45 protein-coding genes and 1 pseudogene (1 of these 46 only partly in view) are annotated in these 56,708 nt (G+C 59.5%); 8 read left to right on the top strand and 38 right to left on the bottom strand.

What is annotated here, in order from left to right; genetic code table 11:
* Nucleotides 1-180: 180 nt before the first annotated feature.
* Nucleotides 181-1,497 (bottom strand): polyamine export protein PaeA, encoded by a 1,317-nt coding sequence (gene paeA / locus Q9290_RS14400; protein WP_306080342.1) that lies wholly within the window; start codon nt 1,495-1,497, stop codon nt 181-183.
* A 206-nt stretch (nt 1,498-1,703) separates the two neighbouring features.
* On the opposite strand from paeA, the gene Q9290_RS14395 reads away from it, so the two are divergent.
* The 4 genes from Q9290_RS14395 to Q9290_RS14380 all read left to right on the top strand — a co-directional run bounded on the left by Q9290_RS14395 (nt 1,704) and on the right by Q9290_RS14380 (nt 9,080).
* Nucleotides 1,704-3,662 (top strand): methyl-accepting chemotaxis protein, encoded by a 1,959-nt coding sequence (locus Q9290_RS14395; RefSeq protein ID WP_306080341.1) that lies wholly within the window; start codon nt 1,704-1,706, stop codon nt 3,660-3,662.
* Nucleotides 3,663-3,832: 170 nt separating this feature from the next.
* Entirely contained in the window at nt 3,833-6,022 is a 2,190-nt protein-coding gene (katG, locus tag Q9290_RS14390; RefSeq protein ID WP_306080340.1) for a catalase/peroxidase HPI, read from the top strand.
* Between the two features lie 189 nt (nt 6,023-6,211).
* On the top strand, nt 6,212-7,306 hold the full coding sequence (locus Q9290_RS14385; protein ID WP_306080339.1) for a substrate-binding domain-containing protein: 1,095 nt from the start codon (nt 6,212-6,214) through the stop codon (nt 7,304-7,306).
* Nucleotides 7,284-9,080, top strand: a complete 1,797-nt coding sequence (locus tag Q9290_RS14380; protein ID WP_306080338.1) for a LuxQ periplasmic sensor domain-containing protein — start codon at nt 7,284-7,286, stop codon at nt 9,078-9,080. Before Q9290_RS14385 ends, Q9290_RS14380 begins: the two co-directional genes overlap by 23 nt.
* A gap of 55 nt (nt 9,081-9,135) precedes the next feature.
* On the opposite strand, the gene glmS is transcribed toward Q9290_RS14380, so the two are convergent.
* From glmS to Q9290_RS14285, 19 genes are all read right to left on the bottom strand, one after another.
* The gene (gene glmS / locus Q9290_RS14375) at nt 9,136-10,965 is read right to left on the bottom strand and encodes a glutamine--fructose-6-phosphate transaminase (isomerizing) (RefSeq protein ID WP_306080337.1); all 1,830 of its coding nucleotides are present in this window, start codon (nt 10,963-10,965) and stop codon (nt 9,136-9,138) included.
* The gene (locus tag Q9290_RS14370; protein WP_306080336.1) at nt 10,950-11,741 is read right to left on the bottom strand and encodes a DeoR/GlpR family DNA-binding transcription regulator; all 792 of its coding nucleotides are present in this window, start codon (nt 11,739-11,741) and stop codon (nt 10,950-10,952) included. The genes glmS and Q9290_RS14370 overlap by 16 nt, the downstream gene beginning before the upstream one ends.
* Before the next feature lie 234 nt (nt 11,742-11,975).
* Complete coding sequence (gene glmU, locus Q9290_RS14365) at nt 11,976-13,334, bottom strand: bifunctional UDP-N-acetylglucosamine diphosphorylase/glucosamine-1-phosphate N-acetyltransferase GlmU (protein ID WP_306080335.1); 1,359 nt, start codon at nt 13,332-13,334, stop codon at nt 11,976-11,978.
* A 103-nt stretch (nt 13,335-13,437) separates the two neighbouring features.
* Entirely contained in the window at nt 13,438-13,863 is a 426-nt protein-coding gene (locus Q9290_RS14360) for a F0F1 ATP synthase subunit epsilon (RefSeq protein ID WP_306080334.1), read from the bottom strand.
* Between the two features lie 18 nt (nt 13,864-13,881).
* Nucleotides 13,882-15,270, bottom strand: a complete 1,389-nt coding sequence (gene atpD / locus Q9290_RS14355; protein ID WP_306080333.1) for a F0F1 ATP synthase subunit beta — start codon at nt 15,268-15,270, stop codon at nt 13,882-13,884.
* A gap of 33 nt (nt 15,271-15,303) precedes the next feature.
* Complete coding sequence (atpG, locus tag Q9290_RS14350) at nt 15,304-16,164, bottom strand: F0F1 ATP synthase subunit gamma (protein ID WP_306080332.1); 861 nt, start codon at nt 16,162-16,164, stop codon at nt 15,304-15,306.
* Between the two features lie 45 nt (nt 16,165-16,209).
* Nucleotides 16,210-17,751, bottom strand: coding sequence for a F0F1 ATP synthase subunit alpha (atpA, locus tag Q9290_RS14345; RefSeq protein WP_306080331.1), 1,542 nt, complete (start codon nt 17,749-17,751; stop codon nt 16,210-16,212).
* A 14-nt stretch (nt 17,752-17,765) separates the two neighbouring features.
* Nucleotides 17,766-18,296, bottom strand: coding sequence for a F0F1 ATP synthase subunit delta (gene atpH / locus Q9290_RS14340; protein ID WP_306080330.1), 531 nt, complete (start codon nt 18,294-18,296; stop codon nt 17,766-17,768).
* Nucleotides 18,297-18,309: 13 nt separating this feature from the next.
* Entirely contained in the window at nt 18,310-18,780 is a 471-nt protein-coding gene (gene atpF, locus Q9290_RS14335) for a F0F1 ATP synthase subunit B (protein WP_306080329.1), read from the bottom strand.
* A gap of 50 nt (nt 18,781-18,830) precedes the next feature.
* A complete protein-coding gene (gene atpE / locus Q9290_RS14330; RefSeq protein WP_014290939.1) occupies nt 18,831-19,055 on the bottom strand; it encodes a F0F1 ATP synthase subunit C in 225 nt (74 codons plus the stop codon).
* Between the two features lie 61 nt (nt 19,056-19,116).
* Nucleotides 19,117-19,896: a F0F1 ATP synthase subunit A gene (gene atpB / locus Q9290_RS14325; RefSeq protein WP_306080328.1), complete on the bottom strand. Its 780-nt coding sequence runs from the start codon at nt 19,894-19,896 to the stop codon at nt 19,117-19,119.
* Between the two features lie 8 nt (nt 19,897-19,904).
* Nucleotides 19,905-20,297, bottom strand: a complete 393-nt coding sequence (locus Q9290_RS14320) for an ATP synthase subunit I (RefSeq protein WP_306080327.1) — start codon at nt 20,295-20,297, stop codon at nt 19,905-19,907.
* Nucleotides 20,298-20,495: 198 nt separating this feature from the next.
* Nucleotides 20,496-21,401, bottom strand: a complete 906-nt coding sequence (locus tag Q9290_RS14315; protein ID WP_306080326.1) for a ParB/RepB/Spo0J family partition protein — start codon at nt 21,399-21,401, stop codon at nt 20,496-20,498.
* Nucleotides 21,398-22,201, bottom strand: a complete 804-nt coding sequence (locus Q9290_RS14310) for a ParA family protein (protein WP_306080325.1) — start codon at nt 22,199-22,201, stop codon at nt 21,398-21,400. The genes Q9290_RS14315 and Q9290_RS14310 overlap by 4 nt, the downstream gene beginning before the upstream one ends.
* Before the next feature lie 9 nt (nt 22,202-22,210).
* Entirely contained in the window at nt 22,211-22,834 is a 624-nt protein-coding gene (gene rsmG / locus Q9290_RS14305) for a 16S rRNA (guanine(527)-N(7))-methyltransferase RsmG (protein ID WP_306080344.1), read from the bottom strand.
* A gap of 8 nt (nt 22,835-22,842) precedes the next feature.
* Nucleotides 22,843-24,732: a tRNA uridine-5-carboxymethylaminomethyl(34) synthesis enzyme MnmG gene (mnmG, locus tag Q9290_RS14300; RefSeq protein ID WP_306080324.1), complete on the bottom strand. Its 1,890-nt coding sequence runs from the start codon at nt 24,730-24,732 to the stop codon at nt 22,843-22,845.
* A gap of 523 nt (nt 24,733-25,255) precedes the next feature.
* Complete coding sequence (gene mioC / locus Q9290_RS14295; RefSeq protein ID WP_306080323.1) at nt 25,256-25,711, bottom strand: FMN-binding protein MioC; 456 nt, start codon at nt 25,709-25,711, stop codon at nt 25,256-25,258.
* Between the two features lie 45 nt (nt 25,712-25,756).
* A complete protein-coding gene (locus Q9290_RS14290) occupies nt 25,757-26,479 on the bottom strand; it encodes a general secretion pathway protein GspB (protein WP_306080322.1) in 723 nt (240 codons plus the stop codon).
* A 13-nt stretch (nt 26,480-26,492) separates the two neighbouring features.
* A complete protein-coding gene (locus tag Q9290_RS14285; RefSeq protein WP_306080321.1) occupies nt 26,493-28,118 on the bottom strand; it encodes an AAA family ATPase in 1,626 nt (541 codons plus the stop codon).
* Nucleotides 28,119-28,241: 123 nt separating this feature from the next.
* Between Q9290_RS14285 and Q9290_RS14280 the strand changes: the two genes are divergently transcribed.
* Together Q9290_RS14280 and Q9290_RS14275 are read left to right on the top strand one after the other, a co-directional pair.
* A complete protein-coding gene (locus Q9290_RS14280; protein WP_306080320.1) occupies nt 28,242-29,630 on the top strand; it encodes a sigma-54 dependent transcriptional regulator in 1,389 nt (462 codons plus the stop codon).
* Between the two features lie 731 nt (nt 29,631-30,361).
* Nucleotides 30,362-32,662, top strand: coding sequence for an Ig-like domain-containing protein (locus tag Q9290_RS14275; RefSeq protein WP_306080319.1), 2,301 nt, complete (start codon nt 30,362-30,364; stop codon nt 32,660-32,662).
* A 60-nt stretch (nt 32,663-32,722) separates the two neighbouring features.
* Here the strand turns inward: Q9290_RS14275 and Q9290_RS14270 are convergent, their stop codons facing one another.
* Together Q9290_RS14270 and Q9290_RS14265 are read right to left on the bottom strand one after the other, a co-directional pair.
* The gene (locus tag Q9290_RS14270; RefSeq protein ID WP_306080318.1) at nt 32,723-34,933 is read right to left on the bottom strand and encodes a COG1361 family protein; all 2,211 of its coding nucleotides are present in this window, start codon (nt 34,931-34,933) and stop codon (nt 32,723-32,725) included.
* A gap of 394 nt (nt 34,934-35,327) precedes the next feature.
* Nucleotides 35,328-35,744, bottom strand: a pseudogene (locus Q9290_RS14265) (transposase); the annotation flags it as partial.
* A gap of 502 nt (nt 35,745-36,246) precedes the next feature.
* On the opposite strand from Q9290_RS14265, the gene Q9290_RS14260 reads away from it, so the two are divergent.
* A complete protein-coding gene (locus Q9290_RS14260; protein WP_306080317.1) occupies nt 36,247-38,310 on the top strand; it encodes an Ig-like domain-containing protein in 2,064 nt (687 codons plus the stop codon).
* Between the two features lie 54 nt (nt 38,311-38,364).
* Here Q9290_RS14260 and Q9290_RS14255 read toward each other — a convergent pair whose 3' ends face one another.
* The 12 genes from Q9290_RS14255 to gspE all read right to left on the bottom strand — a co-directional run bounded on the left by Q9290_RS14255 (nt 38,365) and on the right by gspE (nt 50,086).
* Nucleotides 38,365-39,708, bottom strand: a complete 1,344-nt coding sequence (locus Q9290_RS14255; RefSeq protein ID WP_306080316.1) for a COG1361 family protein — start codon at nt 39,706-39,708, stop codon at nt 38,365-38,367.
* A 305-nt stretch (nt 39,709-40,013) separates the two neighbouring features.
* Nucleotides 40,014-42,101, bottom strand: a complete 2,088-nt coding sequence (gene gspD, locus Q9290_RS14250; RefSeq protein WP_306080315.1) for a type II secretion system secretin GspD — start codon at nt 42,099-42,101, stop codon at nt 40,014-40,016.
* The gene (locus Q9290_RS14245) at nt 42,098-42,625 is read right to left on the bottom strand and encodes a type II secretion system protein N (protein WP_306080314.1); all 528 of its coding nucleotides are present in this window, start codon (nt 42,623-42,625) and stop codon (nt 42,098-42,100) included. Before Q9290_RS14245 ends, gspD begins: the two co-directional genes overlap by 4 nt.
* Complete coding sequence (gene gspM, locus Q9290_RS14240) at nt 42,622-43,227, bottom strand: type II secretion system protein GspM (protein WP_306080313.1); 606 nt, start codon at nt 43,225-43,227, stop codon at nt 42,622-42,624. The genes Q9290_RS14245 and gspM overlap by 4 nt, the downstream gene beginning before the upstream one ends.
* Nucleotides 43,224-44,300: a PilN domain-containing protein gene (locus Q9290_RS14235; protein ID WP_306080312.1), complete on the bottom strand. Its 1,077-nt coding sequence runs from the start codon at nt 44,298-44,300 to the stop codon at nt 43,224-43,226. The genes gspM and Q9290_RS14235 overlap by 4 nt, the downstream gene beginning before the upstream one ends.
* Complete coding sequence (locus Q9290_RS14230; protein WP_306080311.1) at nt 44,282-45,223, bottom strand: type II secretion system minor pseudopilin; 942 nt, start codon at nt 45,221-45,223, stop codon at nt 44,282-44,284. The genes Q9290_RS14235 and Q9290_RS14230 overlap by 19 nt, the downstream gene beginning before the upstream one ends.
* On the bottom strand, nt 45,201-45,875 hold the full coding sequence (locus Q9290_RS14225) for a prepilin-type N-terminal cleavage/methylation domain-containing protein (RefSeq protein WP_306080310.1): 675 nt from the start codon (nt 45,873-45,875) through the stop codon (nt 45,201-45,203). The genes Q9290_RS14230 and Q9290_RS14225 overlap by 23 nt, the downstream gene beginning before the upstream one ends.
* On the bottom strand, nt 45,872-46,273 hold the full coding sequence (locus Q9290_RS14220) for a type IV pilus modification PilV family protein (protein ID WP_306080309.1): 402 nt from the start codon (nt 46,271-46,273) through the stop codon (nt 45,872-45,874). Before Q9290_RS14220 ends, Q9290_RS14225 begins: the two co-directional genes overlap by 4 nt.
* Complete coding sequence (locus Q9290_RS14215) at nt 46,266-46,730, bottom strand: GspH/FimT family pseudopilin (RefSeq protein WP_306080308.1); 465 nt, start codon at nt 46,728-46,730, stop codon at nt 46,266-46,268. The genes Q9290_RS14220 and Q9290_RS14215 overlap by 8 nt, the downstream gene beginning before the upstream one ends.
* Nucleotides 46,699-47,127, bottom strand: a complete 429-nt coding sequence (gene gspG / locus Q9290_RS14210; RefSeq protein WP_306080307.1) for a type II secretion system major pseudopilin GspG — start codon at nt 47,125-47,127, stop codon at nt 46,699-46,701. Before gspG ends, Q9290_RS14215 begins: the two co-directional genes overlap by 32 nt.
* Before the next feature lie 24 nt (nt 47,128-47,151).
* Nucleotides 47,152-48,372 (bottom strand): type II secretion system F family protein, encoded by a 1,221-nt coding sequence (locus tag Q9290_RS14205; protein WP_306080306.1) that lies wholly within the window; start codon nt 48,370-48,372, stop codon nt 47,152-47,154.
* A 1-nt stretch (nt 48,373) separates the two neighbouring features.
* On the bottom strand, nt 48,374-50,086 hold the full coding sequence (gene gspE / locus Q9290_RS14200; protein WP_306080305.1) for a type II secretion system ATPase GspE: 1,713 nt from the start codon (nt 50,084-50,086) through the stop codon (nt 48,374-48,376).
* Between the two features lie 225 nt (nt 50,087-50,311).
* Between gspE and gdhA the strand changes: the two genes are divergently transcribed.
* Nucleotides 50,312-51,664 (top strand): NADP-specific glutamate dehydrogenase, encoded by a 1,353-nt coding sequence (gene gdhA, locus Q9290_RS14195; protein ID WP_306080304.1) that lies wholly within the window; start codon nt 50,312-50,314, stop codon nt 51,662-51,664.
* 117 nt (nt 51,665-51,781) lie between these two features.
* Here the strand turns inward: gdhA and Q9290_RS14190 are convergent, their stop codons facing one another.
* The 4 genes from Q9290_RS14190 to Q9290_RS14175 all read right to left on the bottom strand — a co-directional run.
* Complete coding sequence (locus Q9290_RS14190) at nt 51,782-52,132, bottom strand: RidA family protein (RefSeq protein WP_306080303.1); 351 nt, start codon at nt 52,130-52,132, stop codon at nt 51,782-51,784.
* Between the two features lie 192 nt (nt 52,133-52,324).
* Nucleotides 52,325-55,126, bottom strand: coding sequence for an FAD-binding and (Fe-S)-binding domain-containing protein (locus tag Q9290_RS14185; RefSeq protein WP_306080302.1), 2,802 nt, complete (start codon nt 55,124-55,126; stop codon nt 52,325-52,327).
* A complete protein-coding gene (locus Q9290_RS14180; protein WP_306080301.1) occupies nt 55,126-55,779 on the bottom strand; it encodes a LutC/YkgG family protein in 654 nt (217 codons plus the stop codon). The genes Q9290_RS14185 and Q9290_RS14180 overlap by 1 nt, the downstream gene beginning before the upstream one ends.
* Nucleotides 55,779-56,708 carry the 3' portion of a LutB/LldF family L-lactate oxidation iron-sulfur protein gene (locus tag Q9290_RS14175; RefSeq protein WP_306080300.1) on the bottom strand. It continues 489 nt past the right edge of the window, so the window shows 930 of its 1,419 coding nt (coding positions 490-1,419); the start codon falls outside the window, past its right edge; it ends in the stop codon at nt 55,779-55,781. The genes Q9290_RS14180 and Q9290_RS14175 overlap by 1 nt, the downstream gene beginning before the upstream one ends.

Here is a 56,708-nt window from a genome sequence, read left to right as displayed (position 1 = left end):
GTTCGTCAAGCGTTGATTTGAACTTTGTTTGGTTCGCTTTCAACCCTTGTGACCGTTGGCGTGTTGCCCCGTGTCAGTGGAAGCGCATTATAGGGAGCCGCGATTTTTGCGCAAGGGCTTTTTCAGGAAAAATTGAGCTCTCGGTGTCAACAGCTCAAACCTTGAACAAAGCGGTGTTTTTTACTGCTTTTTACTTTCTTCAACGCCCTCAGAGTGGCCCAAACGGGTCACCAGCAGCTGATCAATCTTGTAGCTGTCGATGTCCACCACCTCGAATTTATAGCCGGCATGCAATACAAAATCGGTGCGCTTGGGAATCTTGCGCAGGGTATACATCATAAAGCCGGCAATGGTTTCGTAGTTTTCATCATCGGGAAAGGTATCGATGCTGAGCACGCGCATCACATCTTCCAGCGGCGTCAGCCCTTCCACCAGCCAGGAGTTGGCATCCCGGGACACGATCTGCTCTTCCTGAGACTGCACCAGCTCCCCCATCACAATACTCATGACGTCCTTGAGAGTGATGATGCCCACCACCAGCGCGTATTCATTCATGATGATGGCGAAGTCCTCGCCCGCGGTCTTGAAGTGTTCCAGCACTTCATACATGGACAGGGTATCGGGAATGATCAGCGGATTGCGCAGTATGCCTTCCTTTTGCAGGGAGATGGGCTGCTGGTGCAACACCTGCATAAGAATGTCACGGGAGTCCACATAGCCCACCACCCGATCCAGGCTGTCTTCGCACACCAGGAACTTGGCATGGGGATGCTCGGCAATCTTGGCCTTGATGTCTTCCTGATCCTCATGAAGGGTAAAATAGATCAGGCTTTCCCGGGTGGTCATGGCCGAGGTCACGGTACGGGATTCCATTTCAAACACGTTTTCAATGAGGTGATGTTCCTGCTCCTGCAGCACTCCGGCCTGGGCGCCGGCATCCATCATGGCGATGATGTCTTCGGGGGTGATCTCGTCCTGACGCATGGTAGGCACACGAAACAGCCGGAACAGCAGGTTGGCGAGGCCGTTGAACAGCCACACCAGCGGCCGGAACAGCAGGATCATGAAACTCATGGGACCCACCACCGCCACCGCAATTTTTTCCGGCGCTATCATCGCCAGCCGCTTGGGGATCAGATCCGCAAACAGAATAAACAGCGAGGTGACGATAAAAAACGACAGAAAAAAGGCACTGCGGTCGAGCCAGTAACCATCAAGGAACCAGCCCAGCAAATTGCGGGCAAAGGGAGCAAAGGCCGACTCGCCGATAATACCACCCAGAATGGCCACGGCATTAAGGCCAATCTGTACGATGGTGAAAAAGTTTCCTGGCTGCTCCTGCAGCAACAGCACTTTTTCTGCATTGCTGTCGCCGTCGCTGGCCATCAGCCTCAGCTTCATCTTGCGGGCCGCCGCCAGGGCGATTTCGGAAACGGAAAAGAAGGAGCTGATCGCTACCAACAGGCAGATAAACAGCACTTGCTCAAAGGTTGTCATTGTTATGCATTACCGTCTGGAGGGTGTGTTCCGCGAAGTGACGCCGGGCGGAAGATGAAAAAACCGCAGGAAATTTAACCCAGTGCCGTTTTTTTTTCCATCAATCCCGACACACCGGTTTTTTAACCCGCCCCTGGCGCGAAACTTATTCAGCTTTAATCCGTGGTGCCGATAACCCGAAAAGCACTCCCGTTGAGGTAACAAGGATGAAACGACATCTGACACTGGGCCGCAAGCTGGCCATTTCCCTGCTGTTGCCGGTACTGGCCCTGCTGGGCTTTGGCGGCATCACTTCCTACCAGGCTTACCAGGCCATGGATAAAGCCGCGGCCATGACCCCCATGGTGGCATTATCGGTGGCCGGCAGCAGCCTGGCCCACGAGCTGCAAAAGGAGCGCGGCATGTCGGCGGGCTTTATCGGCTCGGGCGGACGCCAGTTTGCCAGCGAACTTCAGGCCCAGCGCCGGCAGAGCGATCAGCGGCTGGCCGAACTGAAAGCGCGTCTGGGCACCGGTGCCGGCGACACCCTGCAGGCGCTGCAAAACCTGCAGGGACTGCGCAACCTGGTGGACGGCAATAATGCCCAGGTCGGCACCGTAGTGACGGGTTACACCGGCATGATCCGCCAGTTGCTGACCCTGGTGGATGACGCCGTCGGCCTGGCTCACGACGGCAGCACCGCCGCCGAGCTGGCCGCCTACAGCGCCTTTTTGCAGAGCAAGGAACGCATGGGCATTATTCGGGCGGTGTTGAGCAACACCTTTGGTGCCGACCACTTCGGCCCCGGCCTGTATCGCCGCTTTATTACCCTGGAAGCAGAGCAGGCCGCCTATCTGGAGCGCTTTAACCGACTGGCGTCCCCCGAATGGCAGGCGCTTTACCAGCACAAGGCCGGCAACAACGACGAGGTGGCCCGTCTGCAGCAACTGGCTCACGCCCACGCCGATACCGGCGGCTTTAATCAGAATGCCACCCAGTGGTTTGGTGCCGCCACCCGGCATATTAACCAGCTCAAAGCCGTGGAAGACGGCCTGGCCGCCAGCCTGGCCGAGCATGTGCAGCAACTGCATCAGGCCGCCGCCACCCGCTTCTGGTTGAGCCTGACCCTGTCGCTTGCGGTGCTCATCGTCACTCTGGCGCTGTCGGTCTGGCTGATGCACGGCATTCGCCGTGGCGTGCACACCCTGCATCAGGGCATGCTGCGCATTACTCAGGACAACGACTTTACTCGGGATGTGCCGGTACAAGGCAACGATGAGCTGGCCGAACTGGCCCGGTCCCTGAATACCATGCAGCACCACCTCAACGAGCTGCTGCAGGGCGTCAGCGAGGCCAGCCAGCGGCTGTTTGGCAATGCCGATCACACTCAGGGCTCGGTGCAGGAAGTGCGGCTGCACATTGAAAACGGCACCGGCCAGGTGGAGCTGGTGGTGTCGGCCACCAGCCAGATGGCCGCCACCGTGGCCGAGATCGCCCGCCACGCCAGTGACACCTATGGCGCCGCCAACGACAGCATACTGCGGGCGGAAGAAGGGGATCACGATGTCGACGACACCATTGCCGCCATTGAGGAAGTAGCGCTGGCCCTGAACGAAGGCGAGCGCCGGGTGCAGGAAGTGGCTCAGCATACCCGCGACGTGGAAAACTGCCTGACCACCATCAAACAGATCTCGGAACGCACCAACCTGCTGGCTCTCAATGCCGCCATTGAAGCGGCCCGGGCCGGCGAGTCGGGCCGAGGCTTTGCGGTGGTGGCCGACGAAGTCCGGGCTCTGGCCATGCAAACCCAGCACACCGCCGCCGAGATCGACGACATGCTGGCCCGGCTGCGGGAAGGCGTGGAAAGCGCCGTCACCGCCATGGGCACCGGTCGCAACAAGGCCGGCTACAGCGTGGAGGAAGCGCGCAAGGCCGGCGTGGAGCTGACCACCATCGTCGGCGAAATTCGCAAGGTGAACGCCATGAGCGAGCAGGTGGCCACCGCCACCGAGGAACAGCGCACCGTGACCGACGACATTCAGCATAACGTCATTCTGATCCGGGACGGCTACCAGGCCACTCTCGACATAGCCGGGCACCTGCAACAGCAGGGCGAGGCCCTGAGCGAGCTGGCCGCCCAGCTGCAACAACGGCTGGCCCAGTTCCGGCTGCGGGAAAGCCATTAATTCTGCTTGCAGATGTCATCGGGCCGGGTATCAAACCCGGCCTTTTTTATACCCGCTCTTCGGCCAACGCCATAGTCTATGCTTCGATAAAAGCGGCACCAGCCTGCTCTGTTTGTGCTGGCATGCTTGCTGATCCCGGCTCCACCGTTCAATAAAAAGAGGCATTAGCAATGAGTCAGAATACTCCTTCGTCTTCCGGCAAGTGTCCCGTGATGCACGGAGCGCAAACCGAATCCGGCAGTTCCAACACCAGCTGGTGGCCCAAGGCCCTGAACCTCGACATTCTTCACCAGCACGACACCAAGACCAACCCGCTGGGTGAAGATTTCAACTACGCCGAGGCCTTTAAAACACTGGATCTGGCGGCGGTCAAACAGGACCTCAAAACCCTGATGACCGACAGTCAGGACTGGTGGCCCGCCGACTGGGGGCACTACGGCGGCCTGATGATCCGCATGGCCTGGCACAGCGCCGGCACCTATCGTATTGCCGACGGCCGCGGCGGTGGCGGCACCGGCAACCAGCGCTTTGCTCCCATCAGCTCCTGGCCCGACAACGCCAACCTCGACAAAGCCCGGCGCCTGCTGTGGCCCATCAAGAAGAAATACGGCAATGCCCTGTCCTGGGCCGACCTGATGATCCTGGCCGGCAACATGGCCTATGAGTCCATGGGCCTCAAGACCTTTGGCTTTGCCGGCGGCCGGGCCGATATCTGGCACCCGGAAAAGGACATCTACTGGGGCGCGGAAAAGGAGTGGCTGGCGCCGACCAACAACCCCAACAGCCGCTACTCCGGTGAACGAAACCTGGAAAACCCATTGGCGGCGGTGATGATGGGACTGATTTACGTTAACCCGGAAGGGGTGGACGGCCAGCCCGATCCGCTGAAAACCGCCGCCGATGTGCGCGAGACCTTTGCCCGCATGGCGATGAACGATGAAGAAACCGCGGCCCTCACCGCCGGTGGCCACACCGTGGGCAAGACCCACGGTAACGGCGATGCCGCCAACCTGGGGCCGGAGCCGGAAGGCGCCAGCCTGGAAGAGCAGGGGCTGGGCTGGAACAATCACAAAACCAGGGGCATTGGCCGCGACACCGTGACCAGTGGCCTGGAAGGCGCCTGGACCACCCACCCCACCCAATGGGACAACGGCTACTTTGACATGCTGCTCAACCACGAATGGGAGTCCAAAAAGAGCCCGGCCGGCGCCTGGCAGTGGCAGCCGGTGAATATCAAGGAAGAAGACAAGCCGGTGGACGTGGAAGACCCTTCCCGTCGCTGCATGCCCATCATGACCGATGCCGACATGGCCATGAAAATGGATCCGGCCTATCGCAAAATCATTGAGCGTTTTCAGCAGGATCCAGCCTACTTCTCCGATACCTTTGCCCGCGCCTGGTTCAAGCTCACACACAGGGATATGGGACCGAAAAGCCGCTATCTGGGCCCGGACGTGCCCGATGAAGATTTAATCTGGCAGGATCCGGTTCCCTCGGTGGACTATTGCCTGAGCGATGACCAGATCGCCGATCTCAAGGCCAGGATTCTGGCCACCGGGCTGAGCGTGCCCGAGCTGGTGGCCACCGCCTGGGACAGCGCCCGCACCTTCCGGGGCTCCGACTACCGCGGTGGAGCCAACGGCGCCCGCATTCGTCTCGCCCCGCAAAAGGACTGGCAGGGCAACGAGCCGGCCCGGCTGCAAAAGGTGCTGGCAGCCCTGGAGCAACTGCAGGCAAGTCTCGACACCCCGGTGAGCATGGCGGATCTCATTGTGCTCGGTGGCTCAGCCGCGGTGGAAAAGGCCGCCAACGACGCCGGCGTAAAGGTAACCGTGCCCTTTGCTCCCGGCCGGGGTGACGCCACCGATGCCATGACCGATGCCGATTCCTTCCAGTACCTGGAACCGATTCACGACGGCTACCGCAACTGGCTGAAACAGGACTATGCGGTCACTCCCGAAGAGCTGATGCTGGATCGCACCCAGCTGCTGGGGCTCACCGCCCCGGAAATGACGGTACTGGTGGGCGGCATGCGGGTGCTGGGCGCCAACCACGGCAACAGCCCTCATGGCGTCTTTACCGACAAGGTCGGAGTGCTCAGCAACGACTTTTTCGTCAACCTCACCGACATGGCCTACCGTTGGGAGCCGGCAGGCAACAACCAGTACAATCTCGTTGAACGCCAGTCCGGCAACGTGAAGTGGACCGCCACTCGAGTGGATCTGGTGTTTGGCTCCAACTCGATATTGCGCAGCTATGCCGAGGTCTATGCCCAGGACGATGCCCGCGAAAAATTCGTGCATGACTTCGTTAACGCCTGGACCAAGGTGATGAATGCGGATCGGTTTGATTTAAACTAGCGCCGTACGAAAGCATCAAAATTAAAAATCTGCCGGTAAATCGGGTTATTCAACCTGATTTACCGGCTCCGTTTTGCATCGTCTGATTGCCACAGAGGAAAATACTGACTTTGCCCGGTGCACATAATATGATCGCCATAATATTCCGCCCACTCCGTCCCTTGGTATGACCGGCCCCTGATGTTGATAGTGCGATTATTGTTCACAGCCCTGCTGTCCATGCTGCTGCTCTCCGGCGGGTCCCTGGCCAGGGGACAGGATTACTGGACCTACCGGGACTACCTGAAGGCCTTTCCCGAACAGCGCCAGCTGACCGATGCGTTTGCGGCACGGGTTCGGCAACCCGCCCTGCCCTGGCATTCCTCCCGTACCCCACCGGTACGCATTGCCATGCTGACCCCGGATGCGCAAATCTCCGACTACTGGTCACGCAACCGCTTGAGCCTGTCCCGCCGGCTGCAGGAAATCGGCCTGCCCTATTCCCTGAAAAGCTATTCGTTTCAGCCCGCCACCACCCTCAGACAACAGGAAGCCCTGCTGGCCAAGGCCCTGAACAGCCAGCCCGACTACCTGATTTTTACGGTTAATGCCCTGCGCCACCGAGTGCTGGTGGAAAAAATCATCGCCCGCGGCCATCCCAAACTGATCCTGATGAACATCACCACGCCGCTGAAATCGTGGGCAAAGCGCCAGCCGTTTTTCTACGTGGGGTTTGATCACCGGGAAGGCACCCGGCTGCTCACCGAAACCATCGCCCGCATGACCGGCGCCCGGGCCAACTACCTGATGCTGTATGGCACCCAAGGGTATGTGAGCCAGGCCCGGGGGGACGAATTTATTCGCCTGACCGCCAACCAGCCCGGTTTTGCGCTGCGCCAGGCCTTTTATACCGATGTGGAGCGAAACAAGGCCCGTCAGGCGGTACAACAGGCACTGACCACAGCGCCCGACATTAACCTGGTTTACGCCTGCACCACGGACATCGCCCTGGGCGCCGCCGAGAGCCTGCGCGCCCAGGGTAAAAAGGACAAGGTGCTCCTCAACGGCTGGGGCGGCGGCAGCGCCGAGCTCGACGCCCTGGCCCGGGGCGATCTGGATCTGACCGTGATGCGCATGAACGATGACAACGGCGTGGCCATGGCGGAGGCCATTCGCCTCGATCAGGAAGGCAAGGCTCACCGTCTGCCCCAGGTATACAGCGGCGACTTCGCCGTGATTGACCGGCACACGCCCGCCGACGAACTGGAACGTCTTAAAGCCCATGCCTTCCGTTACTCCCGATAACACCAACGCCCGGCCGCTGCTTCGGCAACTGCTGCTGGTACTGCTGCCCGCCTTTCTGTTGCTGGCGGCCGCCCTGCTGCTGCTGACCTACCGCAGCACCTCAACCATGGTGGATGACAGCATTCGCCATCAGCTGGAAGAGGCCAATGACCGGCTGCAGATCCTGCTCGACAGCTACCTGAGCGGACTGGATGGCCTGCTGTCGGCCTCCGCCGAGCAATCGGAACTGGCGCAGACCCTGTCGACCGGCAACCGAAACGCCGCCGAAGATCAATTACAGAACATGCTGGAGCACCGCCACGGAGAACACCTGGATCTGCTGATGCTGAGCCGGCAGGAAAAGCTGTGGGTCAATCTGAACTCGCCGCTCTATGCCATGGAGCACCGGCAGCAGCAGTTGATCGCCGCGCCGCCGCTGTACCATCAGTGGACCAGCATTGAGCTGGATGCGCCCTTTACCCGCCAGACCGCCCTGGTGCAACGTTATCCGGTCATCGCCCCGGACTCGGGTCAGGTCACCGGCAGCCTGTTTGGCGGTGTGGTGCTGAATGACAACCTCAGCCTGTTGCGCCAGCTGGCCCGGGGCGCAGAAAACTTTCGGGTGCAGCTGATACTGCACGGCAAGCCGGTAGGGCCGGCCTACCTCAACAACAACGACATAGCCCCCGGCGTGTTCACTCAAGTCCTGGCAAGCCAGCAGCCTTATGGCCAGATCCAAGGCCATTATTTCAGCCTGCAGCCCCTGCGGATCAATGACGAGCCCAGCGAGCTGCAACTGCTGTTGCTGACCGATAACACCATCGCCCAGCAATTGCAGCAGAACTATGGCTACCATACCCTGCTGGCATTAATGCTGGTACTGCTGGCGGCACTGCTGCTGTCGCTGTACACGCTGCGGCTGATCTCGGTGCCTCTGGCCAGCCTCACCCGCTTTGCCGAGCGCGTGAGCCAGGGCAAGAAGGCCGCCTTTCAGCCCGACCGCATTCAGGAATTCAATTTTCTCGGCAGCAGCCTGGAAAGCATGGTGACCATACTGCAGCAAAATGAGCTGCGCCTGGCGCACCTGTTTGACGCCGCCAACTCCGCCACCATTATCGTCGACAACGACGATCGTATTCAGGCCCTCAACCAAATGGCCACGGCGCTGTTTGAACGCGGCCACGGCGAGCTGGTGGGAACTCCTCTCACCCGCTATTTCAGTCCCGAGCAGCTGGCGCCCCTGCAACAGGCGATCGACAAGGCCAGAAAGGGCCACCGGGTTGATGATGTGGAAGCCCGCCTAGGTCCCCTGCCCCGGCAGGCGCGCTGCCAGCTGTGGACCCTGGCGCCGGTCTTCACCAACCAGGTAGTCACCGCGGTGCAATTGCAGGGGCAGGACATCAGCCGCCTGAAACAGGCGGAAGAATCCCTGCAACTGAACCGCCTGGTGCTGGCCAACATGCTGGAAGCGGTCATGATCTTCGACCGCCACCAGCGGCTGGTATATGCCAACCCGGCCTACACCCGGCTCACCGGGTTTATGCTGGATAACATGGTGGGCCAGCCCCCCGACGGCGCCCTGCCCCTGCAGGCCGACGACCAGTCGCCCTGGCAGGCGGTGGATACACACGGCCACTGGCAGGGCGAACTTCGCTGTCGGACCAGTGACAGCGCTACCCTGCCCCTGTGGCTGTCCATTCGCACCCTGGCGAATGAACGCGGAGAAACCAGCCATTACGTGGCGGTGTTCTCCAATATTCCCGGGCTCAGAAACACCACCTCTCAGGACCACTAAACCAGACAACCCGGGCAAGCCCGGGTTGTCATGAGGTAAATGGCCTTTTTACGGCTTATTCCACCGTCACGCTCTTGGCGAGATTGCGGGGCTGATCCACGTCGGTGCCCTTGATCAGCGCCACGTAGTAAGACAGCAACTGCAGCGGCACCGTATAGACGATGGGGGCGATCACTTCATCCACGTGCTCCAGCGACATCACCCGCATGGTGTCGTCCCCTTTAAAGCCGGCCTGCTTGTCGGCGAACACGTACAGAATGCCGCCCCGGGCGCGCACTTCCTCCACGTTGGACTTCAGCTTTTCCAGCAGCTCGTTATTGGGCGCCACTACTATGATCGGCATGTCGGCGTCGATCAGCGCCAGCGGGCCATGCTTGAGCTCACCGGCGGCATAGGCCTCGGCATGAATGTAGGAAATTTCCTTGAGCTTGAGCGCCCCTTCCATGGCGATGGGATACTGCTCGCCCCGGCCCAGGAACAGACTGTGGTACTTGTCGGCAAATTCTTCCGCCAGGGCCTCGATATCACCGGCCAGCGCCAGGGTATCGACAATATGTGCCGGCAGCGAACGCAGCGAGCGCACCAGATCTGCTTCGGCCTGCTCACTCAGGTTGCCGCGGCACCGGCCCACCGCCGCCACCAGCATCAGCAGTGCCACCAGTTGAGTGGTAAAGGCCTTGGTGGAGGCCACGCCAATTTCGGCGCCAGCCCGAGTCATAAAGGCCAGATCCGACTCCCGCACCAGAGACGATCCGGGCACGTTGCAGATGGTCAGGCTGCTCATATAGCCGGACTCTTTCGCCAGCCGCAGTGCCGCCAGGGTGTCGGCGGTCTCGCCACTCTGGGACAGGGTGATCAGCAGGCTGTTGGGACGCACCACCGACTTGCGGTAGCGAAACTCCGAGGCGATCTCGATATCGCAGGGCACACCGGCCAGCGCCTCGAACCAGTAGCGGGCCACCATGCCGGCATGGTAGGAGGTGCCGCAGGCGATCAGCTGAATGTGCTCCACCTTTTCAAAGATATCGCGGGCGCCGTTACCGAACGATTCCACCACCACGCCCTGCTCGCTCAGCCGGCCTTCCAGGGTGTCGGTAATGGATTTGGGCTGCTCATGAATTTCCTTCAGCATGTGGTGGCGGTATTCGCCCTTGTCGCCGGCGTCGTGGGTCACGTCCGATTCCTGCTCGGCGCGGGTGACCGGCTGGCCGTCGCTGTCGTAAATGTGGATCTCCCGGCGGGTTACCTCGGCCACGTCGCCCTCTTCCAGAAACAGAAAACGGCGGGTGACCGGCAATAGCGCCAGCTGATCGGACGCAATAAAGTTCTCACCCAGGCCCAGACCGATCACCAATGGTGAGCCGGAGCGGGCCACCACTACGCGTGAAGGGTCATTGACGTCCATCAGCACGGTACCGTAGGCACCACGCAGCTCCTTGACCGTGGCCTGCAACGCCGCCAGCAGGCTGTCAGTATGCTGGCGATGCCAGTGCACCAGATGGGCGATGACCTCGGTGTCTGTGTCTGACGCAAAGGTGTAGCCCTTGGCCTTAAGTTCCTCACGCAGTTCTTCGTGATTTTCGATAATGCCGTTGTGCACCACGGCAATGTTGCCGGACACGTGGGGATGAGCGTTACGCTCGGAAGGCTCACCATGGGTGGCCCAGCGAGTGTGGGCTATGCCGGTACCGCCGGCCAGCGGCTGCTCATTCAGGGCATCGGCCAGGGCCTGCACCTTGCCCAGTCGCCGCACCCGGCCCAGCTGCTGGTCGTGAATAATGGCCACCCCGGCGGAGTCGTAGCCCCGGTATTCCAGACGGCGCAGGCCCTCTACCAGGATCTCCGCCACATCACGCTGGGCCACGGCCCCTACAATTCCACACATGCTCTTGTCCTCAGAGATAAGGGCGCGATCACCAGAGTGACGCCCTTGTCGGTTATTTGTTGTTGAATGCTTTTGTCCAGGCCACTGTCGGTGACCAGGGTATGAATACGCTCCCAGGGCAGCTCCAGGTTGGGAATTTTACGGCCGATCTTGTCCGACTCCACCATCACCACCACTTCCCGGGCCACCTCGGCCATCACCCGGGACAGCCCGGTCAGCTCGTTAAAGGTGGTGGTGCCCCGCGCCAGATCGATGCCGTCGGCACCGATAAACAGCTGATCGAAGTCATAGGAGCGCAGCACCTGCTCGGCCACACGGCCCTGAAACGACTCGGAGGACGGATCCCAGGTGCCGCCGGTCATCAGCAGGGTTGGCTCCGGCTCCAGCTCACGCAGGGTGTTGGCGATATTGAGGGAGTTGGTCATCACCACCAGGCCGTGCTTGTGGCCCAGCTCGCCCAGCAGCGCCGCCGTGGTGCTGCCACTGTCGATAATGATGCGATTGTGATCACGAAGACGCGCCGCCGCCGCCCGGGCCAGCGCCCGCTTTCGTTTCGAAACCGGCTCGGCCTCGGCCACCATTTCGCTCGGCACCGGCACGGCGCCGCCATAGCGGCGCAGCAGCAGGCCGTTTTTCTCCAGCGCGGTCAGATCCTTGCGAATGGTCACTTCGGAAGTGTCAAAACGCCGGGCCAGCTCATCCACGGTCACTTCTCCCTGCTCGGCCAGCAGAGTGACGATGGTATGACGGCGTTGTTGCGTATTGCGTTTCGACATGGCAGCACTAAGTTTCGTTTTGAAATTTAAATGCTAGCAGATCAAAAGAAACCCGATCAACCTAAAAGTCCCGTCACTCCGGCGCAGGCCGGAGTCCAGGGCGGGTTGCCCCTTGTCTGCAGAATGGATTCCGGCTCGGGGGCCGGAATGACAGTACAGACAAAGCCGAAAACAAAAACGCGGCAGTGAAATCACAGCCGCGTCAGTTTTGCTTCAGGCTTTCAGCTTCGAGCTTTATTTTTTGGTCGGGCGGGGCCAGTTTTTGATATGGCGCTGGGGCACGCGGGTGATCACCAGCTCGGCCTCGGCCACGTCCTTGGTCACGGTACTGCCGGCCCCCAGGGTGGCGTTCTTGCCGATGCGTACCGGCGCCACTAATTGCGTATCGGAGCCGACGAAGACGCCGTCCTCGATCACGGTCTGGAACTTGTTCACGCCGTCATAGTTGCAGGTGATGGTGCCGGCGCCGATATTCACGCCCTCGCCGATCTCGGCGTCGCCCAGGTAGGTCAGGTGGCCGGCCTTGGAGCCCTTGCCCAGCCGGGCCTTTTTCATTTCCACAAAATTACCCACATGGGCATCTTCGCCCAGCACGGCGCCGGGGCGCAGACGGGCAAAGGGGCCGGCGCTGCTGGCGCTGCCCAGCTCGGCATTCTCGACGATGGAGTAGGGTTTGACCTCGGCGTCGTCGCCGATCACGCAGTTTCTGAGAATGGCGCTGGCGCCCACTTTCACCCGGTTGCCCAGGCGCACGTCCCCTTCGATGATCACGTTCACGTCGATCACCACTTCCTCGCCGGCGGTCAGGGTGCCGCGCAGATCGAAGCGGGCCGGATCCAGCAGGCTTACGCCCTCGCGCATCAGCCGCTCGGCCTGCATGCGCTGATAGGCCCGCTCCAGCCCGGCCAGCTGCACTCTGTCGTTGGCGCCTTCCACCTCGGCGGTGCTGGCCGGCTGCACGGTGGCAATGTCGCAGCCATCGCGGTGGGCCATGGCGAAAATATCGGTGAGGTAATACTCGCCCTGAGCGTTGTCGTTATTAAGCTCGCCCAGCCAGGCCCTGAGCCGGCCGGCGTCGGCCACCAGCACGCCGGTGTTTACCTCGGTAATGGCCAATTGCTCGGGCGTGGCGTCCTTCTGCTCGACAATGCCGGTCACCTTGCCGTGTTCCCGCACGATACGGCCATAGCCGGTGGGGTTGGCAAGGCTTACAGTAAGCAGGCCCACTCCGTCTTTGGGCTGGGCAGCGATCAGCCGCTGCAGGGTCTCCGCCTGCAGCAAGGGGGTGTCACCGTAAAGCACCAGAACCCTTTCTTCATCGGCAATATCGGGCAGCGCCACCGCCACTGCGTGGCCGGTACCCAGTTGCTCGGCCTGGTGGGTCCAGTGCAAATCCGGGGCCTGAATGCGCGCCTTGAGTTGGTCGGCACCGTGACCGTATACCAGATGAATACCATCCACCTCGCAAGCCTGAGCGGCCTCAATTACATGGGCCACCATGGGCTTGCCGGCCACCGGGTGCAGCACCTTGGGAAGAGAAGAGCGCATGCGGGTGCCCTTGCCCGCCGCCAGAATTACCGCCTGAATCGTCATTGGAATGAGTGTCCCGTTTATCAATTAATGTGCTTTACTGCGGTTATTGTGATTTTTTCGCAAAAAAAAAGCGACCCTGAGGTCGCTTTTTCGAACGTTCGGCTTAACGTACGTTTTTCTTAACCAACTGCAGCACGCGCAGCTTCGCCATAGCCCGGGCCAGTTCGGCAGCCGCTTCCGCATAGTCCACATCGTGTGAGGAGTTCTGCAGTTTGGCTTCTGCCGCTTTTTTGGCTTCTTCGGCCTTGGCTTTATCCAGATCTTCGGCGCGAATTGCAGTGTCGGCCAATACCATGACACTGCTGCCCTGTACTTCCAGCATACCGCCGGAGATGTACAGAACTTCCTGCTGGCCGGCCTTGGTGACGTATTGCACCAGGCCGGGACGGATTGCCGTCAGCAGGGGGGCGTGTCCGTAACGAACGCCCAATTCACCCTCAGAGCCGGATACAGTCACCGCGGTCACAGAGCCGGAAAACAAACGTTTTTCGGCGCTGACGATGTCCAGGTGAAAGTTATACTCAGCCATCAGGTCCTCCTTAGAGGCTTACAGTTTCTTGGCTTTTTCGACCGCTTCGTCGATGGAGCCAACCATGTAGAACGCCTGCTCGGGCAGCGTGTCGTAGTCGCCGTTCAGGATGCCCTGGAAGCCGGCGATGGTGTCTTTCAGAGACACGTACTTGCCGGGGGCACCGGTGAACACTTCGGCCACGAAGAACGGCTGAGACAGGAAACGCTCGATTTTACGGGCGCGAGACACGGTCAGCTTGTCGTCTTCAGACAGTTCGTCCATACCCAGGATGGCGATGATGTCTTTCAGCTCTTTGTAGCGCTGCAGCACGGTCTGTACACCACGGGCAACAGAGTAGTGCTCTTCACCAACCACCTGCGGGTCCAGCTGACGGCTGGTGGAATCCAGCGGGTCAACGGCCGGGTAGATACCCAGGGCAGCGATCTGACGGCTCAGTACCACGGTCGCATCCAGGTGGGCGAAGGTGGTAGCCGGAGACGGGTCAGTCAAGTCATCCGCAGGTACGTAAACGGCCTGTACGGAGGTGATGGAGCCGGTCTTGGTAGAGGTGATACGCTCCTGCAGAACGCCCATCTCTTCGGCCAGGGTCGGCTGGTAACCTACTGCGGAAGGCATACGGCCCAGCAGTGCGGATACTTCGGTACCGGCCAGGGTGTAACGGTAGATGTTGTCCACGAACAACAGTACGTCACGACCTTCGTCACGGAACTTCTCGGCCATGGTCAGGCCGGTCAGGGCCACACGCAGACGGTTTCCAGGCGGCTCGTTCATCTGACCGTATACCAGAGATACCTTGTCCAGTACGTTGGAGTCGGTCATCTCGTGGTAGAAGTCGTTACCTTCACGGGTCCGCTCACCTACACCGGCGAACACGGAGTAACCGCTGTGCTCGATGGCGATGTTACGGATCAGTTCCATCATGTTTACGGTCTTGCCCACACCGGCACCACCGAACAGACCAACCTTACCACCCTTGGCGAACGGGCATACCAGGTCGATTACCTTGATGCCGGTTTCCAGCAGCTCGGTAGAGCTGGACTGCTCTTCGTAGCTGGGGGCTTCACGGTGGATGGACCAGCGCTCTTCTTCGCCGATGTCACCCTTTTCATCGATGGGGTTACCCAGAACGTCCATGATGCGACCCAGGGTCTGAACACCTACCGGCACCTGAATGGGCTTGTTGGTGTTTTCAATTTCCAGACCACGGCGCAGGCCGTCGGAAGAACCCATGGCGATACAACGAACAACGCCGCCGCCGATTTGCTGCTGAACTTCCAGAACCAGACCCTGGCCCTGGCCTTCCGTCGTAATCTTCAGCGCATCGTAAACGTGGGGAACCGCATCTTGCGGGAATTCCACGTCAACAACGGCGCCGATGATTTGGACTATGATACCCTTACTCATGTCAAATCCTCTAAACCTTTGAATACCTTCGCCTTATACGGCACCGGCCCCGGCAACAATCTCACTCAGTTCCTGGGTAATCGCGGCCTGACGGGCCTTGTTGTACACCAGTTGCAGATCGTTGATGAGGTTGCCGGCGTTATCGGTTGCGGCTTTCATCGCTACCATCCGGGCCGCCTGTTCGCTGGCCAGGTTCTCGACCACACCCTGATACACCTGGGATTCCACAAAGCGTACCAGCAGCGTGTCCAGCAGCGATTTGGGATCCGGCTCATAGAGGTAGTCCCAGCTGTGGCTGGCCACTTCTTCTTCCGATGCAGGCAAAGGCAACAGTTGATCGACCGTCGGCTTTTGCACCATGGTGTTTTCAAACTTGTTGTACACCAGGTACAGCTTGTCTATCTCACCCTTGTCGTACGCTTCCAGCATGACGCTGACCGAGCCGATCAGGTCATCGAGAGCGGGGTTGTCGCCCAGGCCAGAAGCCTGCGCCAGTACCTTGCCGCCATAACGGTTGAAGAAACCAACCGCCTTGCTGCCGATAAGGCACATGTCAACGCCCACACCCTTGTCGGTGTACGCTTTCATCTGGTTCATGGCAGCCTTGAACACGTTGATGTTCAGGCCACCACAAAGGCCACGATCGGTGGAGACGATAATAAAGCCTACGCGCTTGACCTCACGGTCTTCCAGATAGGGGTGCTTGTATTCCAAGTTCCCCTGCGCGATGTGGCCGATCACCTTGCGTATGGTTTCAGCGTATGGGCGGCTGTGGTCCATTCGATCCTGCGCTTTACGCATTTTCGAGGCGGCCACCATCTCCATAGCGCTGGTGATCTTCTGAGTGTTTTTCACACTCCCGATCTTGCTACGTATTTCTTTTGCGCCGGCCATGTCGCTTCTCCAATTCAGGTGGCAGCAATAACCGCTGCCACATGGTTACCAGGACTGGGTAGCCTTGAAGCTATCCAGCAACGCAGTCAGCTGAGCCACAACGTCTTTGTTGTAGTCGGCTTTCTCGTTGATCTCCGCCATCAGGGCGGCATGTTCTGAATTGGCGTAAGCGAGCAGGGCGTCTTCGAACGTAGTGATGAACTTGAGCTCTACGTCGTCCAGGTAACCGTTTTCAGCGGCGAACAGGGACAGCGCCTGCTCGGCTACGGACATGGGACGGTATTGCTTCTGTTTCATCAGCTCGGTCACTTTCTGGCCGTGGCTCAGCTGTTTGCGGGTAGCGTCGTCCAGGTCGGAAGAGAACTGGGCGAAGGCCGCCAGTTCGCGATACTGAGCCAGCGCGGTACGGATACCACCGGACAGTTTCTTCACGATCTTGGTCTGGGCTGCACCACCTACACGGGATACGGAGATACCCGGGTCAACGGCCGGACGGATACCGGAGTTGAACAGCTCGGTGGTCAGGAAGATCTGACCATCAGTGATGGAGATCACGTTGGTCGGTACGAACGCAGACACGTCGCCGGCCTGGGTTTCGATGATCGGCAGCGCGGTCAGAGAGCCGGTCTGGCCTTTCACTTCACCGTTGGTGAACTTCTCAACGTAGTCGGCAGACACGCGGGAAGCACGCTCCAGCAGGCGGGAGTGCAGGTAGAACACGTCACCCGGATAGGCTTCACGGCCCGGCGGACGACGCAGCAGCAGCGAGATCTGACGGTAGGCAACGGCCTGCTTGGACAGGTCATCGTACACGATCAGAGCATCTTCACCGCGGTCACGGAAGAATTCACCCATGGCACAACCGGCGTAAGGCGCCAGGTATTGCAGGGCAGCAGACTCGGAAGCGGAAGCAACAACCACAATGGTGTTCTTCAGCGCGTCATGCTCTTCCAGCTTGCGAACGACGTTGGCAATGGTGGACGCTTTCTGGCCGATGGCCACGTACACACACTTAATGCCTGAGTCTTTCTGGTTGATGATGGCGTCAACGGCCAGGGCGGTTTTACCCACCTGACGGTCACCGATGATCAGCTCACGCTGACCACGACCGATCGGAATCATGGCGTCAACGGCCTTGTAACCGGTCTGTACCGGCTGGTCTACCGACTGACGGTCGATAACGCCGGGGGCGATCACTTCTACCGGAGAGAAGGTATCGGTCTCGATGGCGCCTTTGCCGTCGATCGGCTCACCCAGGGTGTTAACCACGCGGCCCAGCAGGCTGCGGCCTACCGGAACTTCCAGGATACGACCGGTGGATTGAACCTTGGTGCCTTCGGCCAGATCGGCGTAAGGACCCATGACCACGGCGCCCACGGAGTCGCGCTCCAGGTTCAGTGCCAGGGCGTAACGGTTGCCCGGCAGTTCAATCATTTCACCTTGCATGATGTCAGCAAGGCCGTGAATACGAATGATGCCATCGCTTACAGAGACGATGGTACCTTCGTTTCGTGCTTCACTGACAACATTGAATTGCTCGATGCGCTGTTTGATCAGCTCGGCAATTTCAGTTGAATTCAGTTGCATGCTCTATTCCCCAATCAAGATTGCAGCGTTTCGGCCAAGCGGGACAGACGGCCCCGCACACTTCCGTCGATAACCATGTCGCCGGCCTTGATGATAATGCCGGCCATCAGTCTCTTGTCGACGCTGCAATTCAGGTTCACCTTGCGTCCCAGACGCTGTTCCAGTGAAGCCTGAATCTTGGCCACTTGTTGCTTGGTCAGTTTGGCTGCGGAAACCACTTCGGCGTCCACTACCCGGTCCAGTTCCGCCTTCATTTCGGCGAATTCCTGTACCACTGCCGGCAACACACTCAAGCGTCCGTTTGCGGCCATTACCCTTATCAGGTTCTGGCCTTGCTCATCGAGCTGTTCGCCACAGACAGCCAAAAACACATCGGCCATCTTTTCCGCGTTCAGATCGCTGCCGAGAACCTGGGCCATGCTGTCGTTTTGCGCCACTTCGGCAGCAAAAGTCAGCATGGACAACCAGTTGTCGACCGCTTTTTTCTCAACGGCAAAATCGAAAGCTGCTTTGGCATAGGGGCGAGCAATGGTTTTCATTTCCATGGCTCTAATTCCCTTACAGTTCAGCTACTACTTTCTCTACGATGTCGCTGTTGGCAGCGGCATCAATCTGACGCTCGAGGATTCTCTCTGCACCCACCAGGGCAAGAGCAGCAACCTGCTTACGCAGTTCCTCTTTGACACGGTTGCGTTCGGCTTCAACTTCCGCCTGGGCTTGTGCCAGAATCTTTTCACGCTCGGCCTGAGCCTCACGCGTTGCATCCTCGATGATCTGGGCCTTGCGCTTGTTCGCCTGCTCAACAATTTGAGCGGACTCCAGCTTGGCTTCCTTCAGCTGTTCGGTTGCATTGGTTTGCGCCAGTGCCAGGTCTTTCTTGGCACGTTCGGCCGAGGACAAGCCTTCGGCGATTTCTTTCTGACGCTTCTCGATGGCACCCATAAGGGGGGGCCATACGAACTTCATGCAGAACCAAACGAAGATGATAAACGCGATCGTTTGACCGAGGATTGTTGCGTTCATGTTCATCGCAACTCTCCTTTAAAGTTGGTTAGCAGACTGATTAACGATCCGGGCCATTAGGCTACGGCGAAGATCAGGTACAGAGCCATACCAACGGTGATCATCGGGATGGCGTCAACCAGACCTACCACGATGAAGAAGTTGCCGCGCAGGGCTGGCAGCATGTCAGGCTGGCGAGCAGCACTTTCCAGGAACTTGCCACCCAGCATAGAGATACCGATAGCACCACCGATAGAAGCCAGACCCAGCATGAGAGAGGCAGCGATGAAAATCATTTCCATTTTTTTTCTCCAATTGTTAGCGGTTAGAACGACAGCTTGTTAAATTTTTGTTATCTTTTGATTAATGTTCTTCATAGGCCATCGACATGTAGACGACGGTCAGGATCATGAAGATGAAAGCCTGCAGAGTGATTACCAGAATATGGAAAATCGCCCACGGCACATTAAGGACCCATTGAGACCACCACGGCAGCAGACCGGCGATAAGGATGAAGATCATCTCACCGGCATACATGTTGCCGAACAGTCGCAAACCCAGCGAAATGGGTTTTGCGATCAGCGATACAGTCTCAAGCACCAGGTTAACGGGAATCATGGACCAGTGGTTCAGCGGTTGCATGGTCAGCTCTTTAACAAAGCCGGACACGCCCTTCATCTTGATGCTGTAAAAAATGATCAGGAAGAAGACACCGAACGCCATGGACATGGTGATGTTAACATCGGCGGAAGGAACAACCCTCAGGTAAGGAACGCCCAGCAATTGAGCACCATAGGGCAGATAGTCGACCGGGATAAGGTCCATCAGGTTCATCAGGAATACCCAGACAAAAATGGTCAGCGCCAGGGGCGCAATTAACCGACTCTTGCCATGGAAGACGTCCTTGACGGATTTATCCACAAATTCAACCAGCAGCTCGATGGCACATTGCCACTTGCCCGGAACGCCAGTAGTTGCAGTAGCAGCAACCTTTCTGAAGCCCCACAAGAACAGCGCACCCAGGACAACGGAAACAAGCAAAGAATCGATATTCAACGCCCAGAATCCCGAACCAATCTGCAGGTGTTGCAGGTGGTGAGAGATATAACCCTGGGAAGTTAGGACATCTCCTGTTGCAGCCATGTGTTTTCCTAGTAACGGTTGTTGAGAGTGAATGAAAGAATCCACTGCATCAGCAATGCCAGGGCGTAAGCCGTGTACAGGGGCAAGATACTTACCTCCATGTACTTGAACACCACAATAAACAACAGAATGGTGCTGGCCAGCTTAATCCCTGCCCCGCTGTAAAAGCTCGCCACAATGCTTTGCGGCGTGGCGTCACCGGTACGTTTGGCCAGTACCACCACACTGAAAAGGCATTGGGGAACCCAGTAGATTCCGCCCCCTAAAAGGGCGGAACGGGCGGCTGCCTCATTCTGTCCGAAACCGAACAGGCTGGCGACGGCCACCACCAGAAGTAACTGATAACTCAGAATCACCAGCGCCACTTGTCTGTCACTGAGGTGCCGGATTTTCTGCTTCACAACCACTCCTGATACAGTTAGGGGCCTTTCCGATGGCATCCACCGGTTAAGCCCCAAAAAAGCAGGTCAAATTATACCCGTGAACGACACAAATGCAATTGAACTAAATCCTTATTTTTCGCGGATTTCAGTGCTTTTTTTACGCATTTTGCTCAGGGTTGGACTGACTGAAGGATTACTACATTTTTGCCCGCTTGGTCAGAGCTCCGGCTCCTCGCCTATGCCAAAGAAATGACCTATTTTATCCAGCTCATTCAAAGAGTTATAAGAGATAACCAGTTTCCCCTTATCTTTGCTGGAAGACTTGATTTCTACTTTTATTCCTAATTTTTCACCAAATTCCTGTTCCAGCTGGGTCATGAACAGGGAGCGAGGCTGTCCCGAAGCTGGCGTTTGCGGCGCCTGGCTTTGTTTGACCAGTTTTTCGGTTTCCCGCACGGTCAGTCCCTTTTGGGCCACAACATGAGCCAGCTGAGACTGCTGTCCACCGTCCAGGGCCAGCAGAGCGCGGGCATGGCCCATTTCCAGCGAGCCGTTTTCCACAAGCTGTTTGACGTCATCGTTGAGCTGGTTCAGGCGCAGCAGGTTGCTCACCGCGCTGCGGCTCTTGCCCACGGCATCGGCCACTGTCTGGTGAGTAAACGCAAACTCCTCGATCAGCCGGGCCAGGGCACGGGCCTCTTCCATCACGTTGAGGTCTTCGCGCTGAATGTTTTCAATCAGGCCAATGGCCAGGGCTTCGCTGTCGGAGACCGGCTTCACCAGCACCGGCACCTTGCTCAGGCCCGCCAGCCGGGCCGCCCGCCAGCGCCGTTCGCCAGCCAGAATTTCGTAACCGCCGGCTTCCAGCGGCCGCACCACGATGGGCTGAATGATGCCCTGCTGACGAATGGACTCGGAAAGCTCCTCCAGTGCCTGCTGGGACATGTCCCGGCGTGGCTGGTACTTGCCCGGCTGCAGGCTGTTGATGGCCAGATGTTGCAGCTCGCCGCCGGCGCCCGCGTCGGAATGGGTGTCGGCCTGCTCCCGGCGCAGGTTGGCGGCGGAGCTGGTGCTGAGCAGGGCGTCCAGGCCCTTGCCCAGTCCGCGACGTTTCATGTTCATACTGTCTGTTCCACCTGTTCGGGATTGGACTGCTCGTCTTCGGCCCGGCGCAGGATTTCGCCGGCCAGCGCCAGGTAAGACTTGGCGCCCACCGAGGACTTGTCGTAATACATGGCGGGGGTGCCGTGGCTGGGGGCCTCGGCCAGGCGCACATTGCGCGGGATCACGGTGCGATACACCTTGTCGCCGAAATAGCTTTTAAGCTGATCGGACACCTCATTGGAGAGGCGGTTGCGGTGATCGTACATGGTGCGCAGTATGCCCTCGATTTTCAGCTCGGGGTTCACTACCGCCGCCAGCTTGCTGATGGTATCCACCAGGGCGGTGAGACCTTCCAGCGCGAAATACTCGCACTGCATGGGCACCAGCACCGAGTCGGCCGCCGACATGGCGTTCACCGTCAACAGGTTAAGGGACGGCGGGCAGTCGATAAAAATGTAATCGTAGTGGTCGCGCACCGGGGCCAGGGCATTGCGCAGGCGCACTTCCCGGGCAAAAAATTCCATCAGCTTGATCTCGGCGGCGGTCACGTCGCCATTGCCGGCGATCAGGTCATACCCCCCGCTGGTGTCGGAGACCACTACCGCGCCTACCGGCTGTTCGTCCACCAGCAACTCGTAGGCGGTATTGGCCACCTGATACTTGTCGACGCCGCTGGCCATGGTGGCGTTGCCCTGGGGATCGAGATCGATCACTAGCACCTTGCGTTTGGTGGCCGCCATGGAAGCGGCCAGATTGACACAGGTGGTGGTTTTACCCACACCACCTTTCTGATTGGCAATGGCAATGACTTTTCCCACCAAAAACCTCTACTGGCTGGCTTGCGAAATGACCACCAGATGGCGGTCGCCTTCCTGCTCGGGCACGTGCAGCGGGTAAACCGCCTGGCATGTCAGGTGAGCGGGCAGGGATTGCAGCTCCTGCTCCGGAATTTGTCCCTTAAGGGCGAGAAAACGACCATGGGGGGCGGGCAGGTGCGCGCACCAGCTTAGCATGTCATCCAGCGAAGCAAAGGCCCGGCTCAGCACCCCATCGAACTTTTGCTCGGGCTGATACTGTTCTACCCGGCTTTGCACCGCCACCACATTGGCCAGCCCCAGCTGATGCACCACGGTGCGAATAAAGCGAATGCGCTTGCCCAGGCTGTCAAGCAGCACGAACTGCTTGTCGGGATTGATAATGGCCAGGGGCAGGCCGGGCAGCCCCGGGCCGGTGCCCACATCGATAAAGCGCTCTCCCTCGAGGTAAGGGCTTACTACCACGCTGTCCATGATATGGCGCACCAGCATGGCATTGGGATCCCGCACTGAGGTGAGGTTGTAGGCCTTGTTCCACTTGTCGAGCAGACCCACCAGCGCCACCAGTTGCTCCGCCTGCTGGTCGCTGATATTCAGCTCGGTGCGAGCCAGCAGGGATTGCAGTTGTTGCAGCATCATGATCCTCACGCCGACTTGCGCAGCAGGCCGCGCTTTTTGAGATGAACCAGCAAAATGGAAATGGCCGCCGGGGTCACGCCGGAAATGCGCGACGCCTGCCCCAGGGTTTCCGGGTGAGCTTCGTTCAGCTTGGCGATCACCTCGTTGGACAGGCCGGAGACCTCGGCGTAGTCCAGATCCACCGGCAGTTGAGTGTGCTCGTTGCGCAGCTGCTTTTGAATTTCGTCCTTCTGGCGCTCAATGTAACCGGCGTACTTGGTCTGGATTTCCACCTGCTCGGCGGCCTGCTCATGCTCAATGCCCGGGCCGATGCCGTCGATGGACATCAGGGTGGGGTAATCCAGTTCGGGCCGGCGCAGCAGCTCTTCCAGATTGTGCTCCCGGCTGAGCGGCGTTTTCAGTTTTTCGTTCAGGGCCGGGGCGGCAGCATGTTTGGGGCTGATCCAGGTGCCGCGCAGGCGCTGGCTTTCCTGCTCAATGCGCTCCACCTTGTCGCAGAACAGCGCCCAGCGGTGATCGTCCACCAGCCCAAGCCGGCGACCTTCCTCGGTCAGACGCAGATCGGCGTTGTCTTCCCTCAGCAGCAGGCGGTATTCGGCCCGGCTGGTAAACATGCGGTAGGGTTCCTGGGTTCCCAGGGTGGACAGATCATCCATCATTACGCCCAGGTAGGCCTGATCCCGGCGCGGCGACCAGGCGTCACGGTCGGCGGCACGCAGGGCGGCATTGGTGCCTGCCAGCAGCCCCTGAGCGCCCGCTTCCTCGTAGCCGGTGGTGCCGTTGATCTGGCCGGCAAAGAACAGGTTGTGCAGGCACTTGTTTTCCATGTTGGATCGCAGATCCCGGGGATCGAAGTAATCGTACTCGATGGCATAGCCGGGTCGCATGATATGGGCCTGCTCAAAGCCGCGGATCGAGCGCACGATCTGCAACTGCACGTCGAACGGCAGGCTGGTGGAGATGCCGTTGGGATACAGCTCAGTGCTGGTCAGCCCTTCCGGCTCCACAAAGATCTGATGGGCGTTCTTGTCGGCAAAGCGCATGATCTTGTCTTCGATCGACGGGCAATAGCGCGGGCCGATCCCCTCGATCACGCCGGCATACATGGGGCTGCGATCCAGGTTCTGGCGGATCACCTCATGGGTTTGCTCGTTGGTGTGAGTGATGTAACAGGGCACCTGCCGGGGCTGATCCGCCCGGCTGCCGATAAAGGAAAACACCGGCGTCGGATTGTCACCGGGCTGCGGCTGCATGACCGAAAAATCCACGCTGTTGGCGTCAATACGCGGCGGAGTACCGGTTTTCAGACGGTCAATGCGCAGCGGCAGTTCGCGCAGACGGCTGGCCAGGGCGATGGACGGCGGATCGCCGGCGCGGCCGCCCTGGTAGTTATCCATGCCGATATGAATACGGCCGTTGAGAAAGGTGCCAACGGTGAGCACCACGGTTTTGCCGTGAAACTTGAGGCCGGTTTGCGTTACCACGCCCACCACTGTGTCGCCGTCGAGGATCAGATCGTCACAGGCCTGCTGAAAGATCTTCAGGTTGGGCTGGTTTTCCAGCCGGGTTCTGACTGCCTGACGATAGAGCTGACGATCCGCCTGAGCACGGGTGGCGCGCACCGCCGGGCCCTTTGAGGCGTTCAGGGTACGAAACTGAATGCCGGCGTTGTCGGCGGCCTGGGCCATGATCCCGCCCAGGGCGTCAATTTCCTTGACCAGGTGTCCCTTGCCAATGCCGCCGATGGCGGGATTGCAGGACATTTGTCCGAGGGTATCGATGTTGTGCGTCAGCAACAGGGTGTTCGCCCCCATACGGGCAGCGGCAGCAGCGGCTTCCGTTCCGGCGTGGCCACCACCGACCACGATGACATCAAACCATTCTTCATATTGCATAACGAACACTCTTGAAACACTCGGCTGAAAGGATCCACGGCCCCTTGATGCCAACCGCTTTCGAACTGGCGGCCCTTTCAAGGGGCGGTCATTTTAGCCGTTTTGCGCAGGGGATGGAAACCGGATCAGAGCGGATCCGGCGATCGCTTATAGATCTTAGATCTTTAGATCGATCTTCTGTTGGATCTGTTATTAGCATCGCCCGGATCTGTGTATAAGCGTTTTTTGATCATGGAGATCATTTACTTACCTGCGATCACTTGGTGTGGAAAACAGATCCCGTACTCGCGTATGAGGCGTGGTTAACTTGTGGTTTTATGCACAGGGCCCGGCGGTAAAAAATTTAGTTTATAGGATAACTATAGGTTTAACACCGGTTTGACCCATGGTTATCAACAGTACCGATTGTGAATGGCTCGAACAAAAACGAGATCCCGACACCGGGATCTGTTGATAACTTGGTGGAAGAAAATTCGGTCGGCCACCGGTGCCGTCCGATCGGCGATCCCGATTCGCGCCGTATTCAGCGGATCCCGGCCTCATTCAGACACCGATCTAGCCAGATCTGTGCCTGCTGCTCAGGGGGATCCCCGGCGCTGACATCAATTTCCAGCCGATCCCCGATCCGACTGGCGCCCAGCTGTGCCAGTTGTTGATCCAGCTTTTGTATGGCGTGGCAGAAGGTATCGTAACTGGTATCGCCCAGGCCTGCGGCCAGGTAGCTGAGCCCCTGCAGTGCCGGCGCCTGCTGCTGCAGCGCCTCAAAAAAGGGCTGAATGTTGTCTGGCAGATCACCGGCACCATGGGTGGAGCATACCAGCAGCAGATAATGATCGGGGGCGATCAAGATGTGATCAAGTTGGGGAGAAGTGTGAATAACCGTTGCATGACCGCCGGCTTGCAGTTGATCGGCCAGTTCATCGGCCAGATCCTCGGCGCTGCCGAGGGTGGATCCCACCAGCAGGGTAAAGTGACTCATAAGATGACTCATAGTGGCAAACAGGGTCGTCATCTTACCCCAGAGTCAGCCCCCCACCGAGCCCAGGTGAAAGTCGTTGCCCTGAAAGCGCAGCACCACTCCCTTGGGGGTAATGCGCTCAATGCTGAGTGCGCCCACGTTTTGTCCTTCCCGCAGCATTTCGCCATTGATGTTGGCCATGCGCGCGGCGGGATCCGGCGAGTAAATGTGTACCGACAGAATAAGCGCCGGCAACCGGCTGCGAATGCTGGCGGGCAGCTCGCGAATGTCCGGCACGCCGGGATCAAACACCGGTTCGGGGGGCGCGGTTTCCGGCTTTGGTCCGGCGGGCTCGGTGGCGATCGGAGCGGGGGCGTTCTCACCGGAAGTGGGCGGCAGCGCCGGCTTCGGTTCGTTCAGACTCACCGTTGGTGGCTCTTCCACCAGAATGCGCGGTGTGTCGGTGATCACGATGGGCTTTCTGGCCGGGAGCGCCTCGGCGGTGGCGGCGTCTTCGGCAACAACCGGCGCCGGCCCCGGAGTGACTGGCGCTTGCGCCTGAGGGGCCGGGTCCGGCGTTAATCCCAGCCAGCCGACGCCAGCACGCCCGAGCAGGTAGCCCAGCGGCAGCGCCAGCAGCAGAATAAGCAGCAGCCAGAACAGCCGGCGGCGATACAGCGGTCGGGGTGGCGGTGGCGGCACATCGGTGGGAACCGGGGGTTTTACTGCGGTTGCCTGACGATTGCGCCGGCGCTCCGATTGCTTCAGGGCATCGAGGATATAAGACACGCTATGCCTCCGGTTAGTCGCTGAGCCGGGGCAGGCCGGTCAGCAGGCTGGCACTGAAATAAATGCCGGTCTGGGGGCCGAAAATGCCGTCCGGCGTCAGCCCCTTGCTCTGCTGAAAGGCCTGCACATCGGTGCTCAGCAGCTCGTCGTAATAGGGTTGGGCGGGGCGCATCGGGCGGCCGCGCCACTCGGCCAGGTGTTGCTCCAGCCAGGCCACGGCTGCGCCCCGGCTGCCGGTATGCAGCGGCCCCTGATACTGAGGCGGCGGCTGCCACAACATGACATAACTGCCGGTCCACCAGGCTTCCAGTTGCGCCAGCGGCAAGTGAAAGGTGCGCCCGCCCAGCACCAGGGTAGCCTGCTCGTTATCCATGGCGGTAAGGGTGGCGTAAAGGGGCGCGTATCCCGGTCGTTCCAGCCGTAACACCGCCGGGTGATTTTGTGCCTTGAGGGTGGCAAGGCTGGCCTCCTGCACCGTGCAGTCCAGCTGCTGGCTGCGGGCATAACGACACACCACCGGATGCTCAACCGGATCGTAATCGAGCTGCCACAGGGCAAACAGCTGCTGGTAGGCCATGACCTGGCTGAGCTCGGGATCAATGTCCGGCCATGGCACTTCCTGAGGTTCAGGCTCTGGCGCGGGTAAAGGCTGCGCTTCGGTGTGGGTAACAGCTTCAGCCTGTGGTGGCCCGGCAGAAAGCGTGGAAGGCTCCAGTGCCATCATCAGGTGGGACACCTGCTGGCGGTATTGCCAGCCCGCCAGGGCCAGACCGACAACCAGCGCCAGCAGAGCGGCAGCAAGCGCCGGGGCTCGCCGGCGGGAGCGCGGCAGCGGGCTGCCTAGTACCTCCACGGCGGCCCGGTCAAGGGTGGCCAAATCTACCCTGGGCAGGCGTTGCACAAAGGCACCGAGCAGGGCGCGATCGCAGATCACGTTAATCAGCCGGGGCACACCGCCGGTCAGGCGATAGAGCCGGCGCAGACTGGCGGGCTGAAACAGCTGTGCCTCTATGCCTGCCACCGACAGCCGGTGGGCAATGTAGGCGCGCATTTCATCGAACGACAGCGGTGCCAGATGATAACGGGCGGTAATGCGCTGAGACAGCTGCCGAAGCTCCGGCCGGGCCAGCTTTTCCGCCAGCTCAGGCTGGCCCAGCAGCATGATCTGCAGCAGCTTGTGAGTGTTGGTTTCCAGGTTGGTAAGCAGGCGGATTTGCTCCAGCAGCTCCACCGACAGGTTTTGCGCCTCGTCGATCAGCAACACTGTGTGGCGCCCTTGGGCGTGAGACTCCAGCAAATGATGATGAATGGCACTGGTAAGCAGCCGCACATCGGGCGGCTCGGGCAGGGTGATGTTCAACTCCTGGCAAATGGCGGCCAGCAGCTCGGCTGCGGTCCCGCCCGGGCTGAGAATAAAGGCCAGATCGGTGTGCTCCGGCACCTGCTCCAGCAAACAGCGGCACACCGTGGTTTTGCCGGTGCCCACCTCGCCGGTGAGCAGCACAAAGCCACCGGGGCAGTTCAGGCCATACTGCAAATGAGCCAGTGCTTCGCGGTGCTGCTGGCTGAGGTAAAGAAAGCGGGGATCCGGCGCAATGGAAAAGGGCAGATCCGTTAACCCGAAGTAATCGCCATACATGATGTCCGTCCCTGGTGTTGAACCAGTTTAAATATAGAAGCCAAAGGCCGCTTTTACCGGGCTGCGCAGGTGGCTGTACTAAACTGGTGAATATCTGTTCCAGCGGAAGGGGCCGATAACATCATGAACAGCAGAGCACATCATTACGACAAGGCGGAGCATGACTGCATGGACTCAAGAAAGGTGCTCTACCTGTATCTGTCGACCCAGGCGTGTAACGAGCCGCTTGCCTGCCTGGAAAACTGGCAGGTGGTGCGGGCCGGCTCGGTGGCCGACGCCAAAGCCGCCCTCGATAACGACAGCTTTCAGGTGGCGCTGGCCCATATTGGCGAGCTTGATGACGAGCAGCGCAGTGACTTTGAACGGCTGGTGGAAAACGCCCCGCCGCTGAACTGGATTGCCCTGATCGAGCCGGAGCATCTGAACAACGGCGCCACCAGCGAGCTGATTTACGATTATTTTTTTGACTATTACACCCTGCCGTTGAAAGACAAGGCTCCCTACCTGTGCGCCACCCTTGGTCATGCCTGGGGGCTGGGCCGGCTGCGCGACAAGGAAGACGAACTGCGCCGTTACCGGGAAGAGTGCCAGATGGTAGGGGCCAGTCCCGCCATTCGGTTGGTATTCAGCCAGATCCGCAAGGTGGCGGGAGTGGATGCCACCGTGCTGATCACCGGCAGCAGCGGTACCGGCAAGGAGCTGATTGCCCGGGCCATTCATCAGCGCTCCCACCGCAGCAAGGGGCCCTTTGTGGCGCTCAACTGCGGCGCCCTGCCCGAAAACCTCATTCAGGCGGAACTGTTCGGCCATGAAAAAGGAGCCTTTACCGGCGCCCACTGTCGCAAGATGGGCCGTATTGAGGCAGCCAGTGGCGGCACCCTGTTCCTTGACGAAATTGGCGATTTGCCGCTGTCGCTGCAGGTAAACCTGCTGCGTTTTTTGCAGGAAGAAACCATAGAGCGGCTGGGCGGGCACGAAACCCTGTATATTGACGCCCGAGTGATTGCCGCCACCCACAGAAATCTGGAAGAAGAAGTGCGCGAAGGCGGTTTTCGGGAAGACCTTTATTACCGGCTGAACGTGCTCAGCATAGAAGTACCGGATCTCAAGGAGCGGGAAGGGGACATTGAGCTGCTGGCCAATTTCTTTTTTCGCAAGTTTACCGAAGGGCGGCACCACAAGGTGCGCGGCTTCAGCCGCCGGGCCATGGCCGCCATGAACGGCCACGACTGGCCCGGCAATGTGCGGGAAATGATCAACCGGGTGCGCAAGGCCATAGTGATGAGTGATCACCGGCTGATCACCGCCGCCGATCTGGGGTTGGAGCAGGGGAGCGACAGTCAGAGCGTGCCCACCCTGGAGGAAGCCCGCAACCAGGCCGAGCGGCAGGCCATTCGGCGCAGCCTGAAAAAAGCCGGTAACAATGTGTCGTCGGCGGCCAAATTATTGGGCGTATCTCGCGTGACCCTTTACCGACTAATGGAAAAACACAAGTTGCCAAACGTCAAATAAGATAATTGACTGCTGTTGCTTGTGGTTAACACTTTTAAACAGGCTCATTTATGTGTTTTTTTATAATGTACTGATAAATAATTGTTTTTTAAATGTGGTGCAAAACTTGCCTCATTATTGTAATTAGCAACGATATGAGGCATACAGGTCATGAAGCATAAGCGCATGAAAATGTGCCTGATGAAAAAGCACGATCGAAAAAAGCTGGGGCACGTATGGATTCGTTCAGGCTCTGTTTTGCGCTGCCGTTATTATCCTCGCCACCATTGCTGCCAGTATATTTATCTGTGGGATGAACTGAGCATTCGGCATTGACCGCTACTGCCAGCAATGGTGCTTTATGAAACCCACTCCGACAAAAATTGACTACCTGCCGCTCCTGTATATATTTATGTCGCGCGCAAGTGGTTAATAAATAATCAATTGTTTTATTGCAGTGGAATGAGCGACTTAACATTCCATGATCATATTCAATAGACTCCTTTTGCTTTTTAATTCACCCATGTGGTTATTTTTATATCAATAAGGAATAAAAAATAACCAGTCCCCAATGTTATAGTGCCCGCCGTTCGGTTGTGACAGCACCATTTGAGTTTTATTTTTTTGTGCCTCACAACCCGTCATCGCCAGAGCTCGTGGTATTTCTTTTTCTGGCAAATAAAACTTAATTAAGATTTGAATGGCTCCTTTATTGGGGCAGGCATTCTTTTCACTTTTTTCGGGAGAAACCCATGCGCCTTCCAGGGCCTGCTATTGCCTGTTATCTGGCTGCCGGTGTCTTTGCCGCCGTCCTGTCCGTGTCGTTTGCCGCCCATGCCGGGCAGGAACACCCCGCTCATTCCGCCGCTGTGTCGGCCAGTGCCGCCGCGCAACAGGCAAAAGACAAGACCCAAGCCCTGCTGGAGCAATCCCGGCACTGGCAGGCCGCTGCCAGTGGTGCCGACAAGACTCGTGCCCGGCAACAACTGGCCGAGCAGGCCCGGAGCCGGGCGCTGTCACTGGCGGAGCTGGCACAAACCAATCCGCAGGCGGTGCTGGAGCTGGCCATCAGTGAGGAACAGCGCAGCGGCATGCCCGCCGAAGTGCAGGCCATGCTGGAGCAGCGGTTTGAGGCGGAAGGGACGGTAGAGGCCTATTACGAAGATTATGAGGATGGTTCTCATCGTTTGCGTCATTTCCTGACTACGCCTGCCGGCGAACGCATGTCCTTGCATCTGGCCGGCGCGCATTCAGACCTGAACTCTGGTGACGAGATCCAGGCCGAGGGGGTATTGCTGGAAACCGAGCAGCAAGGGCTGAGCTACCTGGCCTTTACTGCCGACGGGAGTACCATGACCACAACCGCCACGGCGGCACCCACCCAGACCACCGGCGATCAGCGCACCCTGGTGTTGATGGTCAATTTCGAGGACGACACCAGCCAGCCTTTTACCGAGGCCGAGATCAGTAACGCTGTTTTTGGTACTGCCAGCGACTTTTTCTTTGAAAACTCTCATGGTCTGATGTCGTTAAGCGGTGAAGTGCATGGCTGGTATACCCTGCCCATGAGTGCTTCAGGCTGTGATAGCGTGATGACGAATGAGCTGGCCGATCAGGCAGCGCTGGCTGATGGTATCGATCTGTCCGCATTTCAGCGTATCGTACTGGTTCAACCCAAGCGCAGCAGCTGTGGTTGGGCCGGGCTGTCTTCGCTGGGTGGCCAGCCTTCCCGGGTTACCCTAAACGGAAACATCACCGACAGGATAACAACTCATGAAGTCGGCCATACCCTGGGGTTGCATCACGCCCATAGCTGGGATTGTCAGGGCAGTGTGCTGGAAGGTGAATGTCGTCAATGGGAATATGGTGATTCTCTGGATGTGATGGGCGGGCGGCTCGCTCATCTGAATAGCTATCATAAGACTCAATTGAACTGGTTCGACGGTCCGGACAGCGTACTCGAGGTTCAGCAATCCGGTGTATTCAACCTCGAGCCCTATTCAACGGAACAAGGCCCCGATCCAAAAGCGCTCAAGATCCTGCGTAGCCAGGACCCGGTCACCGGCCTGCGCAGTTGGCTCTATGTGGAGTATCGCCAGCCAGTTGGTTTCGACAGCATCATTGTTGAGGACAGCACCTTTGACAGCGATAACATCCTTGACGGTGTGATAGTGCGGATCGGCGAGGAAGATGACCATTATTACGGCAGCTATCTGCTGGATATGACCCCGGACAGTCGGGTGGGTGGTGATCATATGGATCCTGCATTGGCGGTCGGACGGAGCTTTACCGATCCCGAATCAGGGATCACCATCAGCACCCAGTGGACCGATACCAACGGTGCCCAGGTGGCGGTAGAAATGGGCACAACCACAGTGCAGTGCAGCCCCGCCCAGCCGGAGCTGACCCTTTCTCCGGTTGAAGGCAGTTCGGGTGCCCCCGGCCAGTCCGTCGGCTATCGTTTAACGATTACCAACCGGGACGCCGCCGCTTGTGAGCCGGTGGCTGTTGCGCTGGACAGTTCTGTGCCTTCCGGCTGGACTGCCGTTATTGAGGAGCCAACCTTGACTTTGGCCCCCGGAGCCAGCGCCACCACCCTGATGATGGTCAGCTCATCAGCCGATGCCGGCGAGGGCTTCTATACAGTTACGGCTTATGGCCAGCATGAACTGAGCGGGGACATGGCTCAGACCACTAGTGGCTATACCGTCAGCATACCGATTACCAGCAATCAGCCGCCCCAGGCGATGGATGACAGTGCCGAAACTGCGAAAAAAAGCACAGTAACCATTGCGGTGCTGGCCAACGACACTGATCCAGACGGCGATCTGCTGTCGATCACAAGTATCAGCCAGCCAGCCCATGGCCAAGTAAACCTGCAGGCCGATGGAACCCTGAGCTACCGGCCGGATCGCCGCTTCAGCGGTAGCGACAGCTTTTCCTACACCGTCAGCGACGGCACAGCCAGTGCCAGCGCTCAGGTAGCGGTGACCGTCGGCGGCGAGAGCAGCGGCTCGTCGGGTAGTAATAATAAGGGAAAAGGTAAAGGCTGAGTTGGCCTGGCAGTAAAAAGGGGCGCCCATGGCGCCCCTTTTTATTTTCCCTCTATCTTATTAGTTACATAGGGCACACTCTGCATCGTCTGAAACTTCGGGAGCAGACAAGCCACTCAAGACACCATCACCATTTGCGAATGCGGTATTTTCAAAGAGAATACCGCCTGGGTTGGTGAGGGCACCGATAATGCTGCTGGCCGCATCGGGCAGGTAGTTCATGGTAAAGTCGGCCGATTCACCTACCTGGAGCGTGCCGGTACAACTGGTGCCGGCGGAGCAGTCAAAGCTTGAGCCGCCGTTGTCGACCCAAGTCAGGCCGCCTTCGGCATCACTGATCACCACATTGGTCAGGTCCTCGGTACCATTGTTGGTCGCGGTCAGCGTGTTATACACCTTGACTGCAATGACCTCGGGTGATCCGGTCGCGGTCAGTTCCACACCACTGCCATTGCTGCCAAAGTCGTCATCACAGAGTTTCTCGATGGCGATCACCGGATCCGGGCTGACCGAACACTGGTCTTCTGCAGTAACCGAGGCGGAGTCGGAGGGCTGATCGGAGCTATCGAACGCATTGGTACCACTGGCGGTGATGGTATTTTCGTGAGTGGTGAAAGATGTGCTGGACACCTTGGCCTTAAAGGCGACCATTTCACCCGGTGTCAGGGAGTCGACTCCGTTGTTAAACGCTGGTTCTCCTACGTCAACCAGGCCATTCTTGTTCGCGTCACGGACAAAGGTATAAGCCCCTGCGGGTGCACCAAGGTCGGTCACATCAACAAGCGATACCTCGTTCAGCTTCACATTACCGGTATTGGTCGCAACGCCTGTGATATCGGCCTCGAAGGTATCACCACCTACGATGGTCGGATTGCTACACATTTTGAGCACCTCGATATCGGCATTGCCCACTACCACACAGGTGGTGGTATCGCTGGCCGGCTCGCTGAACACGGGAATGCCGTTAATGGTAGCGGTGGCCTGTATCTCATTGCCAAAGGTCAGGCTGGTGGGCTCTCCGCTTACCGTCCATTCGCCGATGTAGAGCGCGGTCTGACCGCCGGGAAGGTCGAAGGTGGCGGTACCATCACCATTGAGGACGCCGGCGCCCAGATCTTCATCTGCCTGACACATACCGTCTTCCGGGTTGCCGTTCAGGCCGTCAATACAAACCTGGGTAATGCCATCACCGCCCGTGGTGCCGCCGTTGCCGTCGACCAGGTCTTCCAGGAACACCTGGTAAGTGATCGCGCCGGTATTCACCACAGTACCCTCATAACCCAGGGTGATCAGGCTGCCATCCTCGTTGATGATGCCTTGGCTATTTTCATTTTCTGGGTCCAGATCTCGACATTCCTTGGTGATATCGATACCGCAGAGGCTAAAATCGCCAAGGGCGAAGTCCTTCAGCTGGGCATCCACCGATGTGGAAGAACGGGTTTCCGCCATGAAGGAGGAGAAGCAGATGTCATCACCTATCACCTGGTTGAGGTTGATCCCCCCTTCGAACAGGGAGTTGTCGGGAATCTGTCCTGTGGTACCAAACTTGGGATCATAGGGCCAGAAAGAAGGCGTGTCGCTGTCGTTGTTCAGGGCGCAGACGTTGGGATTTGTGCCATCACAGGCCCCAAAGTCGCCGAGTTTGAACAGGTTGATATTACCATCGCTACCTGCTCCCGGCCGCCATTCCCATACCTCGATGGTGTTTACAGTCCCCCCATTGGAGAAATTGGCCAAAATCAGAGTATCCCCGATGGTGTGTACACCATTAAAAGTTCCGTCCGGGTTTAATGAAACGTTATCGTGGAAGAACCAGAAACCCATTTGGGCATCACCATTGTTGGCAAAGCGATCGGCACCGAAATAGACGATGACCTCGCCCAGGGCATTTTGATAGGCTGCCGCATAGGCGTTGGTGATATTGTCCTTGTCCGGGGTGGACTTGGCGGATTTATGCATCCAGTTGGGAATATCCAGATCGTCCTTACTACCCCCTCCGGTAAAGACGTCGTCATTACTGCCTTTGGTATCGTTGATGATACCTCCCAGGTCTCCCATTGTGGTGGCGATGGCGCTATCGCTGCCGTCGGCGATATTTTCCCAGTCGTCACCGTCACTGCTGCCGCCGCCGTTATTATCATCGACAGCATTGGCTACGGTCGGACCATTGTAGTCCAGCTCGAACAGACCCTCGTTGTCCACCGCCCAGGCACTGCCTATGGCCATGGCCGCCAGCAGGGGCAGACATCGTGTAAATCGTCTCGTCTTCATGACTGCAACTCCTTTGTTATTCATCAAGAACCGGGTCCTGCACTGAATGATGTGCAAAGCCGGCATTACCGACAAAGGAGAGGCATATATTAAGCCAACTCTTTAATATTTTGATTATTAAGGATTTATATAAGACTAACCAGATTGGTTAAAGGCGAGGTGTTTCAGTTTTGATACATTTTTTGTGGTGGCTTTGACTAACTCCTTAATATTCAAAGAAAGTCGGCGGTGCTAAAGGTGTATCATTCCTGAAATATTCTGTTGGTTCAGAGAGTTGGTGCGATATTTATGGGAAGGCTGGTGTGTAAGTTACTGATATTCAGACGCGGACGGCGAAGTCATGTCCCATTGAGGCGGTGCTGTTAATGAAATTAGAGTCGGGACAGCCTGTTTCTTTTTTGAGCAAGATCTTATGGCACTCCCTAGTATCGTCAGCACCACCGCTCGAGAGCTGATGTAAACGGTGCCGCAATGGGTTGGGCAAGGTCGACAACACTTCGCTATCCGCCACGTTCTCCAGACTGACCTCGGCGGCGACGATCTCGTGAGTACGCGAATCCTTGTCATGGTTACGCTGCTTCCCCTCGCCTTCCTGTGCCTGTAACGGTAAGCCGAAGAAGGCCTTGAACATGAGCGCCGTTTCAATGGCGCTGTCGCTGTAGTGGAAGCTACGCCCGCGACGACCATGATGCTGATGGCAATGCTAGTGCTCAATGGCTTGTTCATCGATCCAGCAGGTAAGTGAACCGCGATGAACCAAAGTACGGTGGTACAGCCGCCAGTGACTGATGTAGTGCCGTGCTTTGCCCATCTGCCTGCTCCTGAGTCCGTTCGTCAGGTGATCAGCGCATGGGGGAGGCAGATAGCTCCCTTATTTAGGAAACAACAGTTTTCAAACAGCGAAAAGAACGCAAGTGATTGAAAAATAAACAGCTGTTTTATTTCATTCAAATGAAAGACTTAACATTTCATGATCATATTCATCAGGCTCCTTTTGCTTTTTATTTAGCCAAGTTGTGCGTTTTTATAGCGTTATGGAATAAAAAGTAACCAGTTGCGAATGTTATAGTGCCCGCCGTCCGGTTGCTACAGCACCATTTGAGTTTTGTTTTTTTGTGCTCTTTGGGTGTGAGTGGCAGCCCGTTATTGCCAGAGCCTTTTTCTGTTCTTCTGGCCAGCACGTTTTAATAAAGATTTAAATGGCTCCTTTATTGGGGAAAGCCTGCTTTTGTATTTTTTGGGAGAAACCGATGCGCCTTTCCGGGTCTGCTGTTGCCTTTTTGCTGGCAACCGGCGGTATTACTGCTGCCTCCATGTCTTTTGCCGCTGTGACTGAAGAAGCCCACGATCATGGCATTGCCGCCAAACAGCCACCGCTGGCAGCCCCGGCGGAAAACCGGGCCGGCCTGGTGGCGCTGGCACGCATTCATCCCGGCAAGGCGCTGATGCTGGCGCGGCAGGCCAGGCTGGCCCAGCCAGCCGAGCAGCAAGGCGAGCTGGAGCTGCGTTATGAGCACCATAAGGATGGCAGCAGCCGGCTGCGTTATTTGCTGCATACTCAGGATAACGAGCAACTGGAGCTGTACCCGGCCGGTGCGGTGAGCAGGCTGCACAGCGGCCAGCGGGTGGCGGTTCGTGGTCTAGCCCTGGGGCGGGAGAGTGAGATTACCGATGCGGACGATCACCTATTGTTGCTGGCGGACGACATTTTGATCCTGGGAGCCGATGGCGGCAGCAACGGTGGCACCGCCGCCAGCGCCGGCGCCACCCTGGGCGAGCAGCGCACGGCGGTGATGCTGGTTAACTACGAAAATGCCCCCAACGACAAACCCTGGACCCGGCAACAGGCCGCCGATTTTATGTTTGGCCCGGTCAGTAATTACTTTATGGAGGCCTCATACGGCCAGACCTGGCTGACCGGTGACGCCCTGGGCTGGTATACGGTGCCGCTGCAGGGGGGCGGCTGCCCGTCCGGCACCATAGACGAAGCCAACCGCCTGGCCACCCAAAGCGGGGTGGATTTAAGCCAGTACGACCGGCTGGTGTATCTGGTGCCCGAGTCCAGCGGTTGCAACGCCAACTGGGGCACGGTGGGCGGCTCTCCTTCCCGCGCCTTTGTGACTGCCGGGCTGGATTTGCAGATTGTGGCTCACGAGCTGGGGCATAACCTGGGGCTCAGGCATGCCCATGGCCTGCATTGCAGCGACGGCGTACTGTCCGGCAGCTGCAGCCGGCTGGAATATGGCGACACCATGAGCATTATGGGCGATGCCCTGGCCCATGCCGGGCCGTTTCAGAAGGAGCAACTGGGCTGGATAAAAGGCGTGACCGAAATCACCGGCAGCGGCACCTACACCCTGGCGCCCATGGCCGCCCAGGATGGCCAGGCAACAGGGCTGAAAATTCTGCGCGGGCTGGATGCCAGCGGCAACAAACAGTGGTTTTATCTGGATCACCGTCAGCCGCTGGGGGCCGACAGGTCGTTGTTTGCCAGCTCCAGCTTTGGCGATCCGCAAACTCTGGCCAGTGGCCTGTTGCTGCGGCTGGTCACAGAAGGAGACGCCGACTCCAGCCATCTGCTCGACATGACCCCGGGCAGTGTGACCTGGGCGCCCGAGTTCGACATGATGGATCCGGCGCTGGGCGAAGGGCTGTCGTTTACCGATGCCGACAGCGGCCTGACCATTACCCCTCTGTGGGCGGATGAAAATGGCCTGACCGTAGACATCAGCCTCGGTGAGGGGGGCGAGCCGGAAAGCCCCAACCAGGCGCCGGTGGCGGTAAACGACAGCGCCAGTACCACCGAAAATAACGCCGTCACCATAGACGTGCTGACCAACGACTGGGATGCGGACGGCGATGCCCTGAGCATCAGCGGCGCCGACAGCTCCCGCGGCAAGGTGAGCATCAGCAATGGCCGCCTGGTGTATACCCCGCCCGCCGGATTCAGTGGTACCGAGGTGTTTGGCTACCGTATTACCGATGGCCGGGGCGGTGAAGCCGCCACCAGCGTGAGCGTCACGGTGCAGGCTGCGCCAACTACGCCGGAAGACCCCAACCGGGCGCCGGTGGCCAATGACGACAGCGCCAGCACCAGTGGCAGCGCCATTACCATCAATGTGCTGGCCAACGACAGTGACCCGGATGGTGATGCCCTGCGCATTGCCTCGGTCACTCAGGGCGGCAAGGGGTCGGTGCGCATTAACGCCGACGGCACCCTGAGCTATACCCCGGCGCACAATTTCAAGCGCGGCGACAGCTTCAGCTATACCATTACCGACGGCAAGGCCACGGCCAGCGCCCTGGTCAGCATCAGTCTCAGTGGCGACGGTGGCAGCTCCGGTGGCAAGGGCAAGGGAAACGGTAAACCCCATTAACAAAACAAGGGGCGGCACGAGCCGCCCCTTTTGCTTGCCAAAATGGCTTGTTAATTAATATTCCCCGTTAGTTTCACACTCGGGGCAGGGGGCACACAGCGGGCACTCGGCTACCCATTCCTGTTTTTCATCGTCCCAGCTATAGGTGGTGTCGGAGTCGGAGTCACTTCCACCAAAGAAACCGATGGCATCCACTGTAACCTTGTTGAAAAAGGCGGCAGTAGCAGTGGCATATTTATCCTCGGTGCCTTCAATGGGATCGATTGGATCGGCCACAACCCCCAGGAAATCGTCCCAGGTAGCGCCTGCAGGGGCTGCCGGCAGGTAGCAATATTCATCAATCACGATAGTGGCTCCCGGAGCCATGGGGCCTATATTGCCAAGAGCTGCCAGTTCCGGCAGTGCCGGGTCGTTCAGAACCACGCTGGACAGGGTTTCAGCGCCGGTATTCTTGACGGTAATAACCGGGCAGACTTCGGCAACCAGCATGCCTTCCATTGCCATCAGACGAACGCTTTCATCATAGGGGCAGGTTTTGTCGACACTGACCATGGGGTCAGGAGTGAACTGACATGTTGCGCTGGTCATATCGGAGACATATTCCCCGTCATAAGTACCTCGGGTGGAGATATCGTTGACCAGATTAATTTCATCGGCGGTACAGGTGATGCCGACATCAACATAATCACCCGGATCCAGGGTGCCTACTCCATTAATACTGACATAACTGCCCAGAGTGAGCGGTTGTTCTGTAACGGAGTTGCCATCCAAAGTATTGATTACACAACTGTCAAAACCGTTTTGGGCTTCTTTCAGCTCAATGTTGGTGAGCGGAAAGTCGCCGTCATTGGTGATGGTGGCGGTGTAATTGTAGGTGGCGACCATACCGTTAAGGTCGGTTCCGTCACAGTTTTTGGTGATATCAATGCTGGGCGCACCGGGTTCATAACAAAATGAAATATGGCTAATCCCCGGTTGAGAGCCATTTCTCGGATTCGTAGGGGTCATCAGGCCGGTATCTGAAGTTGCTCCATTTGGATAGTTATACACATTGGTATCCGGACCACCTTTAACCCCAACGGAGTAAACCACACCGCCTTCCACATACCAGTTAAAGGTAGATTCGTTAATGCGTGTTATGAAAAACCAGGTTCCTGTTTCGTCATCGTAATGTGCGGTCGTTTCACCGTATCCACCTAACAGACTTTCATCAATTTTAAAAAAGCTCTGCCCCTCGCCCAGCGTACACTCCGCGTTACCTGGTACTACTACAGGCTGAACATCTGTTGCCTGGGCCGGCATCGCCAATATCAATATAAAGGCACTCAGCATGGCCACTGCCATCGTGTGCAGGGCCTTGCAGCCAGCGCCGTTACTACAGTTTTTCCATAAAGACATGATGTTATCCTCCATCCATCTTTGTTTGGCGCCCGTGCTTTGCTCCGGCGCTCACATGCTCGCACAGCGCCGAGGCGGCACTTGCGGTTGTACGTCATGGAGGCATAATCAGTGCCATTTTTTATGTAACTGAAAGTAAAGGAGTTTACTGGATGAAAACCGATATTTAATTTGCAGGTGTTAGCTCTGGGTTACGGTTTTTTCTCATAAAACAAAGCAAACTCTTATATTTCAGTGAGATATCAATAGAAAAAGGTGTATCAAACCTGATACACCTTTTATGTCGGTGGTGCTGCTTTGCGGTATTACATCGCCACCTGCTGCAGCTTGCTGCGGTATTCCTGGGTCACGGCGCGGGCGTCGATGGCGTTGGCCACGGCGGTGGGGGTGATCAGCACCACCAGCTCGGTGCGCCGGGTGTTGGTGCCGCTGCTGCCAAACAGCCAGCCCAGTACCGGCACATGGCGAAGGCCCGGCACGCCCTGGCTGTCGCGGGTGGTGTTTTCACGGATTAAGCCCCCCAGCACCAGGGTTTCGCCGCTCTGCACCGCCACCCGGGTGTCGATTTTGCGCTGGGTAATGGTGGGCGACTGAATGTTGGAGCTGGTGGTGGCAGCCACGTCGTTGACCTCCTGCACCAGCTCCAGTACCACCATGCCGCCGGCGTTTACCCGTGGAGTCACCTCCAACAGCACACCTGTGTCCCGATACTGAATGGTGCTGGTCACATTGCCCACATCGCTGTTGAGGTTGGTGGTTTCCGAGGTACGAATGGGCACCTGATCCCCCACTCTGATCAGCGCCTTCTGGTTATCGAGCACCATCAGCGAGGGGGAGGAGATCACGTTCACCTTGGAGTCGCTGGCCAGGGCCTGAAGCAGGGCCCGGGTGCCGGCGGCGTTGAATACCTCGTAGCTGGCGCTGACGTCCAGGCCGCCGTCAAAGGGCGAGGGAATGGGCAGCGAACCCACGGCACCCACGCCGGTGCGGCCGCCGCCCAGGCTGTTTTTAAAATACCACTGCAGGCCGTAGCGCAGCTCGTCTTCCAGGCTCACCTCCACTATGGTGGCTTCCACGAGCACCTGCAGCGGCAACTGGTCCAGCCGCTTGATGGCCTGCTCCACCTTCTCGTAGTCGGCGCTGGCGGCCATCACCACCAGGGCGTTGCGCTCGGTGTCGGCAATCACGCTCACTTCGCCCACATCCAGGTTGGCGGCGTTAATGCCGGTGGCAATCTGCACCGGGCTGCCTTCTTCACTGCTGCTGGCCGCCGCCGGCAGGGGCGAGCCGGCGCTGTTGCGGCGCTGGCTGTCAAACAGCTGGTTGAGCAGCTCGGCCAGGTGATCGGCCTTGCCGTTTTGCACATGATAAACATACATGTTGAGGCCACGGGGGTTCTCGGCCCGGTCCAGCCGTTGTATCCATACTCTGGCATCGGTGAGGTAACGCTCCTGGGGGGTGATCACCAGCAGGGCGTTGAGCCGCTCTATGGGCAGGTAGCGCACCATGCCCGCCAATGGGCCTTCGGCCTCGTCGCCGAAAATGGCCTGCAGCTCGCTGGCAATCACATCGGCGCTGCTGGCCTGCAGCCGAAACAGCCCCACCGACATGCCGCGCAGCTGATCCACATCAAACAAATTGACGGTATCGCGAATGTTGGTGAGCTCGTCCCGGGTGCCCACTAGGGTGATCAGGTTGCGTCTGGGGTCTACCATCATGGCACCCTGGCGGGGTTTTACCGGCTCCAGTATCTTTTCCATTTCCTGAGCGCCAATGTAACGCAGGGGCAAAATCAGCATCTGGTAGCCGCGTTCGGCGGTAGGGGTGAGGCGCGGATTCAGGGCCGAGGGCGGCACCTCGCCGGCGGGCACTACGTTAAATAGCCCATTGCTGTGCACCAGGGCGGCGCCGTGGGTTTGCAGCAGGCTTTCAAGGGTGGGCAGCAGGTCATCCTGGCGAATGGGGCGGTTGGTTTGCAGATAGACCTGACCCCGCACCCGTTCGTCGAGGGAGTAATTAAGCTGCAAAATGTCACCCAGTATGGTTTTCACCACCTCGGCAATGTCGGAGCCCTGAAAGTTGAGGGTCACGTCGCCGGGGGCCGGGGCGGCGGTCTGTTCGGCCTGGCCCAGGCGCATAAAGTTGCCCGAGCCCCGGTAAATTTCGGCGCGAGTGGCCGGTGTGGCCGCCGGTGCCGGCGTCAGGCTGGCGGGAAGCCGATCGGCGGGCCGCTCGCCGGAGGGCAGCTTGACCGGATCGTAGCTGCTGCTCACTCTGTCCTTGCCCCAGGGTTTGTCGAGGGCGGTGCGCTCGCCGGTGGGGGTGGTGCAGGCCACCAGTAGGGTGCAGATGAGGCTGGCGCTCAGCCAGTGAGGTAATGCAAGCTTGTTCATGATGACTCCCCGTTACTTCCCTGTTCGGTTTCCGGCTCGTCGCCGTTGTCGGTTTCCTGCTCAGGCTGCTCATCTGCCTTCTGCTGTGTGTCCTGCTCCGGCAGTGGCCGGGTTGAGGGGGCTCTCGGCTCCCACAGCTCCAGCCGCAGTCGCTGGCCGTCGTCGGTCAGGGTCACGCTGTCTTCGGTGATTTCTTCCAGTTGCCAGTTGCCGTCCAGATACATGCCGGTGCGAATGCGCTGCCGTCCTTCGCCTTCCCGTTCGCTGAACAGTGCCAGTTGCAGGTCGTTTTCCCATACCACGCCGCTGAGGCGCCATTTTTCCCGCATCTCGGCGGCACTTTCGCTCAGGCTGCTGTCGTCGTCGCCGGCCTTTGGCCGCCGGGTAGCGTTGAACAACGGCCGTTCGATGATGTCGTCAAACTGCTCCAGGGGCGGATATTCCGGTGCCGTTTCGCTGGCGGTTTGTGCCAGGGTTGCCGGCAGCCACAGCAGCAGCAACAGCGGCCAGGGTGGCTGCATCATGGGGCCTCCTGTCGGGTATAACCCAGCAGATTAAAGCGCACATCGAGATAAGGTATCTCTTGAGTCCGGGCGCTTTGCCGGCGCACTACCCGGTTGTTGCGTATTGTGGGTCGACGCGTATTGGCAGTGATCACCAGGTCTTCCATAAACAGGGCCGGTGTGCCCGACTCAATGGCATGAATAAGCGGCACCAGCTCGTTGAGCTCACTGCGCAGGTGCACCCGCAGCATGACTTCCGGCAACGGGCCTTCGGTATTGGTCGGCGCATTCTGAATGCTCACCAGCTGGCCGCCGCTGCGTGCCACTTGCCGGTTAAGGTGCTGCTGCAGCCAGGCCTGGGCCAGGGTGGGTCGCTGTTCGGGAAGGTAGAGGTTATCGTCGGGGGCGCTGGCCCTGAGCTGTTGCAGTTGCTGCTGAGTCTGCTCCAGCTCGCCGGCTAGGCGCTGGTAGCGCGCCAGCTGATCTTCCAGTTGGTCCAGCCGTTCGCCCTGACGCCAGAACAGGCTGAACAGGGGGCTGATGATCAGGCTGAACGCCAGCAGTAGCACCAGCACCAGCAGCCCCAGGGCCGCCAGTTTCTGTTGATGAGCATCCAGGTTCATGGCGCACCTCCTTCATTCAGACGGGCGGTGATCATGAAGCGATCCTTGCTGGTGGCCGGGTTATTGGTGATCGGCGAGCTGAAGCGTACGTCGGTAAACAGGGCGGAATTTTCCAGCAGGCTGATAAGCTCCGAGGCATTGGCCGACTCGCCACGAATTTGCACGGTGCCATTTTCCAGCTCCAGCCGGCTCAGCCAAGTGTGATCGGGCAGTTGCCGGGTGAGCTCATTCAGCAGCGGCAGGGTAGGCGTGCGCCCGACCCGTTTTTTGCCAAGAAAGTCCCGGCTGTCCTGCAGGGCGGCCAGCTCGCGCTTGAGGGCGGCGGTCTGCTCGGCACGCTGGCGGGGCTGCTCCAGCTCGGCGGCCAGCTGGTCGATGCGGTTTTGCCGGTGATAAAGCGGCACGGCGATCAGCAAAGACAGCATCACCAGTACCAAGGCACCGTTCAGGTTTTTCAGCCGCCGGCTGCGCTGGCCAGCCTTCTGATGAGCAACGGGCAGGGTAATGGACGGAGCCTGTGGCTGGTCGGCGGCACATAGCACTGCAGGATACAGCCCCAGCCCGGCCAGTTCGGCAAGCCGCGCATCTACTCGCTCCCTCGGTGCCAGCAGCAGGCTCACTCGAATGTGCGGGCTGTTTTTTTCCCGTGGGGCGATGGCAAAGCCGAAATACACCTGGTCGGCGGTAAAGGGGGTGTGCCGGTCCATTTCAAAGCGCAGCACATTGTCCAGGTTGCCGGCGGTGGCGGCGGGCAGGGTGAGTTGGGTGAGCAGCAGTTCGCCGGCGGGCAGGCACAGCTTTGTCTGGTTGGCCTTTTGCACCAGTTGTTGTCGTTCGGCCGAGGGAACATCGGTAACGGCCTGCTTATGCCCATCGGGCTGCAGTTGCAGCTGGTACTGATCCTGTCCGGCATAAATGCACAGTCGCTGGCCGGGGCGGAACAGCCGCTGGCGCACCGTGGCCGGCAGCATGTTCAGCAACTGCCCGCTCCACCAGTGCCAGAAGCGGGCCAGTGTTTGTGTGAGTTGGCGGCCATAGTGGCCAAGTGCCTGTGTCAGTCGGTCCCCGTCCATAGGGTGTCTCCGTCAGGGGCTGTGTCGCTAAACAGCGGAATAAATTCCTGCTCCGCGCTCAGTACCAGAGGCCGGCCACGGCGATTAAGCAGGCTGGCGGTCAGTCGGTAGCGATATACCGTATTCATTCGGGCTTCGGTATGAATAGTGTAGTTGACCCCGGGAGCGCCGTTGGAGAGCAGCTCCCGAGGAAACAGATCGGTGGCCGGCGGCGGCTGACCCGCTTCAAAGCGGGCTCGTCTGTCTTCAATAAACTGATCTGCCGTGGCCTCACTCACGCCGGGCAGGGCCAGCAGTACCTGGCGGGGGGCAAACTGGGGGTTGATGCCCCGGCGCGGGTTGCGCAGGGTCAGGCTGTGGTGAATTTGCCGGTACAGTTCAGGCGTCATTTCCAGCACCTGTTGCAGCTCTTCCACCGAATTGAAAGGGGCGTTGGCGGGGCCGTAATCCAGGCCGGCAGCAAGGTAGTCGTCGATTTCGGCGCCATTGAGCCGGCGCAGATCGTCACCGTCGCGCCAGTCCATAATGGCGTCCGTCAGCCGGGCGCGCAGGGCATCGTCGGGCTCCACGGTGGCCAGCAGGCCGTTGAGCAGCTCGGGGCCGGCGGCGTTGAGATCGATACGGCCACTTTCATTGAACAGCGCCACGTACACCTCCATGTCGTCGAATTGCACCACATAGGGGCTGCCATCGGCCAGCCAGGGCTGTGCATCGGCGTTTTGGGCCAGGGCAAGCAGCGCCAGTTGCAGGCCGGCGTCGGCGCCCTGCTGCAGTTGCGTGGCAATGGCGATGTTGCCGCTCTGGCGGGCCTGGTTGCGGCTGTTTACCGACAGCCCCGAGGCCAGCACCGTCAGCAGCAACAGCAGCCACAGCACGCTGACCAGGGCGATGCCACCTTGCCTATTCGAGCTGCTTGATAACATTGCGTTGCTCTCCGGGTGACACCACCAGTGCCGGCCAGTCGTCGCTCAGTTGCAGCTTCACCAGTTCAGGCAGGTCACCCTGCTCCTGCCAATCGGATTGCCAGCCGGGTTGCAGGCCGTCTTCTTCCCGAGGCAGGTAGCTCAGGCTGAAGGCCGCGGCGGGCAGGATCAGCAGCGGGGTTATGCCCTCGGGGCGCTGAAAATCGTCCACCAGCCGGTACCAGTCAAAGGTGATCTCCGGCTGCTCCGGGGTGGGCTCTTCCAGCCCGGCCAGGGGTTGAGTTTTCAGCTGCAGAACAGGCTGGTCGGGATCGCTGTCGTCCAGTGCCAGGTAGAACCAGGCGGTCTGGCTGACCCGGCTGTCGCGCTGGGGCAGGGCTGAGAGAAAAATCAGCGAGCGTTCGTCTCCCTGAAACGACAGCTGCGAGGTGTCCCGGGTTTCCGGCACCGAACGAGACTCGCTTCGGGCCAGCAGCCGGCGCAGAAAGCGCTGGGCCTGTACGGTTTCGCTCAGCTCGTTGTTGTGTTCGTCCACGCTCTGCCAGGCGCGGCTGGCGATGCGAAAACCGCCGAACATCAGCCCCGCCAGCAGGGTGAGCAGGCTCAGGGCCACCATGAGTTCCAGCAGGGTAAAGCCGCGCGCGCGTGTCATCGGGCCTCCGTGCGCACCAGCCGCAGGGTAGAAAGCTCATAGCGGCGGTTCTCGCTCCAGCTCACCACCACCGACAGCCGATAGAGTATCAACAGGGTCTGGTTGTCCATCAGTGCCCGGCTGTCGTATTCCTCAATGCGGGTTTCCCATGCAAAGCGATCGTCAAACTCGCCCCGCTCCACCCCGGGGCGCAGTGTATAACCGGCATCCAGCTCCGCCAGTCGCGACTCCGCCAGCAGCACCGCCTTTTGTTGCTCCTGGGCGGTCTGGGTGGTGCGTATCGCCAGCGAAAAGATATTGAGCAGCACCCCCAGGGTAATGGTGAGCACCGCAAAGGCCACCAGCACCTCCAGCAGGGTAAAGCCATTCTGATGATGGCTGGAGTGAGGGCTAGTCATCGAAATACACCCGTCCGGTCAGCCAGTCGACCCGAATACGGAATTGCCGGTTGTCACTGGCCACTCGAACCGTGCCGCCACTGCTGGCGCCGTCCGGGTAAAACATCAGCTCTGCGATGCCGTCAGGCTGCCGGGATGTCTGTGTATCCTTCAGGCTCAGCGTCACACCGGAAGGCCAGGCATGCTCTTTGGCCTGCCCGGACAACTGCGTATGCCGCTGCTTCACATCCAGGCTGAGGATGACCACGTCGCCGGTGGCAATGGCCTGGCTGCGGGCCAGCCGCAACAGGGCGGCGGTTTGCCGGCTGTAGCTTTTCAGCTCGGCCCCGGGCAGCAGGGCGGCAAAGCGTGGCAGAGCCACGGCCAGGGCCAGCACGGCGATGGTCAGCACCACCAGCAGCTCCAGCAGGGTAAAGCCGGTGGCCTTATTCCCAGCTGACCACGTCCTGAGCTTCACCCGAGCCTCCTTGCTGGTTGTCGGAACCCAGACTCATCAGATCGAATTCGCCGTGCTGGCCGGGAGACCGATACTGATAGTCGTTGCCCCAGGGATCTTTGGGCACCGATTTCTTGTTCAGATAGGGGCCATTCCAGCCCTTGGCGCCGGCGGGGGCGCTGATCAACGCTTCCAGGCCTTCACTGGTGGTGGGGTGGCGGCCCACTTCCAGCCGGTATAGATCCAGCGCCGTGCTCAGCTCCTTGATTTGCAGCGCCGCCGTCTTGGTTTTGGAGCCACCGAGCTGGCGCAGCACCTGAGGGCCGGCCAGGCTGGCCAGCAGCCCCAGGATCACCAGCACCACCAGCAGCTCAAGCAGGGTAAAACCAAGCCCGTATGGTTTATGTGAATAACGCACGTTTACCTCCCTGTATGGGTCACTTTAAATGGGCAGTTCGTTGATACTGAGAATGGCCACCAGCATGGAAATGATGATGCCGGCAATCAGCATCCCCAGGCCCAGGATCAACACCGGCTCCAGTATGGTCAGCAGGCGCTGAATGGTGTTTTCCACTTCCCGGTCGTAGGTGTCGGCCACCTTGAGCAGCATGTCTTCAAGCTGGCCGGTTTCCTCGCCCACCCGAATCATCTGTATCGCCAGTGGCGGAAACCGGCCCGAGGCCTGCAAGGGCTCCGCCAGTCGCTTGCCTTCCTTCAGCTCGCCACCGGCCTCGGCCAGAATATCTATCAGCAGCTGGTTGCCCAGGGTCTGGCGGGCGATGTCGAGGGCACCCAGCAGGGGCACGCCGCCTTTCATCAGGGTGCCCAGGCTGCGGGTGAAGCGGGCGACTTCCAGCCGCTGGATCAGCGGGCCGGCCAGCGGCAAACGCAGCAGCAGCCGGTGCCAGGCCAGGCGTATACCGGGCTCGCGCAGCCGGCGGCGGGCATAGAGCAGCCCCAGCAGCAGCCCCAGCAGCAGCCAGAGGCCAAAGCTTTTGATGAAGTCGGCGGCGCCGATCACGATGCGGGTGGGCAGCGGCATGGCCTGGCCCATGTCGGCAAACAGTTGCTGAAACTGAGGGATCACGTAGGTGAGAATGATCAGCAGCGAAGCCGCCGACACCAGCAGCAGGATCAGCGGGTAGATCAGCGCCGACAGCGCTTTTTCCCGCAGTCGGCGGCTGCGTTCCAGATAGTGCGCCAGATCCGCCAGACCCTGATCCAGGTTGCCGGAGATCTCGGCGGCCCGGATCATGTTGAGGTAAAAGGGCGAAAAGCCCGCATTCTGCTCCGCCAGTACCACCGATAGCGCCTGGCCACGCTGTATGCCTTCGCGAATGCGGCTCAGCAAGTGAGTATCTTCTTCGCGGTCGCGCACCTGGATCATGATACCCAGGGCCCGCTCCAGCGGCACCCCGGCCTTGAGCAGGGCCGCCAGATCCTGGGTCAGAGCCTGAATATGCCGCTCGCCTGTGTTGCTGCGCCCCAGGCTGAGTTTCATGTTCAGCAGTCCGGTGCTGCGTTCGCCGGCGGGCTCCACACTGAGCGGGATCAGCCCCCGCTGCTGTAACTGCAGCACTATGGCCTGTTGATCGGCCCCTTCCAGCCGGCCTTCCTGCTCCTCACCGTTTTGACTGACCGCTTTGAAGTGAAACAACGCCATCTCAGGCCTCCTGGGTGACCCGAATCACCTCTTCCACATTGGTGATCCCTTGTTGGGCCTTGAGCAGGCCGTCGCCATACATGGTGCGCATGCCGGCGGCCACGGCAGCCCGCTGGATCTGGCCGGCATCGGCGTGGCTCAGCACCAGCTTGCGAATGTCGTCGTTCATCACCAGCAGCTCCTGAATGGCCAGCCGGCCGTGATAGCCGGTATGGGCGCAGTGGTTGCAGCCCACCGGGCGATACAGCCGCACCGGATCGCCGGGAGTGAGGGGTTCCAGCTTCAGTTCCCGTACCAGCTCCGGCAGTGGTTCATAACTCTCCTTGCAGTGCGGGCAGAGCACCCGTATCAGGCGCTGGCCCACCACGCCGTTGAGGGTGGAGGTGAGCAGGTAGTCTTCCACTCCCATTTCCAGCAGCCGGGTCACGCTGCTGGCGGCGTCATTGGTATGCAGGGTAGACAGCACCAGGTGGCCGGTGAGCGCCGACTGCACACAGATGCGGGCGGTTTCCAGATCGCGCATTTCCCCCACCATGATGACATCGGGATCCTGACGCACAATGGCGCGCAGGGCGCTGGCAAAGGTCAGGCCGATGGCGGGCTTAACGTGGATCTGGTTGATGCCCTCCATCTGGTATTCCACCGGGTCTTCCACCGTGATCAGCTTGCGCTCGGTGGTGTTGAGCCGGTTGAGGGCGGTATAGAGGGTGGTGGTCTTGCCGCTGCCGGTGGGGCCGGTAACCAGCAGCACGCCGTGGGGAATGGCCAGCACCTGTTGCAGCCTGGCCCGGGTGTCGCTGGCAAAACCCAGGGCGTCGAAGTCGAGCACCACGCTTTCCCGGTTGAGCAGACGCATCACCAGGCTTTCGCCGTGCATGGTGGGCACGGTGGAGACACGAATGTCGAGATCCTGGCCCTGCACCCGCAACTCGATGCGGCCGTCCTGGGGCAGGCGGCGTTCGGCAATGTTGAGCCGGGCCAGGATCTTGATGCGCGAGATAATGGCGGGGGTCATGTTCACCGGCGGCGCCTCGCCCTGTTGCAGTACGCCGTCGATGCGGTAACGAATGTTGAGCCGGTTTTCAAAGGGCTCCACGTGAATGTCGGATGCCCTCAGCTCCACCGCCTTCTGGATCAGCAGGTTCACCAGCCTTATCACCGGCGCCTCGCTGGCCATGTCTTTCAGCTGGGCGATGCGCTCCTCGGTTTCTTCTTCTTCCTGCACCGCCGACAGAATGTCGCCCATCTTGCTCTGGCCTTCGCCATAGAGCCGCTCAATGGCGGCATCGATTTCCGAGCTGATGCCTACCTGGGCCCGTACCGGCTGGCCGCAGAGCATGGTCATGGCCTGCAGGGCGAAGTCGTCACCGGGATCCACCATGGCCAGTACCAGGGTGGTGTCGTCCTGGTGCAGAGGCACCAGATGATGTTCCTTGAGAAAGCGGTAGGGCAGGGGCTTGTCGAGGGGCGGTGCCAGAGGATAGCGGTCGTTTTCGGTGAGCGGCAGGTCATGTTGCTCTGCCAGGGTGCGGGCCAGCTCCCGCTCCGACATCATGCCCAGGTTCAGCAGCAGGCGGGTGAGGGGCACGGCTTCCTGCTGGCCCTGCTGCATGCGCGCCAGCCGGCTCAGCTCCTTGTCGGTCAGTTGCCCTTGTTCAATCAGTTTTTGGCCGAGGGCTTCATCCCGTGCCGACCAGGATCCGCTGACATCCATATCGTATGCCTCCCTGTGTTTTATCAAGCATAGACCGCCGGCGCAGGGTTCGAGATGGCCCGGGATCGGACTCAAAGTAGTAGGCAAGCATAAATATTCTTCTTTTTAGTATATGTATTTGAAAATTAGTCATTGACCCGAGAGCGACGCCATATTTCAATAGTGCGGGGTCTCGTAAATGTGCATCCCCAGTAGAGATTTAGAAACAATAACAAGGAAGACATCGTGACGTATATCCATGACACCATTGTCAAACTGCAGAAGACCAGCCCGGCACAAGCAGAGTTCTATCAGGCCGTAGAGGAAGTACTCGACTCCCTGCAGCCCATTCTCGAAACCGACGAGAAGTACAAGAAGCACGCCATCATCGAGCGCATGGTGGAGCCCGAGCGCCAGATCATGTTCCGCGTACCCTGGGTCGACGATCAGGGCAACGTACAGATCAACAAGGGTTACCGCATCGAGTTCAACTCGGCCCTGGGCCCGTACAAGGGCGGCCTGCGTTTTCACCCCAGCGTGAACGCCGGCATCATCAAGTTCCTGGGCTTTGAACAGATCTTCAAAAACGCTCTCACCGGCCTGCCCATCGGCGGCGGCAAGGGTGGCGCCAACTTCGATCCCAAGGGCAAGTCCGACGGCGAAATCATGCGTTTCTGCCAGTCCTTTATCAATGAACTGTACCGTCACATTGGCCCGACCAAGGACGTGCCTGCCGGCGACATCGGCGTGGGTGCCCGTGAAATCGGTTATATGTTCGGCCAGTACAAGCGCCTGACCGGCAACTACGACGGCGTGCTCACCGGCAAGAGCCTGCTGTGGGGCGGTTCTCTGGTGCGTAAGGAAGCCACCGGTTACGGTTGCGTATACTTCGCCCAGTACATGCTGGAAGCCAAGGGCGACACCCTGGCCGGCAAGCGCTGCCTGGTGTCCGGTGCCGGTAACGTCGCCATCTACACCATCGAGAAGCTGTATCAGCTGGGTGCCATTCCGGTGACCTGCTCCGACTCCAGCGGCACCGTTTACCACGAGACCGGCATCAACCTGGAGACCCTGAAAGAGCTCAAGGAAGTGCGCAAGGTTCGTCTGAACGAATACGTGGCCTCCCACCCGGAAGCCAAGTTCATTCCCGCCGCCGATTATCCGGCCGACGGCAATGCCGTATGGCGCATTCCGGCCCAGCTGGCCTTCCCCTGTGCCACCCAGAACGAGCTGTCCGAAGCCGATGCCAAGGCCCTGGTTGCCAACGGCGTGATCGGTGTGTCCGAAGGTGCCAACATGCCGTCCACTCAGGATGCGGTAGAAGTATTCCTGGATGCCAAGATCAGCTACGGCCCGGGCAAGGCCGCCAACGCCGGCGGTGTGGCCACCAGCCAGCTGGAAATGGCCCAGAACGCCAGCATGCAGCGCTGGAGCTTTGAGGAAGTGGACGAGAAGCTGAAAGTGATCATGAAGAACATCTTCCTGAACGCCAGCGAAACTGCCGCCGAGTTTGGCGAGCCCCACAACCTGGTGCTGGGTGCCAACATTGCCGGTTTCCGCAAGGTAGCCGACGCCATGATCGAGCAGGGCGTGGTATAACCGCTATCCCTTTCTGAATAACGTTTAAAGGCCCGGCAGACCGGGCTTTTATTTTTTGTGGCAGTGGTTATTTCAGATGGAACATGCCGGGCTTGTCCCGGCATGTTGCGTTTAAGCTCAGGCCTCGGCGGCCACTACCGAGATTTCCACCAGCAGCTCGGGGCGGGCCATGGCTGCTTCCACGCAGGCCCGGGCGGGAGCATGGCCTTCCGGTACCCAGGCGTCCCATACCGCGTTCATGGCGGCGAAATCGGCCATGGTCTTCAGGTAGATGGTGGCGGAGAGAATGTGCTCACGGCCGGAACCGGCTTCCAGCAGCAGTTCATCCACCTTGTCCAGCATGGTCGCCGTTTGCTCGGCGATGTCCTGAGTGGCGTCCTTGCACACCTGGCCGCACAGATAGATGGTGCCGTTGTGCTTGACGATGCGGCTCATGCGCTGGCCGGTCTGCTGGCGTTCAATAGTCATTTGTATCTCTCTTTGGTTTCATCTCGACAGTAAAAGCAAGACCTTACCGTTAGTACCAGCGTTGTAAACCATGGATGTGGAGAAATGCCAAACAACCGGGGCTTGATCACGCTGCGGGCGGTTGCTCCTTATGAGTGTTTCACATGAAACAGATGTCTTGGCAGTCAAACGCCCCCGCAGGGGCGTTGAGAGTCAATGGCTGGCTTCATCCACCAGATAGAGAATGGACTCGTAGTTGATGCCGCTGTGGTGGCTGAGCCCCAGTTCGCAGGTACGGCTGTTGCTCACACCCCGGGTGCAGCCCGTCGGCACCTGTTGCCGCAATGGTTTGAGCGCCGCGGCGTTCAGCTCGGGGGTGGTAAAGCCCTTGTCGCCGGCAAAGCCGCAGCACTCGATATGCTCGGGCACCACCACGGTGTCGGCGCAGCGCCGGGCCAGGGTCAGCATGGCATCGGCCAGGCCCATGCGCCGGCTGCTGCAGGTAATGTGCAGCATGACCGTCTCATTCACCGGGGTCAGTGTCAGCCGCTCCTGCGCCTGTTCCAGCACAAATTGCACCGGTTCAAACACCTGAAGGGGCCGGCGACTGGTTTCCAGGCTGCGTTTGGCACAGGGGCTGGTGTCCATCAGTACCGGCCAGCGGCCCTGTTCGCTGGCTTGCCAGAGGGCGTCTTCCAGCTCGGTGGCCTTGTTGTCGGCGAGATCCATCATGCCCTTGCTCTGATAGGGCATGCCACAGCACAGGCTGCTGAGGGACTCAGGCAATATCACCTCAAAGCCGGCTTTTTTAAGCACCGCCAGGGTCACCTCGGTAAGCGAGCGGGGGTCTTTCGCGCCAGGCTCCGCTCCCAGCGTGCGGCTGGCGCAGGACGGGAAATACACCACCTTGTCAGGGCCGGTGCCGCCGGCCTTGGGCTGGTGCGGGTTGGCAGCCGGGGTTTCCGGCAACCACAGCGGCACCCGATTGTTGCTGACCTTGCGCAGCCTGGCATTCAGCCGGGTCATGGACTTTTCGCCCAGCAGTTTGCGGCCAAGATGGGCGGCATTCAGCCCCAGCGCCACCGCCTTGGTGGTGGCGGTGAAGTGACTGGCGGTCCAGCGGGCGATGGGCTCGAACTTTTGATAACGGGCGGTGCGCAGCTGGCGCACCAGATCACCGGTGTTGATGCCCACCGGGCAGCGCTGGGCACACAGGCCGGTGGCGGCACAGGTGTCGATGCCCTGTTTATCGAACACGGTTTGCAGCGTGTCGGCGGTTTGCTCGCCGGCGGCAGCCCGGCGGCTTAGCTCGCGGAACAGCACAATGCGCTGGCGCGGGGTCAGGCTCAGATCCCGGGACGGACACACCGCCTCGCAAAAGCCGCATTCAATGCACTTGTCGACAATGGTGTCGGCGGCGGGCAGGGGTTTCAGGTCTTTCAGGTGGGCCTGATGGTCCTCGTTGAGGATCACCCCGGGGTTAAGCAGGCCGTCCGGGTCGAACAGCGCCTTGATGCGTTGCATCAGGGCGTAGCCGTCCTTGCCCCATTCCAGCTCTACATAGGGCGCCATGTTACGGCCGGTACCATGCTCGGCCTTGAGCGAACCGCCGTAGTCCACCGCCACCAGCTCGGCCACGGCGTCCATAAAGCCGCCGTAGCGATCCAGTTCGCTCTGGGCATCAAAGCCCTGAGTGAATACAAAGTGCAGATTGCCGGCCAGGGCATGGCCGAAAATAATGGCTTCATGGTAGCCAAAACGTTCAAACAGCGCCGTTAGCTTTCTTACCGCCGGGGCCAGCTCTTCGACCGGGAAGGCCACATCCTCGATAATCACGGTGGTGCCGGTCTCACGCATAGCGCCCACCGCCGGAAACATGCCCTTGCGCATGGCCCAGAGGGTGGCGCAGGTGGCTTTATCCTGAGTAAAAGCCACCTGGTTGCGGCGATCAAAGGGCGTCACCGCGGCCATGGCCCGCTCGCATTTTTCCAGCAGTTCGGTCTCATCGGCGCCGTGCACCTCCACCAGCAGGGCGGCGGCTTCCGTGTCCAGCTCATTGATAAAGTCGGGCATGCCCGGCTTGCCGGCAATGGAGGCCAGGGCTCGACCGTCCATCAGCTCCACCGCCGCCACTGGTGTGTCGGCCAGGGCGGTCACCGCCCGGCAGGTGGTCTCTATGTCGGCATACACCAGCAGGCAGGATGCCTTGAACGGATGATCGGGCACAGTGTGATAACTGACCTCGGCCATAAAGCCGAGGGTGCCTTCGGATCCAATCATCAGGTGAGCCAGCATGTCGAAGGGATCGTCAAAGTCGACCAGGGCGTTCAGGCTGTAGCCGGTGGTGTTTTTCAGCCGGTACTTGTGGCGAATGCGTTCGCTCAGCTCGGCGTTGGCCTTGACCTCCTCACTCAGTTGTTTCAGCCCGGCCAGCAACTCGGGTTTTTGTTCGGCAAAGCGGGCCCGGCTGGCGGCATCGCGCGTATCCAGTTGCGTGCCGTCGGCCAGCACCAGGCTGAGGCCGTGCAGGGTGCGGTAGGAGTTCTGCGCCGTACCGCAGCACATGCCTGAAGCATTATTGGCGGCAATGCCGCCGATCTTGCAGCTGTTGATGGACGCCGGATCCGGGCCAATCTTGCGGCCGTAGCGCACCAGGTAACGGTTGGCGTCGGCACCGATCACTCCCGGTTGCAGTGCGATACGTTGGCCGTCATCCTCGATACGGTGGCCGCGCCAGTCGTCGGTCAGGGTGATCAATACCGAGTCGGACACCGCCTGGCCCGACAGACTGGTGCCGGCGGCGCGAAAGGTGCAGTGAATGTTATGCTGCCGGCAGGCCGCCAGCACGCGTATTACTTCGTCTGTGCTTGCCAGCCGCAGCACCAGTTTGGGCAGCAGCCGGTAAAAGCTGGCGTCGGTGCCGTAGGCCAGGCACAGGGATGTATCGGTAATAATACGTTCATTCGGCAGAAAGCCGGCCAGCTCGTCAGCCAGCCGCTGGTAGCGGGCCTCCATCAGGCATCCTCCAGGATCAATACCGTCAGCGCACTGGGGCCGTGGGCGCCGTAGGCCAGGGTTTGCTGAATGTCGGCGGTTTTGGACGGGCCCGATACAAGCAGCAGGTTGGTGGGCATGGCCTGATTCCAGCCCTCATCCGTCATCATGGCCGGCAGGTTGGTGTGCAGGGTGGAGGCCTTCAGAATGGCGATATGATGCGGCGGCACCAGCGACAGGGTGCGTGGTTCCTCCGGGCCCGGCCACAGCACCAGGCTGCCGGTGGCGGCAATGGCGCCATGGCAGCCGGTGATGCCGGCATCAATGGTGTTGAACAGCTCGTCCTTCCACTCCTCCAATGGGCGGTCAAAGCAGACTCGCTCGGCAGTGCCATTCAAGGCCTGGGTGATGTCATCAAAAAATTCACCACCGGTGCCGGTGGCCACCCGCTTCAGTTTGCCTTGAGCCAGCCGCTCCCGCAGGGTGGCGATCAGGCCGGCGCGGGGCAGGGATATCACCTCGGCGTGGTTTTGCTCCAGCAGTTCGGTCAGCCGGGCCTGCATGGTGTCGGAGTCGGTGTCGTTCCAGATGGGGTAGTCCGGCTCCGGGGCGGACAATGGCTGCGCATTAACCCGGCGCAGCCGGTCAAAAATGGCGGTACGGGCGGTCGACATTATTTGTTCCTCTCGGCCATGAGTTCACGCAGGGTGCGGGCGGCGGGTCTGGGCGCGGTGCGGCAGCGGGTCCAGGGACCCAGTTTGCTCGGGATCAGCCGCCGCAGCCGGGTGGCGCACCAGGTCATCATACGGTACAGCGCCGGCTGGCGGGTGGCCAGGGCAAAGCTGCGCCAGATAAAGGCCTCGGTGTTGCTGGCCGCCGCCTTCTGGCCGCGCAGGGGCAAGGCGCGAGGGTCGGGATCCTGCTTGGCCTCGTGGCGCAGCCGCTGCAGCAGCTCAGGAATGGGAATGCGCACCGGGCATACTTCGCCGCAGGCGCCGCACAGGCTGGAGGCGGTAGGCAGATCCTGCGTGGCCTCCAGCCCCATCAGGTGCGGCGAGATGATCTTGCCGATGGGGCCGGGATAGACGGTGCCGTAGGCGTGGCCGCCAATGCGGGTATAGACAGGGCAATGGTTCATGCAGGCGCCGCAGCGAATGCATTGCAGGGTCTTGCGCAGCTCTTCGTCGGCAAAGGCCTGACTACGGCCGTTGTCGAGCAGCACCAGGTGCACTTCCTTGGGGCCGTCCAGTTCATCATCCTTGCGCGGGCCACTGATCATGTTGAAATAGGTGGTGATCAGCTGGCCGGTGGCGGAGCGGGTGAGGGCGCTGAACAGCGGCGGTACGTCGGCCAGGAATTCCACCACCTTTTCGATGCCTGTAATGGCGATATGCACCTCGGGCACAGTAGTGCACATGCGGCCATTACCCTCATTTTCCACCAGGCAGAGGGTGCCGGTTTCGGCCACCGCGAAGTTGACCCCGGACACGCCCACGTCGGCGGTGCGGTATTTCTCCCGCAACACGCGGCGGCCGGTCTGGATCAGGGTGTCCACATCCAGGGTGTGTTCAAAGCCGGGTACGTGCTCGGCAAACAGGTCGGC

This window comes from Oceanimonas aquatica, from assembly GCF_030732065.1.
In the GTDB taxonomy this organism is placed as follows: domain Bacteria; phylum Pseudomonadota; class Gammaproteobacteria; order Enterobacterales; family Aeromonadaceae; genus Oceanimonas.
This window is presented reverse-complemented; position numbering and strand designations above follow the sequence as displayed.

Coding starts and splice junctions, on each gene's coding strand:
- Q9290_RS14360 (WP_306080334.1), bottom strand. CDS start 13,863: ATGGCTGAGTATAACTTTCACCTGGACATCGTCAGCGCCGAAAAACGT.
- atpH (WP_306080330.1), bottom strand. CDS start 18,296: ATGGAAATGAAAACCATTGCTCGCCCCTATGCCAAAGCAGCTTTCGAT.
- Q9290_RS14220 (WP_306080309.1), bottom strand. CDS start 46,273: ATGACTAGCCCTCACTCCAGCCATCATCAGAATGGCTTTACCCTGCTG.
- Q9290_RS14280 (WP_306080320.1), top strand. CDS start 28,242: ATGAACAGCAGAGCACATCATTACGACAAGGCGGAGCATGACTGCATG.
- rsmG (WP_306080344.1), bottom strand. CDS start 22,834: ATGCTGCAACAACTGCAATCCCTGCTGGCTCGCACCGAGCTGAATATC.
- Q9290_RS14285 (WP_306080321.1), bottom strand. CDS start 28,118: ATGTATGGCGATTACTTCGGGTTAACGGATCTGCCCTTTTCCATTGCG.
- mnmG (WP_306080324.1), bottom strand. CDS start 24,732: ATGCAATATGAAGAATGGTTTGATGTCATCGTGGTCGGTGGTGGCCAC.
- atpG (WP_306080332.1), bottom strand. CDS start 16,164: ATGGCCGGCGCAAAAGAAATACGTAGCAAGATCGGGAGTGTGAAAAAC.
- paeA (WP_306080342.1), bottom strand. CDS start 1,497: ATGACAACCTTTGAGCAAGTGCTGTTTATCTGCCTGTTGGTAGCGATC.
- atpB (WP_306080328.1), bottom strand. CDS start 19,896: ATGGCTGCAACAGGAGATGTCCTAACTTCCCAGGGTTATATCTCTCAC.
- atpF (WP_306080329.1), bottom strand. CDS start 18,780: ATGAACATGAACGCAACAATCCTCGGTCAAACGATCGCGTTTATCATC.
- glmU (WP_306080335.1), bottom strand. CDS start 13,334: ATGACGATTCAGGCGGTAATTCTGGCGGCGGGCAAGGGCACCCGCATG.
- Q9290_RS14395 (WP_306080341.1), top strand. CDS start 1,704: ATGAAACGACATCTGACACTGGGCCGCAAGCTGGCCATTTCCCTGCTG.
- Q9290_RS14225 (WP_306080310.1), bottom strand. CDS start 45,875: ATGACACGCGCGCGCGGCTTTACCCTGCTGGAACTCATGGTGGCCCTG.
- Q9290_RS14235 (WP_306080312.1), bottom strand. CDS start 44,300: ATGGACGGGGACCGACTGACACAGGCACTTGGCCACTATGGCCGCCAA.
- Q9290_RS14245 (WP_306080314.1), bottom strand. CDS start 42,625: ATGATGCAGCCACCCTGGCCGCTGTTGCTGCTGCTGTGGCTGCCGGCA.
- atpA (WP_306080331.1), bottom strand. CDS start 17,751: ATGCAACTGAATTCAACTGAAATTGCCGAGCTGATCAAACAGCGCATC.
- gspE (WP_306080305.1), bottom strand. CDS start 50,086: ATGGATGTCAGCGGATCCTGGTCGGCACGGGATGAAGCCCTCGGCCAA.
- Q9290_RS14185 (WP_306080302.1), bottom strand. CDS start 55,126: ATGGAGGCCCGCTACCAGCGGCTGGCTGACGAGCTGGCCGGCTTTCTG.
- Q9290_RS14255 (WP_306080316.1), bottom strand. CDS start 39,708: ATGTCTTTATGGAAAAACTGTAGTAACGGCGCTGGCTGCAAGGCCCTG.
- glmS (WP_306080337.1), bottom strand. CDS start 10,965: ATGTGTGGAATTGTAGGGGCCGTGGCCCAGCGTGATGTGGCGGAGATC.
- Q9290_RS14230 (WP_306080311.1), bottom strand. CDS start 45,223: ATGTTATCAAGCAGCTCGAATAGGCAAGGTGGCATCGCCCTGGTCAGC.
- Q9290_RS14370 (WP_306080336.1), bottom strand. CDS start 11,741: ATGTCGAAACGCAATACGCAACAACGCCGTCATACCATCGTCACTCTG.
- atpE (WP_014290939.1), bottom strand. CDS start 19,055: ATGGAAATGATTTTCATCGCTGCCTCTCTCATGCTGGGTCTGGCTTCT.
- atpD (WP_306080333.1), bottom strand. CDS start 15,270: ATGAGTAAGGGTATCATAGTCCAAATCATCGGCGCCGTTGTTGACGTG.
- katG (WP_306080340.1), top strand. CDS start 3,833: ATGAGTCAGAATACTCCTTCGTCTTCCGGCAAGTGTCCCGTGATGCAC.
- Q9290_RS14315 (WP_306080326.1), bottom strand. CDS start 21,401: ATGAACATGAAACGTCGCGGACTGGGCAAGGGCCTGGACGCCCTGCTC.
- Q9290_RS14180 (WP_306080301.1), bottom strand. CDS start 55,779: ATGTCGACCGCCCGTACCGCCATTTTTGACCGGCTGCGCCGGGTTAAT.
- Q9290_RS14275 (WP_306080319.1), top strand. CDS start 30,362: ATGCGCCTTCCAGGGCCTGCTATTGCCTGTTATCTGGCTGCCGGTGTC.
- mioC (WP_306080323.1), bottom strand. CDS start 25,711: ATGAGTCACTTTACCCTGCTGGTGGGATCCACCCTCGGCAGCGCCGAG.
- Q9290_RS14190 (WP_306080303.1), bottom strand. CDS start 52,132: ATGACTATTGAACGCCAGCAGACCGGCCAGCGCATGAGCCGCATCGTC.
- gspM (WP_306080313.1), bottom strand. CDS start 43,227: ATGAACCTGGATGCTCATCAACAGAAACTGGCGGCCCTGGGGCTGCTG.
- Q9290_RS14380 (WP_306080338.1), top strand. CDS start 7,284: ATGCCTTCCGTTACTCCCGATAACACCAACGCCCGGCCGCTGCTTCGG.
- Q9290_RS14205 (WP_306080306.1), bottom strand. CDS start 48,372: ATGGCGTTGTTTCACTTCAAAGCGGTCAGTCAAAACGGTGAGGAGCAG.
- gspD (WP_306080315.1), bottom strand. CDS start 42,101: ATGAACAAGCTTGCATTACCTCACTGGCTGAGCGCCAGCCTCATCTGC.
- Q9290_RS14270 (WP_306080318.1), bottom strand. CDS start 34,933: ATGAAGACGAGACGATTTACACGATGTCTGCCCCTGCTGGCGGCCATG.
- Q9290_RS14260 (WP_306080317.1), top strand. CDS start 36,247: ATGTCTTTTGCCGCTGTGACTGAAGAAGCCCACGATCATGGCATTGCC.